This is a genomic window from Cryobacterium sp. BB307 (assembly GCF_012274275.1).
GTDB lineage: Bacteria > Actinomycetota > Actinomycetes > Actinomycetales > Microbacteriaceae > Terrimesophilobacter.
This window is the reverse complement of sequence record NZ_JAANZA010000001.1, coordinates 960,438-1,015,532: the sequence shown is the minus strand read 5'-3', so window position 1 is coordinate 1,015,532 and position 55,095 is coordinate 960,438. Positions and strand designations below refer to the sequence as shown.

Genomic DNA, 55,095 nt, shown 5'->3' with positions numbered 1-55,095 from the left:
CGGGCGCGGCGAGTGCTTCGTCGAGAAGTACCTGGACCGGCCGCGGCACGTCGAGACCCAGTGCCTCGCGGATGCCCATGGCAACGTTGTCGTCATCTCGACGCGCGACTGCTCGCTGCAGCGTCGCCACCAGAAGCTTGTGGAGGAGGCGCCGGCGCCGTTCCTGAGCGCCGAGCAGAACGAGCTGCTGTACGAGTCGTCGAAGGCGATCCTGCGCGAGGTCGGGTATGTCGGCGCCGGGACCTGCGAGTTCCTGGTGGCAGCGGACGGCACCATCTCGTTCCTCGAGGTGAACACGCGACTGCAGGTCGAGCATCCGGTCTCCGAGGAGATCACCGGCATCGACCTGGTGCGCGAGCAGTTCAGGCTGGCCGAGGGCGGCGTGCTCGAGTACGACGACCCGGCGCCGCAGGGGCACTCGTTCGAGTTCCGGATCAACGGCGAGGACCCGGGGCTCGGCTTCATGCCGTCGCCGGGGCCGGTGAACGTGCTGCGCTTCCCCGGCGGGCCGGGCGTGCGCGTCGACAGTGGGGTGACCACCGGCGACGTGATCAGCGGCGCGTTCGACTCGCTGCTCGCGAAGCTGATCGTGACCGGGGCGACCCGTGAGGATGCGCTCGAGCGGTCGCGCCGCGCTCTCGACGAGTTCGAGGTCGCCGGGCTGCCGACGGTGCTGCCGTTCCACCGCAAGGTGGTGCGCGACAAGGCGTTCGCGGAGGACTTCAGCGTCTACACGCAGTGGATCGAGAACGACTTCGACAACGACATCGAGCCGTGGGCGGGGGCGCTGCCGGAGCATCCGGTCGCCACGCGTCACAACGTCGTCGTCGAGGTGGACGGCAAGCGCATCGAGGTGTCGCTGCCCGGCAAGTTGCTCGGGGAGACCGCGGCGCCGCCACCACCGCGGCGGGCGAGCGGGGGCGCTGTTGTCACGGCGACCGGGGACTCGGTGAAGGCGCCGATGCAGGCGACCATCGTGAAGCTGGCCGTTGCGGACGGCGACCGCGTCGTCAAGGGCGACCTGGTGTGTGTGCTCGAGGCGATGAAGATGGAGCAGCCGCTCACCGCCCACAAGGACGGGGTCATCGCCAACGTGAACGCGTCGGTCGGGGCGACCGTGTCGTCCGGGCACCTGCTGCTGAACATCGTGTGAGGCGGGCCTCTCCGCCCGCAACCGCGCCGCCGCTTAATTGTGCGAGTGCACGGGATAGTGCGCGTGCTCTCGCACAATTGCACGGCGCTCGGGGCGCAGCCCAGCCTCCACGAGGTGTCGGCGAAGGGATGGCAGGGATGCCGCGATTGGCCAATCCCACCGTGTGAGGCCGGGCCCGACCGCTCGAAGCCGGTTCTCGCGCTTCTTCTCCGCCATGACGATCTCGGCTGGCTCGCGACCTCCCGTGTATTGGTCGCGGAGGTACTTGCCGGCGCCGTCGAATTCGCCGATAAGGTTCGACTCGGGCCACCAGAAGTCGACGGTGCCGATCCTTCCCTTGGAATCCGAGAAGTCGACTTGAAGCTCCGGCGGCGGGAAGCCCAGCAGGTGGATCGCGACACGACTGAGAGATTCACCGGGTGAGCCACTGCGTGGGTCGGCAAACGCGAGCGCACGGCGCGCAGCAACGACACCGCGACTGGTGCGCACTCGATCCAATTCAGAGTGAAGCGTCTCGAGGTCGGTCGCCTGCCAGTCACTCGGAGCATCAAGAGGACTCGGGCTGATCGCGTGATCGGCCATTGCGACAGCGGTGCCGAAAAGGCTCGTTCGGGCGGTGTCGATCACCGTTCGCGGGAGGGGCGTCACCCACAGTCCGTCAATTTGCACGATGCCATCAGGTATCCCCTCTGAGTGGCACGCTAGGCCTTGTCGGGCTCGCCCGCCGGATGTCCGTTCATCGACGACATGCACCTCCTTCGGCCAATATCCCACCATTGGGAGACCCCAGAGCGCCGCAGCCGAAAGGTGCGAGAACACCAAGTTGCCGTCGTACGCGAGCGCGACTGCTTGGACGACGGCGAGATAGCGGGCGTCTCTGTCGAAACCACGCCAGTCGCCTTCTGGGAGGTAGACACCACGCCAGACCCGCCGCAGCGAACCCGTTTCGACCGCCCGCCGTAGGGCAGACCTCTGTCCCGGTGTGACGGCATCCGAAGCCAGGATGAAGCGCTCACGCCACGGAGCTGTGATGACGGTCATGCACCATCGTGATTCGAACTCGACCCGGCGCGGGACCGGATGCTTGGAGGCTGTGAGTCGTGCGCGCCGAGCGCGCCTGCTGAGGGCGAGAGTGCCGCTCGCCAGCGCCGCCCAATTGTTCGAGCGCGCGCGATATTGCACGAGCACTCGCACAATTGGGCGGCGCTCGGCGGCGGGGCGGGTCAGCGCACGATATGCATCGCGCGCGCCGCATCCGTGATCGAGCCCGACAGCGACGGGTACACACTGAACGCGGAGGCCAGCTGGTCAACCGTGAGCCGATGCTCGATCGCGATCGCGATCGGCAGGATCAGCTCCGACGCCTTCGGCGCCACCACAACACCGCCGATGACGGTCCCAGACCCGGTGCGCGCGAAAAGTTTCACGAAACCGTCCTTGATGCCCAGCATCTTCGCGCGCGGGTTCTGCGCGAGCGGCAGCTTGTAGATGTCGCCCTGGGCGAGCCCGTCCTCGATCTGCTTCTGCGACCATCCGACGGTCGCGATCTCCGGCTGGGTGAAGATGTTCGAGGTCACGTTGCGCAGCTCGGTCGGCGTCACCGCATCCCCCATCGCGTGGAAGACCGCGGTGCGACCCTGCATCGAGGCGACGGATGCGAGGGGCAGGAACCCCGAACAGTCGCCGGCAGCGTAGATGCTCGGCATCGACGTGCGCGCCACCCGGTTCACCCGGATGTGCCCCGACTCGGTCAGCTGCACGCCGGCCTCCTCCAGACCGATGTCCTGCGTGTTCGGGATCGACCCGAGCGCGAGCAGGCAGTGCGAGCCCTCGACGGTGCGACCGTCCGTGAGCGTGACAACCACGCCGTCCTCTGTGCGCTCAACCGACGCCATCCGGGACTTGGAAAGCACGGTCATGCCGTTGCGCTTGAACACGCGCTCGATGACCTGCGCGGCGTCGGCATCCTCCCCCGGCAGCACCTGGTCGCGGCTGGAGACCAGCGTCACCTTCGAGCCGAGCGCGTTGTAGGCGGACGCGAACTCCGCCCCGGTCACGCCGGAGCCGACGACGATGAGCCGCTCCGGCACCTCGTCGAGCGAGTAGACCTGAGTCCACGTGAGGATGCGCTCGCCGTCCGGCTGCGCGGTCGGCGCGATGCGCGGCGTTGATCCGGTCGAGACGACGATGGTGTCGGCGTCAACGGCGTCGAAGTCGACGCGCTTCTTACCGCTGCCGGTCGACACCACGATGCGCTGCGGGCCGTCGAGCCGGCCGTCGCCCTGGATGATCCGCACGCCGGCGCGAAGGAGGGTCTGGGTCATGTCCTCGGACTGCTTGGATGCGAGGGTCAGCAGCCGCCGGTTCACCGCGGCCAGGTTGACTGCGACCTCGGGCTTCTGCGCCAGGCCGCTGTCCCCCTTCACGAAGAACTGCACGCCCAGGTCGACCGACCCCTCGACCGCCTTCGCCGCCTCGGCGGTGGCGATAAGCGTCTTGGATGGCACGACGTCCGTCAGCACCGCCGACCCGCCGACCCCGACGCGCTCGACCACGGTGACCTCCGCGCCGAGCTGCGCGGCAGTCAGCGCCGCCTCATACCCCCCGGGGCCTCCACCGAGAATCGCGATCCGTTGTTTGCGCTCGAACTCGTAGGCCATGTGACCATTCTTCCCCAGTCGCGGGGCGGCTTGCGGCCAACAGCATCCGGATGCCGCGAAGGACGGTTCATTTAGAGTGGTGCAATGATCAACGAACACTCGAATCCGCTGGACGATCCGGCCGCGAATCCCTTCGACGTCGCGCGCCAGGCGGCCGAACAGATAGCGGAGCGCACCGGCGTCGAGCAGCACGACATCGCGCTGACGCTCGGCAGCGGCTGGGCGAAAGCGGCGGACCTCATCGGCGAGACCACCGTCACCTTCCCCGCGACCGACATCGCCGGCTTCAGCAAGCCGGCGCTCGAGGGCCACGTCGGGTCGCTGCGCTCACTTCTCCTCCCCGGCGGCAAGCGAGCGCTGATCATCGGCGCACGCACGCACTATTACGAGGGCCACGGCGTCCGCCGGGTGGCGCACAGCGCGCGCACGGCGGCCGCGACCGGCGCGAAGGTGATGATCCTCACCAACGGCGCCGGCGGCATCCGGGAGTCCTGGAAGCCAGGCCAGCCGGTGCTCATCAGCGACCACATCAACCTCACCGCCGACTCTCCGCTCGAGGGCGCGACGTTCGTCGACCTGACCGACCTCTACTCCTCCCGACTGCGCGCGCTCGCCAAGTCGGTCGACCCCGGCCTCGACGAGGGCGTGTACGTGCAATTCCGCGGCCCGCACTACGAGACGCCGGCTGAGGTGCAGATGGCGAAGGCCATCGGCGGCCACATCGTCGGCATGTCGACCGCGCTCGAGGCGATCGCAGCGCGCGAAGCCGGCATGGAAGTGCTGGGCATGTCGCTCATCACGAACCTGGCGGCGGGCATCCAGACCACGCCGCTCAGCCATGCGGAGGTCATCGAGGCCGGGCGCACCGCCGAGCCGGTGATCAGCGCGCTGCTCGCCAAGATCGTGGCGGAGCTTTGATGGAGGCGCAGAGCACCGACCAGCTGCTCGCGGCCGCCCGCGCCTGGGCGAACCAGGATCCGGATGCCGAGACCCGCGCCGAACTGAACGGGCTGATCGCGGATGCCGAGGCCGACAACGAGCGCGCCCTCGCCGAGCTGAACAATCGGTTCAGCACGCGCCTGGAATTCGGCACCGCCGGCCTGCGCGGCGAGCTCGCGGCCGGCCCGAACCGGATGAACCGGGTCGTCGTCGCGCAAGCGGCCGCCGGCCTCGCCGCCTATCTGCTCGCGAGTAACCCGCAGCCGAGTGTCGTGGTCGGCTACGACGGGCGTAAGAACTCCCGGGTGTTCGCCACCGACACCGCCGAGCTGATGGCCGGCGCCGGGGTGCGCGCGATCCTGCTGCCGCGGCTGCTGCCCACCCCGGTGCTCGCGTTCGCGGTGCGGCACCTCGATGTGAGCGCGGGCGTGATGGTCACTGCGAGCCACAACCCGCCCCGCGACAACGGCTACAAGGTCTACCTCGGCGGAGCCGACGAGGGCTCTCAGATCGTCTCGCCCGCCGACCAGGAGATCGAGCAGCACATCCTCCGGGTAGCGCTCGGCAGCGTCGCCGACCTGCGCCGATCGAACGACTATGAGATCGCCGATGAGTCCGTCATCGACGAGTACGTCCGCCGCACGGCCGGTGTTGTGAAGCATCCGGGTTCCGTGAAAGCCGTCTACACGGCGATGCACGGCGTCGGATGGGAAACCAGCCGCCGCGTGTTCGCCGCGGCGGGCTTCGGCGAACCGACGGTCGTGGCCGAGCAGAGCGAGCCGGACCCAGCCTTCCCGACCGTTGCCTTCCCGAACCCGGAGGAGCCGGGCGCGCTTGACCTGTCCTTCGCCACCGCGACCAGGGTCGGTGCGGAGCTGATCATCGCGAACGATCCGGATGCCGACCGACTGGCGGTGGCGATTCCGGATGCCGATGGCTGGCGCCGCCTGACCGGCAACGAGGTGGGTGCGCTGCTGGGCTGGCGCGCGGCGCAGGCGGCGGGTGGCCGCGGCACCATGGCGTGCTCGCTCGTCAGCTCGACCGCGCTCGCCGAGGTCGCCCGGCAGTACGGTCTCGGGTTCACCGACACGCTGACCGGGTTCAAGTGGGTCTCGCGGGTGCCGGATCTTGTATTCGGCTACGAGGAGGCGCTCGGCTACCTTGTCGACCCCGACAAGGTCCGCGACAAGGACGGCATCTCGGCCGCAGCCGCGTTCCTCGACCTGGTGTCCGAGTTGAAGGCGCAGGGGCTCACCATCGCCGACCAGCTGCGCGCATTCGCGGAGATGTTCGGGGCGTTCGCATCCGGCCAGGTGTCGGTGCGGGTCACCGACCTCGCGGAGATCCCGCGCGTCATGCAGCGGCTGCGGTCGACGCCGCCGGATGCGATCGGCGGGGTTGCGATCGAGCGGGTCGACGACTTCTTGGGCGGCTTCGGCGACTACCCGGCCAGCGACATCCTGCGCTACTGGCTGGCCGACGGGTCGCGGGTGATCGTGCGTCCGAGCGGGACCGAGCCGAAGCTCAAGGTGTATCTGGATGCCTCGAGCACCGAGGGCACTGCGGAGGAGCGGATGGCGACCGCGCAGGCCGCGGTGCTGGCGCTTGAGGCCGGCGTGCGTCCGCTGCTCGCGTGAGCCACGGTGGGCGAGCCTGTCGAGACCAGCCCGTGGACACCCCGGAAGTGAACTAGCCCGACGTTGCGCCCGCTTGTTGTCGATGCGGGCGCTACAGCGGGCGCATCGATAACAAACTGGAGCAACGTTGACACTGCCCACTACCGACACAATCGTCACGTACCCGGCCGGGGCGACATCCGGCACCGCGACCGTGCTGCATGTTGAACCCGTCGACGCCGGCTTCGCGGTGCTCCTCGACCGCACGCCGGTGCACCCGGTGGATGCCGGCTGGCCCGACCAGGCCGCCGACCGGGCGGTGATCCGCTGGGAGGGTGGCGAGGCATCCGTCAGCGACGCCATCGTCGCGGCGACCGACAGTGCGGCGCTGCACTTCGGCGGCGACATTCCGGTGCGCAAGGGCACCGAGGGCTGGGCGTTCGTGGTCGCGCACCTGGTTCCGGAGGCGCCGGCGGAGGGCACCGAGGTCACGGTCGACGTGGACGGCGACTACCGCCGGGCGCTGTCGGTCGGGCACACCGGGTGCCACCTCGCGTCCCTCGCCCTGAACCGGGCGATGACCGACCGCTGGCGCAAGGAGGTGCGCCCGGATGCGCTGGGAGCACCGAACTTCGACGCCGAGGCGAACGAGACCTCGACCATCGTCCCGCACGGCTCGGTCGACACCTACCGGCTCGGCAAGTCGCTGCGCAAGCGCGGCTTCACCACCGACGGGCTCGCGGACGACCTGCCCACGATTCAGGATGCGGTGAACGCGGCTCTTGCGGGCTGGATCGCGACCGCTGCGCCCATCCGGATCGACCGCGACGGCGAGCACCTGACCGATCGGCGGTCGTGGGTGGCCGAGCTGGTCGACGGTGAGGCGAGCATCCCGTGCGGCGGAACGCACGCGACATCCCTCGCCGAGTTGGAGGGACTGCGCGCGACGCTCACGCTCGACGAGGTCGAAGGCGGGCTGCAGCTGACGATGACCACCGTCATCTAGCGGACCTCCCGCCCCGCCATCGAGTCGGGAGTAGTTGCCCTTATGCCAGCGCTCAATTGGGCAACTACTCCCGACTCAATGGACAGCTGAACACTCAGGCGAGGAGCTCGTCGACCCAGGCCGGAACCTGCTCGGTGGCCGGACCCAGCCGCACCTCATCGAACGCCGAGTTCACCTCCGAGGGTTCAAGGTTGAGCTCGACGGCGTGCGCACCCGCGTTCACTGCGGTCGCGACGAAGCCGGCGGCCGGGTAGACGGTGCCGGATGTCCCAATCGCGGCGAAGAGGTCGCACGCCTCGAGCGCGTCGAAGATCGCGTCGAGCTCGAGCGGCATCTCACCGAACCACACGACGTGCGGCCGCAGGGTGCCGGTGGCGCCGCATCCGGGGCAGCGATCCTCGGTCCGGATGTCGCCGCTGATCTCGTGCACAACCTCGCAGCGCGTGCAGCGCATCCGGAGCAGTTCCCCGTGCATGTGCAGCACATTGCGGGACCCGGCGCGCTCGTGCAGGTCGTCGATGTTCTGGGTGATGAGCAGCAGGTCGCCGGGGTGCTCGGCCTCGAGCCGGGCGAGCGCGAGGTGCGCGGCATTCGGATGCACGTCGCCGCTGACGAGCTGCCGTCGCCGTTCGTTGTAGAACCGGTGGACCAGTTCCGGGTTGCGGGCGAATCCCTCCGGGGTGGCGACGTCCTCAATGCGGTGTTCCTCCCACAGACCGTCGGCGGCGCGGAAGGTGCGGATGCCCGATTCGGCCGACACGCCGGCCCCGGTGAGGATGACGATGCGTCGCGGGGCCATGCATCCATTGTTGTCGACCCCGCTAGACTCGATGCCGCCTGCCTCTGTAGCTCAATGGAAGAGCAGTTCCGTCCTAAGGAAAGGGTTGGGGGTTCGAGTCCCTCCAGGGGCACTTCCGTTGACGCAGCCCAGCCTGCGAAACAATCGCGGCCGTCCCTCTGCCTCAGTAACCGGCCTCGGTCGCCGCCCCGCGCTCGTGCCGTTCGCGCGCGAACAATTCGTGCTGGACATCCGACCGAGCGCGGGAGGAGGATCGGGACCATGGACGGGCACGGTCCGCTCGCCGAAAGACGATCAGCGGCGGCCAAGCACGACCGGCGACGGCCGGGGCGGCGTTTCAGTTCGCACGGAACGCCCAAGAGCGCGCTGACCCGCCCGATGGCGCTGACATTCGCCCAGTCTTGGCGCGTCGGCGCGCCGGCCGCACTAGACGTCCAGTCTTGGACTTCCTCGCGAGTACCGCACGACAGGGGAATCGGCCATGGTCGGCAACTGCGGCCCGGCCGAATGGGGGCACTTCACCCAACAGCGATTGCTGAAGGGTGGCTCGCCCAGATACGGGCCCATCGGAAAGGAAGAGAACATGCCCAAGACATCGAAGAGCAACGCCTCGGAAACCGTTGAGATGGAGGGCTACGAGGGTCACCTGGAGAAGTTCGAGGGGGGCTACACGGTGTCCTTCGAGAAGTACACCGCCGACGCCGACCTCACCGAGTTCTTCACGGGCCTGCCGAACGACCAATGCCAGGCAGCCCACTGGGGATACGTCCTGACCGGCAAAGTGACGTACAAAACCGCCTCTGGCGACGAGACCTACGAGGCCGGCGATGCCTACTACGTCCCGCCGGGTCACACCCCGGTGCTCCATGCCGGCACTGAAATCGTCGAGTTCAGCCCCACTGAGCAGCTGCAGCAGACCCTCGACGTGGTCGGAAAGAACATGGAAGCCGCCACCTAGCTTTCGGGATGGAGCGCCGCCGAGCGGGCTCTGCCATGGTGTGACTCCACGCCGCCGTCCGCCGCCTCTATCGGCGACCTCGGTCGGCGCCTCCCGGTGGCGCGAGTCACCTCAGTCGCCCGTAGGTTCCAAATCTCCGACTTGCGACGGATGTGCTGACCGAACCGGGGTCACTACCGTGAGGGCATGGCTAATGACAGTCAGGGCAACGGCTCCGTCATGGCGACCGGCTTGGGCATCGGGGTGGCCATGGGCGCGGCCCTCGGCGCATCCATGGACAACATGGGGCTGGGTCTGGCAATGGGGATCGCTATCGGCGCCGGCCTCGGGGCAGCGTTCGGTAAGCAGTCCAAGCCAGGAGGATCGTCGAACGACGAATCGAATAGCGGCTGAAGCACCCCGCTGCTTAGGTACGGCCGAACCAATCCTCACCCTGGCCGGGAGCAGATGCTCTGCTGCTGGCATCACGAGATGTCGCCATTCGATACCAGGCCTGGTCCAGTCGAGCGACCCGCGTCTCTCTCGTCGAAGCCCAGCGACGCCAGCGCCAACGGATTGAAGCCTCGGAACGTCATCCACAGCCCGATGGAAAGCTCCCAGAAGAAGATGGGCGCCAGCGCGACCGCGCCGAATAGCGGCTGGTCGTCGAATCCGAAGATCCGCGCCGTCACGGATGCGAGCAGCAGCGGTGCCCCGATCAGTCCCAACGCCGGAATCACGCGCGGCACGAGCCGCGACCGGTACAGCACGTAGCCGAACAGCAGTGCGTTCAGGGCGGGGACAAAACCCGGCCCGAAGATCGCTGTCTGGTCGCGAATCTCGACCAGCGCCTGTCCAACCGCGACCATCGCAAGGTCGTCCTCAGACCCGCTGCCGGTGCCGGCCACCCGCAGGTTCACGATCGTGACCAGCGCCAGCACGCCGACGATCATCACCGCCGCCTCGTAGAGCCGGGTCGTCACGAAGCCCAATGACGCGCCCTCGCTCTGCCGCCTGATCACCGGGTAGACCGCGACGGCGGTTCCGATGCCGGCCAGCGCGGTGAGCATCTCAAGGAATGCGCCGAGGATTATCCGGGTGTCGGCCCCGCCCGCGCTGACGATGTAGTTCGGGTCGGTCAGCACCGGCTCGTAGAGGAAGAACGCGGGAATCGAGAAGGCGAAAGTCAGGAGGTAGAAGATCCCGGCCGCTAGCGCCAGGCGCCTGGTTCTGGTCACGGTGGAAGTGTCCTTTCGCAGCTCGCGGCTGGCGTCATCACCTTCCGCTAGGGACATTCTCGTGAAGCGACGGATGCGCGCACCAGATCGGCGGCGGAAAGAGGCGCCGCGCAGCCCCGCCGCTAAGCTGACCGCGTGACCCACAGCTCGCCATACTCCCCGGCCCCGTCCAACCTCAGCCCCACAGTCGAGACCGCGGTTCGACCGGCCGGCAACCCGCTGGGCGTCGCAGCCGCTGGAGTCGCCGGCCTGATGCTCGTCGTCGGCGTCGTCTTCCAGTTCCTGTACCTAAGCGCCGTGGTCGCCGGCGACATCGCTGCGTTGCAACTGATGACGCCCATCCGCACCTTCGTCAGCATCGCCTTGGCGGTGCTGACGGTCATCCTCGGCGGAATCGCGCTCGCGCTGCCGGGGCGCAGGAAGGTCCTCGCGGCGATGGCTCTGGGGGCCGGGGTTTTCGCGCTGGTGACCCTCATTTCCACCGCGTTGACCAGCTTCAGCTACGCGATGTTCTGATCCGCCACAACCCAACGCCCATCAGCGCCGGTTGCCGTCGCGCCCGCTAGAGCGGTTCGTCGGCCACATTGAAGCTTCGCATTCCGACGATCAGCAGGTGGAATCGCGAGTGGATGCTCACCGGGTCTCCTGGCGAGAGCGCGGCGGCCAGGTCGTGGTGGTTCCAGTAGGTTTCGGAGCGACCGTCGAGGTACTCGACATCGACACGACCGCCCTCCACCGCACGGACGATCGCATCCTGCAAGAACTCCGGAGAGCGGTGGGCAGCCGACCAGTGGATCGCGTGGATGTGATGCCCCGGTCGATAGAGACGGCACGGCTCATCGTTGACGCAAAGAAATGTGTTGGTGTGGGTGAGGTCTTCCATTGGGACTCCCAAGTTGATCGCGGTTCCCTAGCCGGGCGGCATGGGCAGGTCTTCCTCCGGGGGCACCGTGCGCGTCGCGCGGTTGCCTCTCCCGCATGCCGGAGGACTTTCGCGGGAGATCTTGACCAACATCAACGTATCGGCGGCCACCGACATCCGAGGCAGCTTTGCTCGTTGGTCAGTCGGCGCGGTCTGGGCACCGGCCTCTGGACGGATGTCGGCAGGTGGCAGAAGACTGGGGGGCATGCCCGAACTCCCCGAGGTACACGCGCTCGCGGCCGACCTTGAAGGACGCCTCCGCGACCGGGTTGTCGCACGGCTCGACCTTCTGTCGTTCGCGGCGCTGAAGACGTTCGATCCGCCCACGTCGGCGCTGGACGGCCAGGTCATCCACTCGGTCACCCGGCAGGGGAAGTTCCTCGACCTGAACATCGGCGACCTGCACCTGGTGATGCATCTGGCCAGAGCCGGCTGGGTGCGGTGGAATGACGGCACCCGCCCCGCCCCCGCCCGCAGCCCGAAAAGCCCGCTCGCCGCCCAGCTGCTGCTTGACGACGGCACCGGTCTCGACATCACCGAGGCCGGCACCAAGAAGAGCCTCGCGATCTACCTGGTCGAGCAGCCGACCCAGGTCCCCGGCATTGCCAGGCTCGGACCCGATCCCCTCAGCGGCGGCTTCACCCTCGTGGCCCTCCAGGACATCCTTGCCGCCGCCGGCCGCGCCCAGATCAAGGGAGTCCTGCGCAACCAGTCCACCATCGCGGGCATCGGCAACGCCTACTCGGACGAGATCCTGCACGTGGCGAAGATGTCCCCTTTCAAGCCGGCGGCGATGAGCCCGGACGACGCAGCCCGCCTCTTCGACGCCATCCAGACGACCCTGCGCGAGGCGATCTCGCGCTCGGAGGGCCTTGCCGCATCCGAGCTCAAGAAGGAGAAGAAGTCCGGGATGCGCGTGCACGGCCGAACCGGCGAGCCATGCCCGGTCTGCGGCGACACCGTACGGCAGGTGATCTTCGCGGACTCCACCCTGCAGTACTGCCCGACCTGCCAGACCGGCGGCAAACCGCTCGCTGACCGCGTGCTATCGCGCCTGCTGAAATAGCCACCCGCCCCCGCGCTGACGCGCGCACCTCGATATCCGTCTGGAGTTGATGCCCGCCGAGCCGCCAGGCGTTGGCACGTCGCATCAGCCGGCCGACGATGTCGCCTTTGCGCTCGCGTCGCGCGCTGCAGCGATGAGCACCGCATCGAGTTCGGGACCCGAGCAGTCGTGGCCAGCATCGGCGATCTCCACCAGGCGCGCCTCGCGGATGAGTCCACACAGTCCCAGCGAGGCACTGCGGGGGCTGCGTGCATCCGCCGCGCCGCGCACTACGACCGTTGGCGCTTGGATCGCCGGAAGCCCGGGGCGCAGGTCCTGCACCATCAACTCGAGCAGCGCTGCCGTTGTTGCCGGTCGCCACTCGCCCAGGAGACGACGCGCGAGTTCACGTCGCTCTGATGGCGCATCCGGCGCATAGACAGAGTCTAGGAAGTCGTCAGCCCACGCCTTGGCCGGATGATCGATCGTGAACCGCACAGAGTCGATGCGCTGCGCGAGCTCGTCGGCGTCCAACGAGCCACCCCATCCAGCGTACGCACCGACGAGCACGAGTCCACCCACGGATGCTGGGTGGTCGCGAGCGAGCAGCAGCGCGATCATCGAACCGAACGAAAGCCCGGCAACCGCGGGAGCGCGCAGTCCCAGCGCTGTGACGAATCCGGATGCCGCGTCTGCCCAATCCGCGTCGCTCCACCCCTCGGGTACCGGGTCGGAACCGCCACAGCCGGGCGCGTCCCAAGCGACCACGTCGAGATGGGGGCTGAGTCGTTCAAGCTCATCGGCCCAGATGCGGGAGTCCTCGAACGCACCGTGGAAGAGCACGAGCGGCGCACCGCTCCCACGGCGCCGGTACGCGATGCGCACCCCGGCAACCACGACGTCCGGCATGATGCGAGGTTACGCCAATCCGTTGGCGACGTGTCAGAATGATCGGTTCTTCAACCGTCGATCAGAAGAGGTCACACCGATGGGACGCAGCGACGCGGTCTTGCAAGTACTGAGCGAATACGACCCGTTCGGGTTGGAGCCTGGCCGGGTTGCACCCGAAGACGAGTACCGGCTGGAGGCAGACGAAATTGCCACCATCCTGCGTTCCAGCCGACGCATCACCGTCGAGGAATTCAGGGCGGTTGGCCTCGAATGGTTCAGCGATCCGGACTGGTTCGGTGTCGACACCGAGGACGCGGTCGCAGCCCTCAACGCGCTCGTCTGATGTCGTCGCGGCCGTAGTTCCGATGAGGTTCGTGCCATACGACGGCGACCGTTCGGCCTCGGATGGCACAAACGTCCTCGGAAGGTGGCAAGTACTGCTGCCAACTGCTGTCCCACCTCAGCACACGCGTAGTGCGCTGAGGTGGGACAGCGAGTGGGTCAGCGGTACGCGGGTTCGAGCGGCCCCTGATCGAGCCGGAACGGCGGGTAGTCGTCCCGCAGCAGCGATGTGTAGGAGTAGACCCGGTAGATCCAGCGGTGGATGCCCATCACCAGGTTGAACAGGCCGGAGTTGTAGACGCCGGTGAACAGCAGGATGAGCGCGGCGATGAACACCAGGAGGCCGACCAGTCCGCCAACGCCCGGGCCGTCGGAGAACACCCACAGCAGACCGGCCAGGATGCCGACGATGATCAGGTGCGGCAACGCGAGCAGCCACGACTTGACCAGCACCTTCCAGCGGGACAGCCGGTCGGGGTAGGCCACGTCGAACGTCGCCGGGAAGTCGGTGCGGGCGAGCGTGAATGGCGGGTACTGATCGGTGGCGAGCACTCCGGTGGCGTAGAACACGACGCGCCAGTTCCAGCGGAGCACTCCGACGACGAACTCGAATAAGGACGCCGGGTAGCGGCCGGTGAACAGGATCGCCAGACCGGATGCCAGCACGACAATTGGGAACGCCGCCCAGAGGATGGCGAGCACGATGTAGTGCGGGAAAGCCAGCAGCCACTTCACCAGCCACATGCCGCGGGACAGCGCTGGGTCCAGCTGGCCCTCGAGCCGAGTCGGGTAGCCGTCGGGGGCGATCGGTGTGGAGCGGATGCTCCGGCCCAGCCCGACCGCACCAAACAGGATGAGTGCGACACTGGCGGCGAGTGCGCCGATTCCCCAGCCGAGGAGGTCGATATCGCCGAGGAGCCGGTGCGACCCTGCGGCGCCGAGCACGCCGGCGATGAGGAGGAACATGTGCAGGCCGCTCATTCTCAGGCGGCGGGGGTCGGTTTCGGGTGCGGAGATGGTCATGAGTTCTGTCCTTGGTTTCGGTTGTTGTCGGGGGTGGAGATGCGCAGCACGACGTTGCCCTTCTTGCGTCCGGTGTCGACGTAGCGGTGCGCTTCGACGGTGTCGGCGAGGTCATAGGTGCGGTCGATGACCGCCTGGTAGCGGCCGGATTCGGCGAGGCTGACGATGTAGGCCAGGTCGTCGGCGCGGTACCTGCCGAGGTTCGGGATGACGCGCTTGCCGCTCTTGCGGCTCTGCCCGCGCGCCTTGAGCATCCCCTTGAGGTCGATGATCACCAGCAGCAGGGCGCCGCCGGGCTTGATCGACGATTCGACCCGCTCGAACGGGGCGTTGCCGACGCAATCGACGATGACGTCGTATTCCTTGCCTTCGGCGGTGAAATCATCCGTTGTGTAGTCGATGACACGGTCGGCGCCGAGCGAGGTGACCAGTTCCCGGTTCGCTCCGCTGGTGACGCCGGTGACATGCGCGCCCAGGTTTTTGGCCAGCTGCACCGTCGCGGTTCCGACGGCACCGGATGCGCCGTTGACGAGCACGGTGTCGCCCGGCTTGATCGCGACCTGGTTCAGGGACTCTCGGGCGGTGCTGCCGCCGAACGGGAGCGTCACCGCCTGCTCGAAGCTCATGTTGGAGGGGGCGCGGGTGATGGCGCCGTCCGCGGCGACGCAGGCGTACTCGGCGTGGCCGCCGAACTTGCCGCCCATCATGGCGATCACCCGGTCGCCCGGAGTGAAGCTGGTGACGTCGGCGCCGACCGCTTCGACGACGCCGGCGACATCCATTCCCAGGATGTGGTTGCGGGGGCGGAAGACGCCCAGGCCGAAGGCGGCCATGAGGCCGAGTCCGGCAGGAATGTCGCGGCTGCGGGAGCGGTGGTCGGCCACGCTGACGGTGCTGGCGTGGACCTTGATGAGGACTTCGCCCGCCTTCGGGGTCGGCTTGCGGACCGTCTCGACCTGCACGACCTCGGGGGGGCCGAACTTGCGGTACACGGCCGCTGTCATGGTGGTGTTCGTTGTCATGGTTCGATTTTTGTCCGCCCTCGAACGGCTGACATCGGCAGATCGGCCTGATTCCGATCAGCCGAAAGTACGGTTTCCGGCTCGTCCGCTCTCCCGATGTCGTGGCCGGGCAATCAAGCGAGCATCGGGGTATGACTTCCCGAATCACCATCACCCGCACGAGCGCGGGGCAGCCCCAGCGTGACCGAACAAAGCAGCGCAGCGGCTGGCTTGCCGCATCCGGCCTCATCCTGCTCAGCCTGATCCCGGTGATAGCCGGCATGTTCCGGCTCACCCAGCTGACCGGCGGCGCCATCACCGCGGACAACGCTCGCTTCTTCGACTCGCCTATCCCGGTGATCGCGCACATCATCGGAGCCACGGTCTACTGCCTGCTCGGGGCGTTCCAGTTCGTCCCCGCGCTGCGCCGCAGGCGCAGCTGGCATCGCATCGCCGGGCTGGTCCTGATCCCCGCCGGCTTCGTCGCCGCCTTCTCCGGCCTATGGATGGCGGCCTTCTACTCGTTCCCCGGTGGCGACAGCGCGCTGCTCATGGTGATCCGCCTGGCCTTCGGTTCGGCGATGGTGGCCTGCCTCGTACTCGGGATCACCAGCATCCGGCGCCGCGACTTCGTCGCGCACGGCGCCTGGATGACGCGCGCCTACGCGCTCGGCATCGCCGCCGGAACCCAGGCCCTGGTCTTCGCGGTGTGGATCCTCGCCGTCGGACCGGTCGACAGCCTGACCGACGCGCTGCTCATGGGCGCAGCCTGGGTGATCAACGCCGGCGTCGCGGAGTTCGTGATCCTTCGACGTGCGCGTCTAGCCCGGGCATCCGGGGCCGCACGCTGATGCGCTCCTATCATGAGGACGTGACCGGTCTCCTGCGTTCCGCGTGGAACGCGCCAGGCGCAGCTCCCCCACCGCCGCGGCGCGTGTGGCGGGACTGGGTGTTGGTGGCGTTGGTCGTTGTGGCCGCGGCGCTCGAGGCGACGCTGCGCACCGACCTGACCCAGCCGCTGGTGGCCGCGATCCTCGTTATCGCTTCTGCCCCGACCCTGCTGTGGCGACGGACGCGGCCGCTGCTCATGCTCGCGATCACGTTCGGCACCACGGCACTCGCGTCCGTGCTCCTCGGCGACTCCCTCCTCTACACGAGCGGGTTCGTCCTCTTCACGCTCTACGCGCTGTTCCGGTGGGGCAATGGGCACGCTCTGGTGATCGGATCCGGTATCCTCCTCGCCAGCTTGGTTGTCTCCGCGTTGACCGGCACAGTGTTGGGCGACCTCATCGGGGAAGCCGCATTCTTCGCCATTGTGGTCACCCTCGCCTTCGCTCTCCGCTTCAGGGCCCGCGCCCGGATGCGTGAACTGGATGGCGCCAGGCTGACGGAACGCGAGATGCTGGCCCGCGACCTGCACGACACGGTCGCCCACCACGTGTCCGCGATTGCGATCCGCGCCCAGGCCGGGTTGGCGACCGCAGCCCTGAAGCCGGATGCTGCGACCGATGCCCTCCGCGTGATCGAGGCTGAGGCATCCAGAACTCTGGCCGAGATGCGCTCGATGGTTCGCGTGCTGCGGCAGGGCGAGGCGCCAGAGCTGGCGCCAGGCCGCACGCTCGCCGACATCGAGCAGCTCGCGAGCGAAGAAGCGGCCGGGCCACGCGTCGAGGTGCGGATCACTGGTGACACCGAAAGCATCCCGCCGACGGTGGCCGCCGCGGTGTACCGGATGGCGCAGGAGTCGGTGACGAATGCCCGGCGGCACGCGCGGGGAGCATCCCTCATCGAGGTCGTTGTGCAGGCGGACGCGGGCGGAGTGCAGCTCACCGTGACCAACGACGGTGAGGTGGCTCCGGCGACCACGCCAGGTTACGGCATCACCGGAATGATGGAACGCGCGGCGCTGCTTGGCGGCACGTGCCAGTCCGCCCGCGCGCCGGGCGGCGGATGGGTCGTCACCGCAGTGCTCCCTCGTGTTGGATGGACCACGTGAGAATCCGCGTACTCATCGCCGACGACCAGGAGCTGGTTCGCACGGGGCTCAGCATGATCCTCGACGCCCAGCCGGACATCGAGGTGGTGGGCCAGGCATCCGACGGCGACCAGGCCGTGGCGCTCGCCCGCAGCCTGCGCCCGGATGTGTGCCTGTTCGACATCCGGATGCCCGGCATCGACGGCATCGAGGCGACCCGCGCCATCGCCGGGCCCGGCGTCGAGGACCCGATGAACGTCGTGATCATCACAACCTTCGACCTCGACGAGTACGTCTACGCCGCCCTGCGCGCAGGCGCGAAAGGCTTCCTGCTGAAGGACGCTGGCTCCGAGTTGCTCGGACAGGCGGTGCGCGCCGCGGCCAGCGGCGACGCCCTCATCGCCCCCAACGTCACCGTGCGCCTGCTCGAAACCTTCGCGAGTACCGCTCCCGCCGCGCCTCTGCCGCAACCGGTCGAGCCGCTCACCGAGCGAGAGGAGCAGGTGCTCGCTGCTGTTGCCCGGGGCCTCAGCAACAGCGAGATCGCCGCCGAGCTGTACATCACCCTGAGCACGGTGAAGACTCACGTCGCGAGCCTGATGACGAAGCTGGCCGCGCGCAACCGGGTTGAGATCGCGATCTGGGCGTACCAGACCAAGCGGGTGTCGGCGCGGTCGTAGTTCCGCGAGTGCTACTGGACGCTGGTCGGTTGGCTGTAGGTTCAGCGCATGGCGAGTTCTGCTCAGGCGAATCCGTATCTGAAGGCGCTGCTCCACATAGGGTGGGTGACCCTCACGCTGGCGGTGTTGTTCGCCATGGCGGGAGCGAGCGAGGCGTCCTACTTCGGCGCAAGCGCCGGGGCCACTCAGTTTGCGATCGCCGCGTGGCTGGCGAGCGTGGGCAGCCTGGCGATGCTGCTCTGGCTGTTCGCCGGAGCGATCGTCTGGCGGCCAGGCACGCGGCCGCGCGCGCGTCCGCGTTCCGACGCGCGCAGCTCGAAGTCCGTCTGGGGCGCCGACTGACGCATCCCGCTCGCACAGGTGCGGCACGTAGCCTGACCGGATGGCTGAGCGCACACTCCCTGAACCCGGACAGGACGTCCGGCTGATCGTCGCCGACCTGGACGGAACCCTGCTCGATGGCGACAAGCAGGTCCCGGATTCCCTTTGGCCGCTCCTGCACCAACTGCACGAGCGAGGCATCACCTTCAGCCCGGCCAGCGGACGCCAGTACGCGATGCTCGCCTACCTGTTCGAGCGGGAAGCCGACGGCATGGTGTTCATCGCCGAGAACGGCGCATACGTGGTCCGCGACGGGGAGGAGCTGAGTTCAGCGACCATCGGCACTGATGTCGTCCACGGGCTCGTGCGCACGGTCCGCGAACTGGTCGAGACCGGACTCGATCTCGGCGCGGTGGTCTGCGGCAAGCGGTCTGCGTACGTCGAGCGCACCGACCGGGCGTTCCGGCAGGAGGCCGAGAAGTACTACCTCGAACTCGCCGACGTCGATGACCTCACGCGCGTTGACGACGAGTTCCTCAAGGTCGCGGTCTACGACTTCGGTGACGCCGAGGCGCGCACGCTGCCAGCGCTCGAGAAGGCAGCATCCGACCAGCAGGTGGTGCTCTCGGGCGGCCATTGGGTCGACGTGATGAGCCCGGATGCCAGCAAGGCGACGGTCGTGCACCGCCTTCAGGAGAAGCTCGGCGTCACCTCCGCACAGACGATGGCCTTCGGTGACTACCTGAACGACCTCGGTCTGCTCGCCGCGGCCGATCTGTCCTTCGCCGTCGCGAACGCGCATCCGGACGTCCTCGCCGCCGCCCGCTACATCGCGCCGTCCAACGAGGAGAACGGCGTCGTCACCACCATCCAGAAGGTGCTCGGCCTCGACTAGCCCAGGTGGTGCGCACCCTCCCCCACGGCGTACGCCTCGGCGACCCAGCCGCGGAACGACTCGTCGAGGTCCGCCAGCGACGACACCCGGAAGTGGTTCACGAACAGGTTGCGCTGGTACGGGCTCGCGCTCCGGATGCGCCGGTCACCGACCAGGGACCGCATCAGGTCCAGATACCCGTCCACACCGAACTTGGACGGGCGGGCACCCGCGAAGCCGCGACTCGAACCTTTGAACGTGATGGTCGTCTTAGAAACCGACAGAGTGACCGGCCCGCACTCCCGGATGATCGCCTCCACCGCGCGATACAACTCGACGTGCGCCGGGTCGGCTCCCCGCAGGTGATCGTCGACGGTCCAGTTCTCGGTCACAGCGCCTCCCGAAATCGAGGCTACTCGTGCGGTCGATCAACCAGCCATGGGCGCCACCCCGGTGCTGATCTAGTAGCGGTTCGACTCGCGGCGTAGCATCGCGGAAGTGACCTCTTCGATGAGCGGCACAGCACCATCCGCAGACCGGCCGAATCTCGAGTCGGTTCCCCGCTTCCTGCTCTGGCAGGCCAGCCGCCAGAAGCGGTTCCTGATCGGTGGAGTGACCTTCGGTGTCATCTGGATGCTCTGCCAGGCACTCTGGCCGTACCTGCTCGGGCGGGCCATCGACGATGGTGTCGCAGCGCAATCGGCAGAGGTGTGGCTGTGGTGCGGGCTGCTGCTCGCGGTCGCCGTGGTGCAGGCCGTGTCCGGCGCGCTGCGCCACCGGATGGCGGTGAAGAACCTGGTGCGGGCATCCCTGCACATCGGCCGGCTGATCGGCCACCACTCCGCCGAGACCGGGTCCGCGATCACCGCGACCACGCCATCCGGGGAGATCGTGGCCACGGTGTCCACGGACGCACTGAGCCTGGGCGCCATGTTCGATGTCGTGGCACGCCTGAGCGGCGGCATCGTCGCCTACCTGGTCGTGTCCGCGATCATGCTCGCAACCTCGGTGGAGCTCGGACTGGTTGTGCTGATCGGGGTCCCGGTGCTCGGCGGACTCCTGGCGTTGCTGCTGCGGCCGCTGCAGACAAGGCAGACCGTGTGGCGCGAGCAGACCGGCCTGCTCACCACCCTCGGTGCCGACACCGTCGCCGGGCTTCGGGTGCTGCGTGGCATCGGCGGCGAGGACGAGTTCATCGCCCGCTATGCCGCGCGCTCCCAGCAGGTGCGCCGCGCCGGAGTGCACCTGGCCAAGCTCCAGTCCTGGCTGGATGGGTTGCAGGTCTTCCTGCCCGGCGTATTCCTGGCCTTCATCGTCTGGTACGGGGCGCGCCTGGTGCTCGCCGGCACCATCAGCGCCGGCGAACTGATCTCCTTCTACGGCTACGCGACCTTCCTGGTCATCCCGCTCCGCACGGGCGTCGAGGCGACCCAGGTGTTCGCGAAAGGCATCGTCGCCACCCGACGGGTGCTCGACGTGCTGCGAATCCAGCCGGCGGCGCGCGACGTCGCCTCGCCCGCAAGCGCGCCGCCGGTGGGTGCGGAACTGGTGGACGTGGCATCCGGTGTCGTCGTCGAACCCGGCCAGTTCACCGGCCTGGTGGACGCCAACCCGGATGCGGCGGCGGCAGTCGCGACCAGGCTCGGCCGGTTCGACGACAGCGCGCACGCGGCTGCGCCGGTGCTGTGGGGAGCCGTCGACCACAGGAGGGTGCCGATCCGGGAACTGCGCAAGAGGATCGTGGTGAGCGACGCCCACCCGCACCTGTTCGGTGGCGCGCTCATCGACGGGCTGGACGTCAAGCGGGCGCGCGACCCGGCGTTCGAGGGGACGGAGACCGGGCAGTTCCGGGCCGTGAGCCGCGCGGTGGACGATGCCGCCGCCACCGAGACGGTCGAGGGGCTGCCGGACGGGCTGCGGCAGACGGTGGCTGAACGGGGCCGGTCCTTCTCCGGCGGACAGCGCCAGCGGCTCAGCCTGGCGCGGGTGCTCCTCACCGACGCCGAGGTGCTCGTGCTCATCGAGCCGACCAGCGCGCTCGACGCACACACCGAGTCGCAGATCGCGACCCGTCTGCGGCACGCGCGGGAGGGCCGCACGACGGTGGTCGTCAGCGCCAGCCCGCTGGTGCTCGACCGCATGGACATCATCCGGGTCATGCAGGACGGCCGGGTCGTCGGCAGCGGCAGCCACGCCGAGTTGCTGCGCCGCGAGGACGACACCGGTTACCTGTACCGCTCGATCGTCGCGCGCACAGTGAGCGCCGCCGAACCCGCAGAGGGCGAAGAGCTCGACGACGCCAGCACCGGCGCCATCGACACGCTGTGGTACGCCGCCGAGCACACCGGCGCCATCCCGGTGTATTCAGAGGGGCACCCGGATGCTGCTGCCGATCGCTGACACGAGGACGGTACGCCAGGAGGCGGCTCGGCTGCTCCGCCACCACGGTCGCACCCTCACCTCGGTGGTCGTGCTGCACACCCTGGCCTCGCTCTGCGGACTCGCCGGCCCGTGGTTGATCGGCCGGATCGTCGACGCCATCGCTTCGGGAACCGCCACCCTGACGACCGTCAATCTGGTCGCGCTGGCGCTGGTCGCCGCCTTCGCCGGGCAGGGCTTCATCAGCAGGTTCGCCCAGCAGCGGGCCATGGTCCTCGGCGAGACGGTGTTCGCCGCGTTGCGGGAGCGCTTCATGGCCACGGTGGGCGCGCTGCCGCTGTCCACGGTCGAACGCGCGGGCACCGGCGACCTGCTCTCGCGCACCACCAGCGACATCCAGAGCATCGCGCAGACCGTCCGGTTCGGTGTGCCGCGAATCCTCGTGGCGGGCGTGACCACAATCCTCACCATCATCGCCGCGCTGCTCACCAACCCGCTCGTCGCGCTCGCGCTGTTCGTCGGCGTGCCGAGCATCGTCGCCGTGAGCCGCTGGTACCTCAGGCGCTCTGGCAGGGGCTATCAGCGGCAGCTGGCGTCGTTCGCACGGCTGACCGGGGTGGTCAGCGAAACCGTGGAGGGCGCTCACACCATCGAGGCGCTCAGCATTGCGCCCGCCCAGCAACGCAAGATCGACGCCGCGCTGCACGAACGGCGTGAGACCGAGCGCTACACCCTGGGCTTGCGCACGGTGTGGCTGCCGTCGATGGAACTGTCCTTCCTCGTGCCGATCGTCGCGGTCATCGCGTGGGGCGCCTGGCTGGTGCAGGCCGGCGACGCCACGGTCGGCGAGGTCACCGCGGTCGCGCTGTACGGCACGCAGCTGATCGGGCCGGTCAACGAGCTGCTCGGCTGGATGGACGAGATCCAGATCGGGGCGACCGCGCTGTCCCGCATCATCGGAGTCGCCGAGGTGCCACCCGACCGCCACCCGATCCCGGATGCGCGGCCATCCGATGACACGCTGCTCGCGCGCGACGTGCGCTACGCCTACCCGCACGGCCGGGACGTGCTGCACGGCATCAACCTGGACCCGGAGGTGGGCGAGCGGCTCGCGATCGTCGGGCCATCCGGGTCGGGCAAGTCGACCCTCGGCAGGCTGCTGGCCGGCATCGACACGCCGACGGATGGCACGGTGACCGTCGGTGGGGTGCGGGTCGTCGACCTGCCGCTCGAGCGGCTGCGCACCCACGTCGCGCTGGTGACGCAGGAGCATCACGTCTTCGTCGGAACCCTCGCACAGAACCTGCAGCTGGCGGCGCCGGGCGCGGACGACGGGATGCTCGAGCACGCATTGTCGGTGGTCGGGGCGTTGGAGTGGGTGCGCTCGCTGCCCACCGGGCTGCAGACCGTGGTCGGCTCGGGCGGGGTGCTGCTGACCCCCGCGCAGGCGCAGCAGGTCGCGCTCGCCCGACTCGTGCTGCTCGACCCGCAGACCCTGGTGCTCGACGAGGCCACCTCGCTGCTGGACCCGAATGCAGCACGAACCCTGGAGACAGCGCTCGAGCGCGTGCTGGCAGGCCGCACCGTGGTCGCGATCGCGCACCGGCTGCACACCGCTCACGACGCCGACCGGGTCGCGGTGATGCGGGACGGGCACATCGTCGAGCTGGGCCATCACGACGAACTGGTGGCAGCGGGTGGGGACTATGCCGCATTGTGGGCGTCATGGCACAGCAGCGACAGCGGTCACGCGTGAGCGGGCCGGCACTCCTCTCCGACCCCGCGAGACTGCGCAAATCGGCAGTATGGAGCCCCAGAACGAAGGTCTGTGCAGTCTCGTGAAGCTTAAGGGGATGGAGGGGGTCAGGCGGCGACCGGCGTCAGGAAGTCATCCCACTGCGGCAGCGGGCTCTCGATGCCGCGCACCAGCCAGGCCGACCCGTGCGGCGGCCGCGGTCGCACCTTCAGCTCCCAATGCATCTCCGCGGGCGTGCGGTCACCCTTGACGTTGTTGCAACGCAGGCAGCAGGCCACCAGGTTCTCCCAGCTGTCCTCACCGCCTCGCGAACGCGGCAGAACGTGGTCGATCGTGGTGGCGTTGGCACCGCAGTACGCGCAGCGGTGCCCGTCGCGACGAAGCACCCCACGACGGCTCACCGGCACCATCCGACCCTGTGGAATCCGTACGTACCTGGTCAGCAGGATGACGGATGGCCGGTCGTACGCTCCGAACGAACCGAACACCGGATTGTCATCGTCTGCGGCGAGGATCGTCGCCTTGTCGTTCATCACCAACACCAGTGCCCGCTTGAAGGACACGACGGCAAGGGGCTCGAAGCCCGCGTTCAGGACCAGGGTGCGCATGCTCATCCTTCCGAAGAAACCTGCACGGCTTGCAGGTGTTCGTCCTGCCCGTCAGTGAATGAGCGGAAGTAGCTAAAAAAACAAGAAAGCACTGTCAAATGACAGTGCTCAGTCGTTCTCCAAGTGCGCCTGGCAGGCGTACCCGTTGCTGCGTCGTATGAAGAAAAGGGCGCGCTCATCCACGGTTTGGATGATTCGCCCTCTGATCATTCGACTCTTCCTTTACAGCTCACGCGCTGAGCGGACGTTCAAGGCTAACCCGATTCGCGCCACTAATCACGCACGGGCACGCGGTCGTTACCCGGCTGTTTTCTTAGGTGTAACCGCGACGTAGATGTGCTGGGCGACATCCGTCGGCAACTCGAGGCTCTGATCGCTGCCCTCGACCGTCGCGTGCACGTAGCCGGGCGTCGAGGTGAAGCTCGCGTGGGCGCCGGGGACCAGGCCCGCGGCACGCAGCTGCTCGAGCACCTCCGGCTCGTACTGCACCGGCTCGCCGAGCCGCTTCACCTCGCCAGTCTGCGCACCCACCGCGCCGTGCACGAAGTTCACGAGGTTCACGACGCCATCCGAGAACGCCCCGGTCTGCACGTTCTCGCCCAGGTCGGACAGGCCAGGAATCGGATTGCCGTACGGGGAGTGGGTCGGATGCTGCAGCAACTCGATGATGCGCCGCTCAACCTGCTCGCTCATCACGTGCTCCCAGCGGCAGGCCTCCTCATGCACGAGAGCCCAGTCGAGGCCGATGACATCGGCCAGCAGCCGCTCCGCGAGCCGGTGCTTGCGCATGACGTTGACTGCCTTGCTGCGGCCGGCCTGGGTCAAACGCAGCTGACGATCGTTCTCGACGACGACGAGTCCGTCCCGCTCCATCCGGCCGATGGTCTGCGACACGGTCGGACCGGAATGCCCGAGCCGCTCGCTGATGCGGGCGCGAAGCGGGATGATGTGCTCTTCCTCGAGCTCGTAGATGGTCCGCAGATACATCTCTGTCGTGTCGATCAGATCGGTCATCCGGCCCTCCTTGCCCCCACAAACTCAAAGGCAAGCCTAACCTGAGCGGCCTGAGCGGTTGGCCGCGGGCGACGTCGCCTGAGCAAATAGAATTGGCCCATGACGGACGTGACGATCCCCGAAGACCTGCTTCCCTCCGACGGACGATTCGGATGCGGGCCGTCGAAGATCCGCCCCGCCCAGCTCGAGGCGCTGGCTGGCCCGGGTGCCGACCTGCTCGGCACCTCGCACCGCCAGGCGCCAGTGAAGGACCTGGTCGGACGCGTCCGAGAGGGTCTGGGTGAGCTGTTCCGCATCCCGGACGGATACGAGGTGATCCTCGGCAACGGCGGGTCCACCGCGTTCTGGGATGCCGCGGCGTTCGGCCTCATCCGCACGCGCAGTCAGCACCTGTCCTTCGGCGAGTTCGGCTCCAAGTTCGCCAAGGCCGCCAAGACGCCGTTCCTCGTGCCGCCTCAGGTCATCGAGGCGCCGGCCGGATCCCGCGGTGAACCGCAGCCCGGGGAAGGCTTCGACGTCTATGCCTGGACCCACAACGAGACCTCAACCGGCGTCATGGCTCCGGTGCGCCGCGTCGACGCCGACGGGGCACTCACCGTCATCGACGCGACCAGCGCCGCGGGCGGCATCGACTTCGACGCGAGCGAGACGGATGTCTACTACTTCGCCCCGCAGAAGAACCTCGGCTCCGACGGTGGCCTCTGGTTCGCACTGTTCTCCCCCGCCGCGATCGAGCGGGCCGAGAGCATCGCGGCCAGCGGCCGCTACATCCCGGAGTTCCTCAGCCTGAAGAACGCCATCGACAACTCCCGACTGAACCAGACCCTGAACACCCCGGCGATCTCCACCCTCGTGCTGCTCGAGGGCCAATTGGAGTGGATCAACGGAAACGGCGGCCTGGCCTGGGCGGATGCCCGCACCCGCGAATCATCCGGCGCACTCTACGACTGGGCGGCATCCGTCGACTACGCGACACCGTTCGTCGCCGACCCCGATCACCGCTCGCAAGTGGTGGTCACCATCGACTTCGCCGACTCGGTCGACGCCTCAGCCGTCGCGAAGACGCTGCGGGCCAACGGAATCGTCGACACCGAGCCGTACCGGAAGCTCGGCCGCAACCAGTTGCGGGTCGCGACCTTCGTGGCGATCGAGCCGGATGATGTGCGCCAGCTGATTCGCAGCATCGAGTTCGTGGTGGAGGCGCTGGCGGGCGGCCGCTAGCCTGTGCGCATGCGGTTGTTGCTTCATGACGACGAACGGCGGCCCGACCCGCCGCCGGTGAAGACGGATGACCGCAAGCCGATCGCGCTCGGCCTAGGACTCTGGCTGGTCGCCCTCGTCGTGCTGCTGTTCCTGCCCGGTCCGCTTGCGGCGGCGGGAAACTCGTGGTGGCTGTGGACCTGCGTCGTCGGCATCGTCATCGGCCTGATCGGGCTCGTCTACACCATCATCCGCCAGCGCTGACTCGGCGATGACGTCGATGTCGACGCCATCGACGTCGTCCTCGTCGTGCAGGTCGTCCTCGTCCTCGTCGTGCAGGTCGTCCTCGTCCTCGTCGTGCAGGTCGTCGTCGTCATCATCGTCGTCCGAGACGTCGGCATCCTCGCCTGCCGCCTCTTGCGCGGCGCGGTACTCGGCCATCCGGTCGGCCCACGGCACCCAGTCCGGCGACAGCAGTGCATCGTCGCCGGGGGTCAGTTCGGTCTCCAGCACGCTCGGCTCGAGTCCGGCCACGTGCGCGATGGTCACGGTCCAGCGCCACCCGCGGTAGCCGCGCATGGTGGTGTCGAAGAACAGCGTCGTGACGCCGTCACCGTCGTCGCGGGTGCCCGCGAAGTCGCCGATCGTGTCCGCCGTCGTGATGTCGAGCAGCGCCTCCCGCGCCAGGGGGATGTCGGGCTGCTCAGACATCCAGTTCGTCCGCGACCTTGCGCAGCATCGCCGCGATCTTGCGGCTGTGCGAGTTGTCGGGGTACCGGCCGCGCTTCAGGTTGCCGCCGATGCCGTCGAGCAGCTTGACCAAGTCCTCGATGATGATCGCCATGTCGTCGGCGGGCTTGCGGTTCATCTTGACCACGCTGGGCGGCGCCTCGACCACCCGCACCGACAGTGCCTGCGCACCACGCTTGCCGTCGGCGATGCCGAACTCGAGCTTGGTGCCGGCCTTCACCGTGACGCCAGCGGGCAGGGCGGAAGCGTGAAGAAAGACCTCCTGGCCGTCATCAGAACTGATGAAGCCGAAGCCCTTCTCCTCGTCAAAGAACTTGACTCTGCCGGTCGGCATGCCACTCCTCATTTCCGTCAGCGCGGGGGCGCGCAGGGGTCGTACTTGGTTCCCATAAGACTACGGGCAATCGGATGCCCGTATCCTTGAGTTCGTGACAGCATCGACACCCGGCGGGATCAACCGTGGCGAACGGTTGCTGGCGTTCCTGATCATCGCCATCGTCGGCCTGTCCCTGCTCGCCTTTATCGCCGTAATCGTCGCAACCGCGATGGGTGTCGGGAACAACGACGGATTCAGCGAGGGCATCTGGCCGGTTGTCATAATGCTGCCCCTGATCGGCCTTCCGGTCGCCTTCGTGCTCATCATCGCGCTGCTCATCCTGAGCGCCATACGGCGCGGACGCGCCGCCAAGTCGAACGGCGGATGACCATGAGCGGGAGGTGGTCGTGACCAGCACGCTGACTCTCGCCGCACGCCTCCGCTCGCTGAGCGACAGTGACCTGATTGCCGCTCTTCGCCGCCGCAAACTGGCGACGACCGGCATCCGGGACTTCTTCGACGCCGCCGATGCCCTGCTGTCGCCCAGCGCGATCCAGTCTGCGCTGGCCGCCGTCGACCGGCCGACACTCGCGGCGTTCGCCGGCAGCGCGCCGGTGACCCGGGTCGCGGTGGAGTGCGCCGACCGGCTGCTGCTGGGCGACGGGTCGGCCGACGGCCCTGTGGTGTTCGAGGAGGTCCGCGCGCGGCTCGCGGCCTGGCCCGGGCAGGGACTGCCGGATGCCGCGGCCCTGGCCGATGAACCCAAACCCACCGGCACCACTCTCACCGACGATGAGCAGGCAACCGTCGACGCACTCGCGGCGGAGCACGCCTTCCTCACCGGAACCTCCGTCGCCGAACTGCTGCACCAGCTGAAACTCGAACCCGCGCGCCGGCTCTCCCGCGGCGGCATCTCCCAGCCCGACCTGCGCCGCCTCGCCGACGCGCTCGCGGTCGACACCGACGTGACTCTCGCGTTCATCAGCATGGCGGTGCGGGCTTCTCTGGTGTCGGAGGGCACCGGGCAGCTGCACGCGACCGACGCGGCGGACGATTGGCTCGGCCTGGAGGCATCCGGCCGCTGGATCCGACTCGCAACCGCATTCGCTGACTCGCTGCCGGAGTCGTTCCGCACCCTGCTCGCCGGTTTCCGCGACCACGGAGACCACCTGCGCCCGCTCATCGGCTGGCTGTTTCCCGCGGGCGGAAGCCAGCTTGCGGAGGCAGTCGAGCTCGGGCTGCGCGAGAGCGAACTGCTCGGGGTCACCGCCCGCCACACCCCATCCACCCCGGCCAGGCTGCTTCTGGCCGGTGGACCGGATGCCTCGGTCGAGGCGATCTCGGCGCTGTTGCCACCGTCGGTGTCCAACGTGTACCTGCAGCACGACCTGTCGATCGTCGCTCCCGGACCCCTCACCCCGGAGATCGATGCACGCCTGCGCACGCTGGCCGACGCGCAGAGTCGAGCGGTCGCATCCACCTACCGGGTCACGTCGTCGAGCCTGAACCGGGCGCTCGCAGGAGGCGAGTCCGCCGATTCGCTCACCGGCTTCCTGGAATCGGTCTCCCTCACCGGCATCCCTCAGCCCCTCGCGTACCTCATCGACGAGACAGCCCGCCGGTTCGGGGCGCTGCGGGTCGGGTCGCTCGACGGCACCGAGGGGTTCAGCTATGTGCGCTCCGACGACACGGAGCTGCTGCACACTGTTCTGGTCGACCAGTCGCTCGCCGTACTCGGGCTGCGCGCCACAGGACCGCATCGGCTGGTAAGCCGGCGCGACCCCGCTCAACTGTTCTGGACCCTCAGCGAGGCCCGCTACCCGGTGGCCGCAGAGGACGATGTCGGCCGGCTGATCAACCTCCGCCGCAACCGACCGCTCCCGGTACCGGATGCGCCGGACCCGTACATCGGGCTGGTCCACCGACTGCGCGCTGCGGACGCCGACGCGCCACAGGACACCGGGCAGGCCTGGCTGGTCCGGCAACTGGAGAGCGCCATCCGTGCGCGCTCGACCCTCACGGTGCGCGTGACGATGCCGAACGGCTCGGTCACGACCTTCGTCCTGGAGCCCACCAGTGTCGCGGGCGGGCGGCTGCGCGCGCGGGACAACAGCTCGGGGGTCGAACGCACCCTGCCTCTGGCGAGCATCCACTCGGTCGGCGAAGGGTAGCGAGTAGAATACGCGGATGCCTTCCGGACCCCTGATCGTGCAGAGCGACCGGAGTGTTCTGCTTGAGGTCGCCCACCCGGCGGCCGAGGATGCCCGGCACGACCTGGCGGTCTTCGCCGAACTCGAGCGCGCCCCTGAGCACATGCACAGCTACCGGATCACCCGCCTCGGGCTGTGGAATGCGCGCGCTGCCGGACATGACGCCGAGGACATGATCGGCACACTCGAGCGGTACGCGAAGTTTCCGATCCCCCAGTCGGTGGCCATCGACATCCGGGAGACCGTCGGCCGCTATGGACGGCTGGTCATTGAACGCGACGGCGATGACCTCGTCTTGCGGTCGACGGATGCCGCGGTGCTCACCGAGATCTCGCGGGCCAAGCGCATCTCCCCCTTGCTCACTGGGCAACGCTCATCCGACAGCTACACCGTCGCGCCGTGGGCGCGCGGGCAGCTCAAGCAGGAGCTGGTGAAGCTCGGCTGGCCGGCCGAGGACCTTGCCGGCTTCACGCCGGGGACACCGCACAAGATCAGCCTCGACACCGCCGACTGGAACCTGCGCCCGTACCAAGACCACGCGGTGGACAACTTCTTCACCGGCGGCTCCGGCGTTGTGGTGCTGCCGTGCGGCGCCGGGAAGACCCTGGTCGGCGCCGGCGCGATGGCGCGGGCGGGCACGACGACGCTCATCCTCGTCACCAACACCGTGTCGGCCAGGCAGTGGCGCAGCGAACTGCTGCGCCGCACCACCCTGACCGAGGATGAGATCGGCGAGTACTCCGGAGCGGTCAAAGAGGTCAAGCCGGTCACCATCGCGACGTACCAGATCCTCACCGCGAAGCGGAAGGGCGAGTACGCGCACCTCGGCCTGCTCGACGCGATGGACTGGGGCCTGATCATCTACGACGAGGTGCACCTTCTGCCTGCGCCGGTGTTCAAGCTGACCGCGGAGCTGCAGGCCCGGCGACGGCTCGGGCTGACCGCCACGCTCGTGCGGGAGGACGGCCGCGAAGGCGACGTGTTCAGCCTGATCGGGCCGAAGCGCTTCGACGCGCCGTGGAAGGAGATCGAGGCACAAGGCTTTATCTCGCCGGCATCCTGCTACGAGGTGCGCGTCGACCTGCCGCAGCAGGAGCGGCTTGAGTATGCGGCGAGCGCCGACGATGAGCGCTACCGCCTGGCGGCGACCGCGCCCGCGAAGCTGAGGGTCGTGCGGCAGCTGGTCGACAAGCACGCCGGCGAGCGCATCCTGGTGATCGGCCAGTATCTGGACCAGATTGAGCAGCTGGCGGATGCGCTCGGCGCACCGTCGCTGACCGGCTCCACCCCGGTGGACGAGAGGGAACGGCTGTACCAGGCGTTCCGTGATGGGTCGATCACCGTGCTGGTGGTGTCCAAGGTCGCCAACTTCTCGGTCGACCTGCCGGAGGCGACGGTGGCGATCCAGGTCTCCGGAAGCTTCGGCTCCCGCCAGGAGGAGGCGCAGCGACTCGGTCGGCTGCTGCGGCCCAAGGAGAGCGGACTGCCCGCCAACTTCTACACCCTGGTCGCGCGCGACACCGTCGACCAGGACTTCGCGCAGAACCGCCAGCGCTTCCTGGCCGAGCAGGGCTACTCGTACGAGATCCTCGACGCCGACGCGTTGCTGGTCGCCTGAGGACTTGCCCGTCCTGTCAGGCTGACGGCTTCTTCCGCATCCGGAACGGAAGCCCGGGAGCGTAGACGACGGAAAGCCGCCACAAGGCGAGCGCTCCGACGAGCAGTCCGAAGTCGCGAAGCGCGACATCGTAGAAGCTGCCCACCGCGAGCAGGTTGACGATGATGGCGGTGAGCCAGACGACCACCAGCAGCGACCCATACCGGGGAACGATGGCCACGACAAGACCGGCGACGATCTCGACGATGCCGACGACGTACATCGCCTCCTGCTCGGTGATGACGAGCGCGTTCGGGTAGAGGTAGATGGGCCAGTGGACGAGGATGTTGAAGAACTTGTCGAGTCCGAACAGTATCGGCGCGACGGTGAAGATGATCCGCAGCAAGGCGAAGGCTTGCCACGCTGGATCTCGTCGCGGTGTGAGGGCGGGTCGTCGGGTCGCTAATTCCTGGGTCGCCTGAACCATGTAGTGCTCCTCTTCGGGTGTAGAACACTTCTAAAGCAGTGGTCTCGAACTTTAGAGGCGGGCGCTTCCCCCTCACACCCCCAAAAAGGGTGTGACGGGCCAACAGCGTGCGGGTTTGTTGACTGCGCGCCGGATTGATGTGGCGCGCGGTCAACAAGCGGGCAGTCGGTTGAGCGGGGAGGCGCGATGGCGGCGCGCGCGAAGCGACTAGAGCCGTGCGTCCATGAAGTCCCGGATGCGCGTGAGTCCCTCCACGAGCGCAGCGTCGTCGAGCGCGTAGGAGAACCGCAGGTACCCGTCCGCGCCGAACGCCTCACCTGGCACCACAGCGACATCGATCTCCTCGAGCAGCAGCTTCGAGAGCGCTAACGAGGTCGTGACCGGGACCCCGTCGAGGTTGAGCCGACCGTCGAGCACCGAGCTGACCTCCGGGAAGAGGTAGAAGGCACCGCGCGGCCGCGGCACCCGGAACCCCTTCACCGACGAGAGGATGTCGAAGGCGATGGACCTGCGGCGGTCGAAGACCTCGCGCATCCGTGCAGGGAAGTCCGCTCCGTCGGTAAGCGCGGCCACAGCGGCCTGCTGTGACAGGTTCGACACGTTCCCGGTGGTGTGCGACTGGAAGTTCTTGATCGCGTTGGCGATCGGAACCGGCGCGAGCACCCAGCCGAGGCGCCATCCGGTGAGCACGTGGGACTTTGCGAGCCCGTTCACGATGATCAGCTGCTCCCGCGGCACGAAGCGGGAGATCGACACGAAGCGCGCGTCGTCGTACACGAAGTCGTGGTAGATCTCATCCGAAAGCACCCAGATGCCGTGCTCGGTGACCCATTCGCCGATCGCCCGGATCTCGTCCTCGTCGTAGACCGACCCGGTCGGGTTGGACGGTGAGGTGAAGATCAGCACCTTGGTGCGATCGGTTCGCGCAGCCTCGAGCGCGTCGACAGTCGTCCTGTAGTCGGCCTCGAACGTGGTGGCCACGGGCACTGTCACGCCGCCCGCGAGCTTGACCTGCTCCGGGTAGCTGGTCCAGTACGGCGCAGGTAGCAGCACCTCATCACCCGGGTCGAGGATCGCGGACAGCGCGTTGTAGATCGCCTGCTTGCCGCCGTTCGCGATGGAGACGGTGTCGGCCGTGAACGGGGTCCCGGTGTACTCGCTCGTGTAGGCAGCGACCGCCTCACGCAGCTTCGGCAACCCGGACGGCCCGCTGTAGTGGTGATTGGCCGGGTCGTCGACCGCGCGCTTGACGGCATCCGTGATGAACGACGGCGTGTCGAAGTCGGGCTCGCCGGCACCGAACGCGATCACCGGCCGGCCGGCGGCCAAGTACTTCTTGGCCAGCGCGTCGATGGCTTGCGGCGCCGACTCTGTAACAGAGGCCAGGAGCCGGGAGACAGTCAACTCAGTCATATTGAAGTACAGCCACTTTCTTCTTGGCTTTCGCGCTCGGCTTGGTTCCGCCGCTCGACCACCGCTCGACACGCACCGCGATCCACGACAGGAGCAGGCACAGCAGGACGTAGATGGACCCCATGACGATCGCCGACGGGATGATCGGGCTCCCGTACTGCATCTGGGTTCCGTAGAACTTGGCCAGGTACAGCAGCTCCGGGTAGGTGACCATGAAGCCGAGCGCGGTGTCCTTCAGAGCGACGACGAGCTGGGAGATGATGGTCGGCAGCATGTTCCGGATGGCCTGGGGCGCGAGGATGACGCGAAGCACCTGGCTGCGACGCAGGCCGACCGCGTAGCCGGCTTCGCTCTGTCCCTTCGGCAGCGAGTTCAGGCCCGCGCGGAAGATTTCGGCGAATACCGCGCCGTTGTAGATCATGAGACCGACCGCGACGGCGAAAAACGGGGTGACGAACGTCGCCCCGAGCACCGGGAGCCCGTAGTACAGGAGCATCATCAGCACGAGCAGCGGAACCGCCCGGAAGGCCTCGGTCAGCCAGGCGGACAGGACGCTGATCCACTTCACCGATGAGATCCGACCGAGCAGCAGCACGACACCGAGCACCAGGCTGAGGGCCGCTCCGACGGCGAACACGCTGAGGGTCGAGATCGTGGTGCGGAGGATCTCCTCCTGCACCAACGGGAAGCTGAAGAGCTGCCACTTCTTGGCGTCGAACTGACCGGACCGGTACAGCTGGAAGACGATGAAGCCGAGGATCGCGACGACAACGGCGATCGTGATGAACCCGGCGATGTTGCTCTTGCGCCGACCCTTCGGGCCGAGCACGTCGAAGAGCTCCTGCGTTGCGTACGCCATTACACCGCCCACTTTCGTTCGAACGCCCTCTGCACTGCGGCGAGGACCATGACGAGGATGAAGAAGAACAGGGCGACCCAGAGGAGCGTGACGAGGAGGTTCTCACCGCGCTCGGACATGTTCGCCGCGATCGCACCGGCCTGCATCACGGAGAACCCGCTCGCGACGGTGGTGTTCTTGAGCAGCGCGATGAACACGCTGACGAGCGGCGGCATCACGTTGCGGAAGGCCTGCGGGATGAGCACCACACGCAGCACCTGGGTGAAGGTGAGCCCGATCGCTCTGGCCGCTTCCGTCTGCCCGCGGTTGATGGAGTTGATCCCGGAGCGGAAGACCTCGGCGACGTAACTGGCGGTGTAGAGCACCAGCGCGATGATCGCGAGGGTGGTGTAGTCGAGACTGGGCAGTCCCATCTTCGGGTAGCCCAGGGCGAAGAACATCATCAGCAGCGCGAGCGGGGTGTTCCGCAGCGTATTGACGTAGACCGTGCCGACGGCGCGCATCGGCGTCGAGGGGGAGATCCGGAGGATGCCGACGACGCATCCGAGGATCAGCGAGAACACGGCGGAGATCGCGAAGATCACGACGGTGTTCGTGAATCCCAGGACAAACAGGTCGAGGTTGTCCAGGAGAACCTGCATTTCAATTCCGATCTCGTAGGCGGGGAAGAGGACCGTGCGGCCCCCTCCCCCGCCCCGCGGGTGCTGCCTAGTAGTTGTCGACCTCTGCGGTCTGGAACGCGACGCCCGACGAGCCCAGGTTGTCGTCGTAGATCGACTGGAGGACATCCGCCTTGTTGACCAGCAGGTCGTTGACGAAGTGACGCAGCGCGACGTCTTCCAGGTTCACGCCGATACCGAAGCCCTCGTGGGTGAACGGCTTTCCGACCACCTTGAGGTTCTCGGGGTCGAGGGTCGTGTAACCGATGAGCAGCGCCTCATCCGTGGTCACCGCGTCGACCTGACCGTTGACGAGCGCGTCGACGCACTGAGCCATGTTGTCGAACTCGACCGGCTCGACGTCCGGGTGGTTCTCCTTGATGTACTGCATCGGGGTGGAACCGGTGATCGAGCACACCTTGTGCCCGGCCAGGTCGTCCTCGCCCTTGATGTCGGTGTTGTCCGAACGCACCAGGATGCTCTGGCCGTTGGTCATGTACGGTCCGGCGAACCCGACCATCTCCTTGCGCTTCTCGGAGATCGTGTACATGCCGATGATCAGGTCGGCGTCACCGTTGGTGAGCGCCTGCTCGCGGCTCTGGCTCGGGATGGTGACGAACTCGATGACGTCGGTGCCGAAGCCGAGCTCCGCTGCGATCCAGCGCGACAGGTCGATGTCGAAGCCGGAACGGATGCCGGTGGCTGAGTCGCGCACACCGAAGCCGGGCTGGTCTTCCTTGACACCGATGACGATCTTGCCGCGCTCGACTGCTGCGTCGAGGGTCGCGCTGCCTTCGAGGGTGATCTCCTCGGCGACGGGGAACTTCACCTCTTCAGCGGGGTCTGTCGCCGTGGCGCTGGACGAGCACCCGGTCAACAGCATGCCCAGTGCGGCGACGCTGGCGAGCACTGCGGTCCTTCTCTTGTTCATTGTTTCTCCTCTTGGTGGTGGGTCAGCGCGCGAGAATCTTCTGGAGGAAGTCCCGCGCTCGGGTGGTCTTTGCTTCGGTGAAGAACTCGGCGGGTGGCGATTCCTCCACCACCTGGCCGTCAGCCATGAAGACGATGCGGTCCGCGGCCTCACGCGCGAAGCCCATCTCGTGGGTGACGACGATCATGGTCATCCCGGACTGCGCGAGGGCGCGCATGACGTCCAGCACCTCGCTCACCATCTCCGGGTCGAGCGCGCTGGTCGGCTCGTCGAACAGCATGACCTTGGGGTTCATGGCGAGGGCGCGGGCAATCGCGACGCGCTGCTGCTGGCCGCCGGAGAGCTGCGCAGGCAGCTTGTCGGCCTGGTTGGCCACTCCGACTCGCTCGAGGTGCTCCATGGCGACCTTGTTGGCCTCGCCCTTCGACATCCGCCGCACCATGACAGGGCCGAGCGCGACGTTCTCGAGCACCGTCTTGTGGGCGAACAGGTTGAACGACTGGAACACCATGCCGACGTCGGCGCGCAGGCTGGCGAGCGCGCGACCCTCCTCCGGGAGGGCAACACCGTCAACGTAGATCTCGCCGGAACTGATGGTCTCCAGCCGGTTGATCGCCCGGCACAGCGTCGACTTCCCGGCACCGGACGGACCGATCAGCGCAACGATCTCCCCACGGTTGACGACCGTGTTGATGTCGCGGAGCACGTGGTGCTCGCCGTAGAACTTGTTGACCTGCTTCAGGACGACAAGCGGGTCTGTCGCTTCCACGGACGCGATCGAAACGGTGTTGTTGAGTTCCAATGGTTCCTACCAGGTGTGAATCGAAAGGTGAGCCGGTGACCGCGGTTGTCCCGTGGTCACCGGCGAAGGCAGAGCGAGGACTACACCTGTACGGGCGCGACCTTCTGCACGAGCTCGGCGAGACGCGCGTTCTCGTCCTCGGTGAGGTCGGTGAGCGGCGGACGCACGCCTCCGATCGGACGGCCGGACACGTTCAGGCCGGCCTTGACGATCGACACCGCGTAGCCGCGCTTGCGGTCACGGATGTCGAGGTACGGCAGCACGAAGTCGCGCAGGCTGGTGAAGACGAAATCGTGGTCCTTTGCGCGCACCGCGGCGTAGAAGCGCAGCGCGAATTCCGGCACGAAGTTGAACATCGCCGACGAGTAGGTGGTCACGCCAAGCTCGAGGTACGGCAGCGCGTAGGTCTCAGCGGTCGGCAGTCCACCGACGTACATGAGGCGGTCGCCGAGGGCGGTGTAGATCTTGGTCATCTGATCGAGGCTGCCAACCCCGTCCTTGAAGCCGATCAGGTTGCTGTTGCGCTCCGCGACGCGGCTGACCGTGTCGGCATCCAGCGACATGTTCGCGCGGCTGTATACGACAACGCCGAGCGGCGTGCTGCGGCAGATCGCCTCGATGTAGGCGGCGAGGCCGTCCTGGGAGGCCTCGGTGAGGTACGGCGGGAACAGCAGGATGCCTGCTGCGCCGGCTTCGGCCGCGATGCGGGCCTGTTCGATGGCGTCGACGACCGAGCCGCCTGCAGGAGCAAGCACCGGCACACCGTCACGGGCTTCAGCGACGGCCGCGTTGACCACGGTGCGGATCTCGTCGTTGCTGAGCGAGAAGTACTCTCCGGTGCCGCCGGCGGCGAAGAGACCGGCGACGTCGTGGCTGCTCATCCACGCGACGTGCTCGCGGTAGCGAGTCTCGTCAAGGCTCAGGTCCGCGGCGAACGCGGTCACGGGGAACGAGAGAAGTCCGCTGCCGATCTTCTTGGCGAGATCTTGCGGGCTGTAGGCAGTCACTGGGTGTGGTCCTTTGTTTGATGGTGGTATCCAAACGAAGGAGTCACCTCCTTCGGGCAGTTTTCCCCACTGTAGGGAGGGATGCATACCCGATCAACAGTTCTTTTATATCCGTCAATACCTTCACGACATAATCGGCTCGGCTGGGATGGCCGAGTGGAGCTCCTGGAGCACGCGGGCGGCCGCCCCCATCACCGGGTTCGAGTTATCGGCGCGCCACACCGCGTGCAGCCGAACCTTCGCCTCCTTGTGCTCCCGGATGCCCCGGAAGACCACCCCGGGCATCCCAAGCTTGCTCGCCGAAAACGGCACCAGGGCAATGCCCTTGTTGGCCGCGACGAGGGAGAGCATGCTGTGCACCTGGGTGATCTGCTGGCTCGGCCGGGTCGCAACGTCGCTGAGGACCGAGTCGACCAGCGCGCGGAAGTAGTGCGCGTCGACCGGCGAATAGGTCAGGACGTGCTCCCCCTCGAGCTCTGTCACGCTCAGTTCGCGCGAGGTCACCGCCAGCCGGTGGCGGTTGCTGATGGCGGCGACCAGGGGCTCCTGGCGGACGAGCAGCGAGTCCAGCTCGGCGGACAGCGGCACCTCGCGCACGAAGGCGATATCGACGGATCCGCGCAGCAGCGCGGCGATCTGGTCCTTGGTGACCATCTCGGCGATGTCGACGGCGACCCCCGGCGCGTGGACGTCGAGGCGCGCCAGAATCTCACCGAGCAGCTCCATGATGCCGGTCGCGGTGATTCCGATCTTGATCTCGCCGGCCGAGCCGTCCGCAATGCGCTGCGCCATGGCGCGGGAGGCCTCGGCGATGCTCAGGATCTTCTCCGCCTCGCTGCGGAACGCGCTGCCGGCCGCGGTCAGCTGGACGCTCTTGTTGTTGCGGTCGAAGAGAGTGAAGCCCAGCTCGGCCTCGAGCTTCTGGATCTGCCTGCTCAGCGGCGGCTGGGTCATATTCAACTTGTCGGCGGCTCGACTGAAGTGCAGCTCCTCCGCCAGGACGACGAAGCTTCGCAGTTGATCGAACGTGAACATCCCGCCCCCTCCTCGACACGCGTCGACGCATGCCTTCAATACCGTTAGTGCATCATCGCATGTCATTAGTGGCTTGGACGATCATGGCACGTCCGAACTAGCATGGCCGGGAACTTGTCTGGCGCAAAGCGTAAGGAACCAATGAGCACCCCAACGACACCGAGCGAGATCGAAAAGATCGCCGTCCTCGCGGATTCCGCGGCCGATCAGTGGGCGGCAACGCCCGCACGAGTCCGCGCTGACGCTCTCGAGGCGGTCGCCGACGCTCTCGACGCGGCAGCCGACACCCTGGTGCCGCTCGCCGCATCGGAGACCAACCTCGCCGACGGCCGGCTGCGCGGGGAGCTGAAGCGCACGACCTTCCAGTTGCGACTGTTCGCCCAGATGCTCGCCGAGGGCAGCTACCTCGACGCCCGCATCGACCACGCGGATCCCGACTGGCCGATGGGCGCCCCCCGTCCGGACCTGCGGCGCCTGCTCATTCCGCTCGGCCCGGTCGTCGTGTTCGCGGCCAGCAACTTCCCGTTCGCGTTCTCCGTCGCCGGCGGGGACACCGCATCCGCCCTCGCCGCCGGCTGCTCCGTCATCCTCAAGGCGCACTCCGGGCATCCGGAACTCTCCCGCCAGACCGGCGAGATCGTCGCCGGAGCGCTTGCCGCGGCCGGTGCGCCAGAGGGGCTGTTCACCGTCATCTTCGGCACCGAAGCCGGTCGGATCGCCCTCCAGCATCCGCTCGTCAAGGCCGGCGCCTTCACCGGGTCGATCCCGGGCGGTCGGGCGCTGTTCGACCTCGCCCAGTCCCGCCCGGAGCCGATCCCGTTCTACGGCGAACTCGGCAGCGTCAACCCGGTGTTCGTCACACGCGCCGCAGCGGACGAGCGTTCGGAGAGCATTGCCCACGAGTTCGTCGGATCGTTCACGCTCGGGGCGGGGCAGTTCTGCACCAAGCCCGGGGTGATCTTCGTGCCGCGCGGCTCCGACTTCACCGACCGGCTCACCGAGGTGCAGCTTCCGGCAGCAGCGCCGTTGCTCAACTCGCGCATCCAGGAGGGGTACTGCACGAGCCTGACCGCGCTGCAGCAGACCGGCAAGGTGCGGGTGATCGTCGACTCGGAGGGGTCGCTGAGCGACCCGCCCGCACCGTCGATCCTCGCCACGACGATCGACGCGGTGCTCGAGGACCCGGATGGCGTCATGGCCGAGGTGTTCGGTCCCACCGCGCTCGTGGTGGAGTACGACGACGAGAATCAGCTGCTCGAGGTCGCTCGCATCATCGAGGGTCAGCTCACGGCCACCGTTGTCGGCGAGGAGAGCGACGCGATCGCGCCCGACCTGCTGCGTCTGCTGGCCAAGCGTGCTGGGCGCCTGCTCTGGAACCAATGGCCCACCGGCGTCTCGGTCACGCACGCGCAGCAGCACGGCGGCCCCTACCCGGCGACCACCGCCGTGACCTCGACCTCGGTGGGAACCGCCGCGATCAGCCGCTTCCTGCGGCCAGTCGCCTACCAGGGCGTGCCGCAGACGCTGCTCCCCGACGAGCTGCGCGACGACAACCCGTTGGGCATCCCGCGCCGCATCGATGGGGTCCGCTCGGCCTGACCTCAAGCGACGCTGCTCGGGTTTGTTATCGATGCGGCCGCTCTAGCGCCGGCATCGATAGCAAACGGGCGCGGCATCGATGGGGGTGCCGCATCCGGCCCGGAAACGCAAGCGGGGCAGCCGGCACACGCCGGCTGCCCCGCTGTCGTTGGTGGAGCTACTTCAGCAGGTTGCTGCCCATGAACTCCTGGTTGGCAACACCGTTACCGCCACCCCGCGCGGTGCCGTTGACCGCGGAGGTGGTCTCCGCGAACGTCCACACCGAGTGCGCAACGGCATCCGCCATCTGCTCGAGCACCGTCAGGTCGACGTTCTCGATAGTGTCGCATTCCTGGTGGTAGCACGGGTCGAGCGCTTCGCCTGCCGTGCCGCCGAAGACTGCCGCCTGCTCCGCGGTCTTCGGGTCCTCGGCACCGGTGAACAGTCCACCGGCCGGAATGCCGTTGTTGATGAACGCGAAGTAGTCGCTCCGTCCGTCGAACGCGGTCGGCTCGGTTGCGAGACCCTGTGACGCGAAGTAGTCCAGGAACACCGCTTCAATCCGGCTGGAGCCGTTCGGTCCGGCCGTGCCGAACGCGTTGCCGTCCCCGTCGTAGACGAAGCGCACGAAGTTCGTGGACCCGAGCATGTCGAAGTTGAGGTTCAGCGCGTGATCCTTGATCTCCCGCTTCGTCAGCTGCGACACGTAGTAGGACGAGCCCTGCAGGCCGTCCTCCTCGCCGCCCCAGAAGGCGAACCGGATGCGGTTCCTCGGGTCATCGCCGAGCTCCGCGATCTGGATGGCGGTCTCCAGGATGGCCGCGGTGCCGCTGCCGTTGTCGTTGATACCAGGGCCCTCGGCCACCGAGTCGAGGTGCGCCCCGACCACGACCGTGCGGTCCGTGCGTCCCGCGGTGTCCGCCAGCACATTGAAGGTCTCGACCGTCTCGAGCGTCGCCTCCGCGAGGATGCGCAGGACGAGTCCCTCAGTGGTCGCGAACTCGGCGCCAAGTTCGAACGACGTCCCCGCGGCAGGGATGTCCGCGAACTCGGCCGGCGGGTTCAGCGTGCCGAACAGCAGCCCGAAGCGGTCGTCACCGGGCACGTCGTTGCCCTGGTTGAAGACGATCGCTCCCGAAGCTCCAGCCGCGGCCGCATTGTCCACCTTCTGCCGGAACGAGCAGGTTCCGCGCTGCATGAGCGCGATGTTCCCGGCCGGGAAGGTCGCGAAGTCGGCGGCCTCGCAGCCGCTGGTCGACGCGCGGTCACCAGCGAGGTTCACATCGACCGCCGTCACCGGCGCTGTCACGTCACCAGACCCGGAGAACTCCATAATGTCGAAGTCTTCCTGGTCGACGTAGACGATCGGGTTCGGACTGACCTGCTCCAGACCGGCCGCGCTCTCGACGTACTGCTGGTACTCGAAGTACTGCCGCACCGGGTCGTAGCCGGCCGCGCGCAGCTGCGCCTCGACGTACTCGGCGGACGCCTCGTAGCCGGAGGTGCCGGCCGCGCGGTTTCCGTCATTGGCGTCGGCGACAGCCTGCAGCGCCTCGAGGTGTTCCAGCAGGCCCTCTGCCGTCACGGCGTCCCTCAACGCCGTCGTGTCGGTGCCGTTGTCGGCCAGGGCCGGGACGGAGAACGAGACGGCCAGCGCCGCCCCGATCCCGATGGCGCACACGCGCCGGATGTGCTTTCGCTGCATGATGATCTCCCTTGATCGCTCGCGAATGATGCTCCGGTTCGGAGCAGTGGTGCTGACGCTAACCGATACCCCCCGAACAGGGGAAGACCTAGCGGTCTTCAGTTTTTTCGCGACCGTAGCGCAAGAGCAGGGTGGAACCGGATGCGAGCGCCCGCTTCAGGGTCAGCCCTCGCGCATCCGGGAGCGTCCCGTTCGCGATTCGCCGCGCCGAACCGGACTCCAGTATGGCGCTGATGGTGATGCACAATTCGTCGACCGCGTCGGCGGCCAGGAGGGTGCCGAACAGTGTCGGCCCGCCCTCACACAGGATGTGCGCGAGCCCCCGTCTGCGCAGTTCGCCGAGCATGGCGTCGACATCGACCAGCTCCTGGCCGCAGACGATGACATCGGCGAGCGCGTCGAACCTGGCGCGTTCGCCGGCGGGAGCGCGCTCAGTAGTGATGACGATCGGCCGCACCGGGGCATCCGTGAAGATCCTGGATGCGGGGTCGAGGTCGAGCGAACCGGACACGATGGCGAACACGGGATGCTCGGGCAGTCCGGCCGCGTGCCGCCAGCGGACGGACTCCGCGCTCACCCGCATCGCCTCGTAGCCCTCGATGCGCACCGTGCCCGCCCCCACGAGCACGACGTCGCACACTCGGCGCAGCAGCTGGAACAGCCGCTTGTCCGCCTCACCGGAGAGACCGCCGGACTGACCGCGATGGGTGGCGGCACCGTCGACGCTGCTGACGAAGTTCATCCTGAGCAGCGGTTCATCCGTCACGAGCTCTGCGATCAACGCGGCGTCGTCCAGCGTCTCGCCGAACTCGACCGAGTGGATGTCGCTCACGTCACCTCAGATGTTGTGCCTCGTGAAGGCCGGCTCGCGCCAGCCGAGAATCGCTTCGGTCATCCGCACCGCGTCGACCGCCGCACGCACATCATGCATGCGCAGGATGCGAGCACCCTCCATGACGCAGAAGACCGCCGCGGCCAGGGTGCCGGCGAGCCGCTCGCCCTGCTCCCGGTTGATGGCCTCGCCGACGAAGTCCTTGTTCGAGACCGCGGCCAGCACCGGATAGCCGAGAGCGACGACCTCACCCAGCCGTCTGGTGACCTCGAGAGTGTGGAGCGTGTTCTTGTTGAGGTCGTGGCCAGGGTCGATCACGATCCGCTCGGGCGGGATGCCGGCATCCAGTGCCCGCTCGATCCGGTCTTGCAGAAAGCCGATCACATCCAGGACGACATCGTCGTACTCCGGTCGGGGCGGTTCGGCGCGGGGCGGATGCAGCGAATGGGTGAGCACAATGGTCGCATCGGAGTCCGCGACGGTGGCTGCCATCTCGGGGTCGTACAGTCCGCTGGAGTCGTTGATCACCGCAGCGCCGGCGGCGATGGCTGCCCGGGCGACGCGCGCGTTGAAGGTGTCGACCGAGACGACCGCGTCGGTCGCCCTGGTCACAGCCTCAATGACGGGGATGACCCGGTCGAGTTCGTCCTCCAGCGTCACGACCGGGCCACGTCCGAACGGCACCCCGCCGATGTCGACCCAATCCGCGCCATCCGACGCCGCGCGCAGGGCGGCATCCACCGCGGCCTCGAGCGCGAACGTCGCGCCCTTGTCATGGAACGAGTCCGGTGTGCGGTTGATGACCGCCATCACCGCGACCTGCCGGGAGAAATCGAAGTCGCGAGCGCCGATGCGCCTGCGCAGTTCGAGCGTCTGGGCCACTACCGCTCCTCGACCGGGACCGAGTCCTGGGCGAGCGCGTCGAGGGGGACCGACTCATCGGCCAGCGCGTCGAGGTCTACCACCCGCTGGCTGCGGATGAGTCGCTGCACCTGGTCGTTGACGTCCCACACGTTGACATTCATGCCTGCCACGACCTTCCCGTCAGCGACCCAGAACGCGATGAACTCGCGGCTCTCGCGGTCCCCGCGGTAGACGATCGTCGCGTCCTTGGTGAGCGACCCGAACCCGGAGTACTCCATTCCGAGGTCGAACTGGTCGGTGTAGAAGTACGGGATCTCGTCGAACACCGTCGGCTCGCCGAGCATGGAGCGCGCGGCCGCCGGACCCTGATTCAGGGCGTTGGCCCAGTGCTCGTTGCGCAGCCGCTGCTCCACACGCGGGTGGAACGCGTTCGCGACGTCGCCGGCGGCGAACACATTCGGGTCGCTCGTGCGCAGCGCAGCGTCGGTAGCGACGCCGTTGTCGATCACAAGGCCAGCTGCCTCGGCCAGCGTCGTGTTCGGAATCGCACCGACACCGATCAGCACCAGGTCAGCCGGCACCACCTCACCGTCTTCGAGTTCCACACCGGACACCCGTCCGTCGCCGACGATGCGCTTCACCACGACGCTCGGGCGCAGCACGACGCCCTTCTCGCGGTGGAACTCGGCGAACATGGAGCCCAGCTCGTCGCCGATCGCGTTGGCAAGCGGGATCGGGTCACGCTCGAGGATGGTCACCTCGTTGCCGAGGGTGCGTGCGCTCGCGCCGACCTCCATCCCGATCCAGCCGGAGCCGATCAGCACCAGTCGGCGGCCGCCGTCCCCCAGTGCCTCGTGCAGGGACTGCGAGTCTTCGATGGTGCGCAGGTAGTGCACGCCGTCGAGCTGCCCTCCGTCGATTGGCAGGCGCCGCGGTGACGCCCCCGTCGCGAGCAGCAGCTTGTCGTAGGGCAGCAGCGATCCGTCGTCGAGCAGGACCCGCTTCTCGGCGAGGTCGAGCTTCTGCGCCGACCGGCCCTGCATCAGGTCGATGTCGTGCTCGCCGTACCAGTCGGCGGGGTGCACGTAGGCGGCATCCAGCCCCTCCGATCCCGCGAGGTAACCCTTCGACAGCGGCGGACGGATGTACGGAACGTGCGTCTCGGCCGCGACGATGGTGACCTTCCCGGCGAACCCCTTCTCCCGCAGCTCCTCGGCGGCCGATGCGCCGGCAAGCCCGCCCCCGATGATCACAAACTCCTGGTCGTCCATTTTCGCTCCTTCAATCTGGCCCGGTGCCGGCTAAGGATGCCGCCTTCTCAGTCGGCTGTGCCCATCCGGAATCGGCGTTGCTGGTCGGTGTCGTTCAGGTCGCCGAGGAAGGCCGATGTCGTGGTGCGCGCCCCGGCGGACTGCACGCCGCGCATGCTCATGCAGAGGTGCTCGGCCTCGATGACAACCCCGACGCCGCGCGGGGTGAGGGTCACATCGAGCCAGTCGGCGACCTGCCTGGTCAGCCGCTCCTGCACCTGCAGGTCGCGGGCGAAGTACTCGACTGCGCGGGCGAGCTTGGAGAGCCCGATGAGCCGGTCGCCGGGCAGGTAGCCGACGTGGGCGATGCCGCGGAATGGAAGGAGGTGGTGCTCGCACAGCGAGTGGAATGGGATGTCTCGCACGAGCACGAGTTCGTTGTAGCCCTCGTCATTGGGGAACGTGGTCGGCGAGAACTCCACCGGGGTCAGCAGTTCGATGAACGCCGCCGCGACCCGACGCGGGGTGCCGACCAGGTTCTCGCTGTCCACATCTCGCCCAAGCGCTCGCAGCAGTTCGGTGACGGCGATTTCGGCCTTGGCTTGCGTGTCCTCGGTATCCACGGCGTGGAGCGTCGCGACCGGATGATGCTGGGCGGATGGCATCCGCTCGGCGGATTCTTCAGTGAACTCCAGCGCCTGGGTCATGGCAGCGACACTAGGTCGGGAAATTTCTTTTGTCAAGATATGTTGTTTTAAAGCTAGGATATGAGCATGCGAGAACTGCCGAACCCGATCTCGGCCATTGCAGCGGTCAACGACCCCCAACGCCGCGCGCTGTACCAGCTGATCAGCGCGAACGACGAACCGATGACGCGCGACCAGGCCGCCGAGGCCATGGGCATCCCCCGCGCCACCGCGGCCTTCCATCTCGAGCGCCTCGTCAGCGAAGGGCTGCTCGCGACCGAGTTCCGCAAGCTCAGCGGCAAGGACGGCCCGGGGTCCGGACGCCCGTCGAAGCTGTACCGACTGGCGAGAGACGAGTTCACCGTCTCCATCCCGCCGCGCAATTATGAGCTGGCAGGCGAGCTGCTTGCCGCCGCGGTCGGCGAGGCGGATGCGACGGGCGACCCGGTCCGGGACGTGGTCAGCCGGGTCGCGACCGCCAAGGGCATCGAGCACGGCGCGGAAGCCGGCAGCCTGCCCACCGCCCTGAGCGCAAGCGGTTACGAGCCGTGTGAAGACGAGGAGGGCGGCCTGGTGCTCGCGAACTGCCCGTTCCACCGGCTCGCGTCGCGCCACGCGGACGTGATCTGCCACGCCAACCGGGAGTACCTGCGGGGCGTCGCGCGGGGTGCTGGCGATGACGCCGATCGCATCGAATTCGTGGTCCCAGAGGGGCACTGCTGCGTACGGATCGCTCCCAGCCAGTGATCGAGCACTGCTCGCAACACGACCACCAAGCATTCAGGAAGTACTCAGACAACACGCAGATACTGGCGGCATGAGCGACGGACCCAAGATTCTCATTGTCGACGACGAGCCCAACATCCGGGACCTGCTGACCACCAGCCTGCGCTTCGCCGGCTTCGCCGTCCGTGCCGTCGGCAACGGCGCCCAGGCGATCTCCGCGGTGCTCGAGGAAGAGCCCGACCTGATCATCCTCGACGTCATGCTGCCCGACATGAACGGCTTCGGCGTGACCAAGCGGCTGCGGTCATCCGGCTATACCTCCCCCATTCTCTTCCTCACCGCCAAGGACGACACAGAAGACAAGATCACCGGTCTCACCGTCGGCGGCGACGATTACGTCACAAAGCCGTTCAGCCTCGACGAGATCGTGGCGCGCATCAAGGCCATCCTGCGCCGCACCATGCAGGACGAGGAGGATGCGATCATCCGCGCGGGCGACCTCACCATGGACCAGGACACCCACGAGGTGACCATCGGCAGCACCCCTGTCGAGCTCAGCCCCACCGAGTTCAAGCTGCTCCGCTACCTGATGCTGAACCCGAACAGGGTGCTCAGCAAGGCGCAGATCCTCGACCACGTGTGGGAGTACGACTTCAACGGGGACGCCGGCATCGTCGAGTCCTACATCTCCTACCTGCGTCGCAAGCTGGACCAGTACACCGAGGAGCCGGTCATCCAGACCAAGCGCGGATTCGGCTACATGCTCAAGGCCGCGAAAGTCTGAGCGTCCGCCTCAGCCGAGGCGACTAGCCTGAACCCTGATGCACGAGCGCCTCTCGCAGTGGTGGAACCGCGTTTCCCTGCGCACCAAGATCACCGGAGTGACCGTACTCCTGGTGACCCTTGGCTTGCTTGTCGCCGGTGTCGGCACGATGACCGTGCTGCGCAACTACCTGATGAGCGAGGCGGACCGCAAGGTCGCCACCTTCGCGCTCGACCTCAGTTCGATCGCGATCGGGGTCGACGCCACGTGTGAGCGGACCACCGGTCCTGCTAGCTACTTCGTCGCGATGCTGGATGCCGATGGCGACACCATCTGCAACAACCGGGCCGACAACCAGGCGCAGCCGAACGTCGGTGTGCTCACCGAACCGATCGTCGGCGAGCAGAAGGGCAACCCGATCACGCTGTGGGACACCGCGCACACCCAGCAGTGGCGAGTTGTCGCGGTGCCGTACGTCGCCCCGAACGGGTCTACGGTCACCCTCGCGGTCGGCTTGAACCTGGCCGACACCAACGGGATCATCGCGCAGTACGCCGCCGTCTTCCTCGGCTTCGGGCTGAGCGTCATCGTGCTCGGCGCCGCCCTCACGCGGCTGCTGGTCACCTCCACCTTCGCGCCGCTGCGCGAGGTCGAGGCAACGGCCGCAGCCATCGCCGATGGCGACTTCAGCCAGCGCCTGCCTGGCGCGACCCCGAACACCGAGGTGGGGCGCCTCAACCGGTCGCTGAACACCATGCTCAACCGGATCGACCGGGCGTTCGCCGACCGGGCCCGCACCATCGAGCAGATGCGTCGCTTCGTCGGTGACGCAAGCCACGAATTGCGCACTCCCCTCGTCTCGGTGCGCGGCTACGCCGAGCTGTACCGGATGGGCGCGCTCGGCACCCCGGAGGACGTCGCGCAGGCGATGGAGCGCATCGAGAAGGAAGCGATCCGGATGGGCGAGCTGGTCGAGGACCTCCTCGAACTGGCCCGCATCGATGAGGCGAAACCGCTTCAGCTCGCACCGGTCGACCTGGTGCCCCTCGCGAACGACGCCGCGCTTGACGCGATGGCTTTCGACCCCACCCGCACCGTCTCCGTTATCGTCCAGTCCCCCGCCCCGGTCGAGTCGTCGTCGCTGCAGGAACTCGTGGCTGCGACCTCCGCGCGGGGACCTAAACGGGTCACGAGCAACCCGACCGGCCCGATCGCGTTCGCGGGAGCCACCTTGGCCAAGCTGCGGTCGCGGCGAAAGGGCGGTGCTCCGCAGGTCGAGCAGCGCATCCCGGTCGCGTCGATCCGGCAGTCCACAGAGGGTGCCAGACCGGCGGTGGTGAACGCCGCCGAGAACAAGATCCGCCAGGTGATCACCAACCTGATGGGCAACGCGATGCGGTTCACCCCCGCCGGCAGCCCGATTGAACTGGTGATCGGCGTGGACGAGGACCGGAGCATGGGAACGCTCGCGGTCGTCGACCATGGTGAGGGCATCGCCCCGCAGATCCGGGAGAAGATCTTCCAGCGGTTCTGGCGCGCCGACACGTCGCGCGCGCGCGAGACCGGCGGCACCGGTCTTGGCCTGGCCATCGTGGCCGGCATCGTCGCCGCTCACAAGGGAACCGTCGAGGTGCTCGACACCCCCGGCGGTGGTGCGACATTCCGCGTCTCGCTTCCGCTCCTCCCCACGCCCCAGGCGCCGGAGCCCGCCGCGGACTGACATCGTCACGTCGGGCGGCCATCCGGATGCCTGCCTAGCCTGTGCTGCGAAACCGGGGAACCGCCCCGGCGGAGGGAGCAGCGATGACCCGGTTCCAGGTCGACAGTGAAGCGGTACTGGCGCGTGCCGGGGCGACGAACGGCGCGATCGAACGCCTCCGGGCGGAGTTGAGCGGCCTGCACGGTCAGCTCACCGACCTGACCACCGTGTGGCAGGGACCGGCGGCGAGTGCGTTCCAGGCTCTCGCCGCCGAGTGGCGTGCACAGGCGCAGCACATGGAGGACTCGCTGCGGGCGATGAACCAGGCGCTCACCCACGCCGGCACCCAGTACGCCGAGCTCGAGCAGGCGAACGCGCGCCTCTTCGGGCGCTAGGCGCGCGCATCGCGCGGGTGTTGTTGCCAGGCGCGGGTGTTGCAACACTCGCGCGAGAAAGAAACACCCGCGTCAGAATCTGGCGCATAGGCCAGCGGAGCGGGGACGGAATGTGAGGCCGCGGGTGTGGTGGGCGTCTACGGGCGGCGGTCTCACGTTCCGTCCCCGCGTAGCGATCCCCGAGGAACGCCAAAGGGCGGCTCCCGGATGGGAGCCGCCCTTCGTGTCGTGCAGGTTCGGACTAGAAGTCCATGCCTGCCGACGGGTCCATCTGCGGTGCCGAGGACTTCTCCGGCTTGTCGGCGACGACGGCCTCGGTGGTGAGGAACAGACCCGCGATCGACGCTGCGTTGAGCAGGGCAGAACGGGTCACCTTCACCGGGTCGTTGATGCCGGCGGCCAGCATGTCGACGTACTCGCCGGTCTGGGCGTTGAGGCCCTGACCCGCGGGGAGGTTGCGCACCTTCTCGGCGACGACACCGGGCTCGAGACCGGCGTTCAGCGCGATCTGCTTGAGCGGCGAGTCGATCGCGACGCGAACGATGTTCGCACCGGTCGCCTCGTCACCGGTCAGGCCGGACAGCGAGCCGTTGCCGAACGCTGCGGCACCGGCCTGGATGAGCGCGACGCCACCACCGGCGACGATGCCCTCCTCGACTGCGGCCTTGGCGTTGCGCACGGCGTCCTCGATGCGGTGCTTGCGCTCCTTGAGCTCCACCTCGGTCGCGGCGCCCGCCTTGATGACGGCGACACCACCCGCGAGCTTCGCGAGGCGCTCCTGCAGCTTCTCGCGGTCGTAGTCGCTGTCGGTGTTCTCGATCTCAGAGCGGATCTGCTTCACGCGACCGGCGATCTGCTCCGGGTCACCGGCGCCCTCGACGATCGTGGTCTCGTCCTTGGTGACGATGACCTTGCGGGCCTGGCCGAGCATGTCGAGGGTGGCGTTCTCGAGCTTGAGTCCGACCTCCTCGCTGATGACCTGACCACCGGTGAGGATCGCGATGTCCTGCAGCTGCGCCTTGCGGCGGTCACCGAAGCCGGGAGCCTTGACCGCGACCGACTTGAAGATGCCGCGGATCTTGTTCACGACCAGGGTCGCGAGCGCTTCGCCGTCGACGTCCTCGGCGATGATGAGCAGCTGCTTGCCGCTCTGGATCACCTTGTCAACGACCGGCAGGAGGTCCTTGATGTTCGAGATCTTGGAGTTGACGATGAGGATGTACGGGTCCTCGAACACCGTCTCCTGGCGCTCGGGGTCGGTGACGAAGTATGCCGACAGGTAGCCCTTGTCGAAGCGCATGCCCTCGGTGAGCTCAAGCTCGGTGCCGAAGGTGTTCGACTCCTCGACGGTGACGACACCTTCCTTGCCGACCTTGTCGATCGCCTCGGCGATGAGCGCACCGATCTCGGTGTCGCCGGCGGAGATGGATGCGGTCGCAGCGATCTCTTCCTTGGTCTCGATCGGCTTGGCCTGCTTGACCAGCTCCTCGGTCACGGATGCGACGGCCTTCTCGATGCCGCGCTTCAGCGAGATCGGGTCGGCTCCGGCTGCGACGTTGCGCAGTCCCTCGCGGACGAGCGCCTGGGCGAGCACGACCGAGGTGGTCGTTCCGTCACCCGCGACGTCGTCGGTCTTCTTGGCGACCTCCTTGACCAGCTCGGCGCCGATCTTCTCGTACGGGTCGTCGAGCTCGATCTCCTTGGCGATCGACACACCGTCGTTCGTGATGGTGGGGGCGCCCCACTTCTTCTCGAGTACGACGTTGCGACCGCGCGGGCCAAGCGTCACGCGTACCGCGTCGGCCAGGGTGTTCAAGCCCCGCTCAAGGCCGCGACGGGCCTCTTCATCGAAAGCAATGATTTTTGCCATGTGTGTTTCTCGTCCCTCCCGGACGTCCAGATACAACCTTGGCACTCCCTACAAGAGAGTGCTAAACGATTCTGGCACTCTAAGGGGGCGAGTGCAAGCGAGGGTCAGCCGGCTGCGGTGAACTCGACGCTGCCGCGGGTCGGCACCAGTTCGACCCAGGTGTTGCCTGCGCCGAGCCGGATGCCGAAGCCTCGGTCATCCGTGAACTGCAGGGGCTCCGTCTGTGATGCCTTCGACCAGGTGCCGTGGATGGTGCCGCCGCCGGTGGAGATCCAAGCCTCCCCGCTGCCCTCCAGCAGCGTCTTCGGCACACCCTGATCGTCGACCACGCCGACGCGCAGCACGACGACGTTCGACGCTCGCAACTGGTTGCCACTGGAGTCCAGGTCCGCACTGCCCTGCTGGATGCGCAGGTAGGTCTGGCTATCCGGATCGTACGTCCAGCTTCCGTCGAACATGTTGGAGAAGCGGTAGTGGATGGCGGAGACCGGCGCCCCCTCCTTCGCCGCGGATGACGACGCCGCGTCGAGCGAGTATGCCCACTGCTGAGCGGGCGCAGGGATGTCGGCATGTTGGGCGACGACTTCGGTCGCCTTGACGAGAACGTTGTGCGGCGCGCGCTTGCTGTCGGTCCGGAAGAAGGTGTTCGCGGTGTCACCCATGCCATGGATGGCGTTGTAGACGGGCGTTGCCTGCATGAGGTTCACGAAACGCTGCTGTCCACCGGAGTAGGCGATGATGCCGCCGTAGGGGGCGGCGATGTCGGGGTCCATCGGTCGGATGGACCGCACCGGGCCGAGAAGTTCCGGAATGGTCGACTGCCAGATCGCCACGTACCGGGTGATGCCACCCTCGACAAGTTCCTCGTAGACGATGTCGGTGGACTCCAACCCGACCTGCGGGCGGGCATCCCAGTGGTTGTCAACCTTCGCTGCAATGGCGGAGTGCGCGAGAGAACCGGCGGGCACAGTCGTACCGCGCAGCGGCGCGAGCTCGGTGGGCGCGGGCGTCTCGTAGGTGGAGACATAGACCGGCACGGTCGGGCTCGGTGCCGGCTCCGGTGCCGTCGCCGCGCATCCGGCAGCCGTCAGGATGAGAGCCGCTATCCCCGAAAGCGCGGCGGCGCGCGCGAATCCCCCGTGTCGAACCACAGGCACAGACTAACGCCGCCTGGTCTCCCAGCCGGCGTTAGCGCGCGCGTGCCGTACGGTTTGGGTCGGTCGCTACTGTGCGACCCGAACCTGCTCCGCCTGCGGCCCCTTCGATCCGGTGCCGACCTCGAAGACGACCTGCTGGCCCTCTTCGAGGACCTTGTAACCGGACATGTCGATTGCGGAGTAGTGGACGAACACGTCCTGGCCCCCACCGTCGACGGTGATGAAGCCATACCCCTTCTCAGCGTTGAACCATTTAACGGTTCCGTTCGCCATGTGGTGCTCCCTGCTGTGCTGTTACGGCCCTGCCCAAAACCTGGGACGGATGAGCCGATAGTAGCGAGGTTGAGGGAGTTTCGGGAGAGGCGATTTGACCTTTAGCCTGCTGGACGGTAGTCGAGTCCGATGACAATGGTCAGCGGCGATCCGGGGAAGTCGTCGGACAACCGCACGTCGCCCATGCCGAGCGACTGCACGATGCCGCGCGCGGCACCCTCCAGCTCGGGGGCGTTGTAGTACACGATCGTCTCCTCGACATCGTTCGCCGCGGCGTTCGCGCGCGAGCCGGTCCCGAGGTCCGCGCCGGCCCAGCCCTGCTCGACGAGCGAGTTGCCGACCGTGTTAGCGAGCCCGACCGTCGGGGTGCCGTTGAGGATGGTGATCGGGATCTCCGGCGCGATCGTCGGTTCGGCCGTTGGGATCACCTCGGGTTCAGGAAGCGGTGCTTCACTCGCTTCGAAGCCCGGCAACCCGAGTTCGAAGTCGTCGTTCAGCGCCGCGAGCGCGACCAGCCCGGCCAGCACCAGCACGATCGTCGCCAACGCCGCCCATCCGAATGCGATCCAACCGCGACCCTTCTTCGCCGGTGCCCGGTGCGCGCCGACGCGCAGCAGCTCGTCAGGCACCTCGTCGAAGCGGTCCTTCGGGTACGTCGCCATTCTTTCCTTCGGTCAGTCGCACTTGGGTCAGTCGCGCGGTGACCCGGGCAGCCGGCGCGCCGAACGGGCAGCGACTGAATGGTCTCGCACTCGTTGCAGCCGCCTGACCAGCATCGGATCGTGCACGATCGCGGCCGGAGAGTCGATCACAGCGTTCAGCAGTTGATAGTACCGGGCGCCGGAGACGCCGAATTCCGCGCGCACGGCCTCCTCCTTGGCGCCGGCATGTCTCCACCATTGGCGCTCGAAATCCAGAATCCGCAGTTGGAGGTCAGACAATTCGGCGGCGGGATGCTCCTGCTCCGCTCCGGACGCCTGCGTCACACCTTCTCCTGCCGTCGGTCCGCCGCCATCCTAGGGCGAAGCGTGGCGGTGGCGGCCGAGGCTCGGCCAGCGGGCGAAATCCGGCTCGGTTAGGATTACCTAAGTTGCTTCCCTGCATCCCGACCCGTCCGCAATCCGCGTGGAGAACCGCCTCACAATGACCCGCCGCCTGCCCGCCCTGCTCTCGGGGCTTGTCGTGGTGGCGGTCGCCCTCACCGGATGCCAGGCGGCGACGAGCGAACCCAGCACGGCACCGACCGCCTCCGGTCCTCTCGTGCCGTTGGCCGAAGCCGACCTGCTCGACAACCCGAAGGACTACGTCGGCGAGTCCGTCGCCCTGCTGCGCGAACTGCAGATCAAACCGATCACCTCCTCGCCCGCGCAGGAGCTGCCGGCCCAGGTCACGTCACACGACCCGGCGGGCGACCGGAACGTCACCGTGACCGACACGTCGCGCATCATCGGCCTCGACATCTCGGGCTCCATCGCGGCGACGATCTACGGGCTGGGCCTCGGCGACAACCTGGTGGGCCGCGACTCGTCGACCACCTTCCCGCCGGTAGGCGAGCTGCCGCTGGTCACGCGCGGCGGCCACACCATCAACAGCGAGGCGGTGCTCAGCCTGCGACCGAGCGTGATCGTCACCGACGGCACCGTCGGCCCTCTGGATGCGCTGCTGCAGTTGCGGGATGCCGGAGTGCCGGTCGTCTTCGTCAAGGCGGAACCCGGGGTGAGTGGTGTCGCCGACCTGACCCGGCAGGTCGCCGCAGCGCTCGGGGCGACGGATTCCGGAGAGCTGCTCGCGACCTCCCTCACCGCGGACATCGACGCGAAGATCGCGGAAATCGCCGCCATCTCCCCGAAGCCGGCCGACCGGCTGCGGATGGTGTTCCTCTACCTCCGCGGCGCATCCGGGATCTACTACCTGTTCGGACAGGAGTCCGGCGCCGACCAGCTCATCGAGGCGGTCGGCGGGATCGACGTGGCGACAGAGATCGGCTGGGAGGGCATGCGCCCGATGACCGACGAGGCGATCATCGCAGCCAACCCGGACCTGATCTTGGTGATGTCAGACGGGCTGGAGAGCGCGGGTGGCGTCGACGGGCTGCTGGAGGCAAAGCCCGCGCTCGCGTTGACGACCGCCGGCAAGAACGAGCGCTTCGTGAGCATGGCCGACGGCGAGATCCTGAGCTTCGGGCCGCGCACCGCCGACGTGCTCGACGCGCTCGCCCGCGCGATCTACGCCCCCTGAATCCATTCCACGAACTGGCCGTGCGGACCGACCCAGGCGAGCGGCCGCTCGTCGAGCCCGAGCACGTATGCGCCGGGACGCTCCTCGGGCAACCGCTCGCGCACGGTCGGCAGGGCGCCGACCGCTTCCAGCGAGACCCAGCGAGCACCGGATGCCCGGATGCGCTCGACGAGGCGCATCCGGGACTCGAACGGCAGGTAGACGAGCATGCCGCTGGTCTGCACCACCGGCGTCGCGCCGACCGGAACGCGGGCGAGGAGGTCGTCGAGGGTGTCGATCGCGTCGCCTCGCAGCAGCAGCGGCGGGTCGGCGGCCACCAGTTGGATGGCGGCGCTCAGTCGTTCGCGGCGTTCATGCTGTTCGGGCCAGATGAGAGTGGTGAGCCAGCGCACGTCGTCGGTGGAGCCCAGGTCGAGCGGGTTCAGGTCGGAGCCGGCACGCCACGTCACCTCGGGCAGGACGGTGGGGACGGGTCCCGAGTAGTCGCTGCTGAGCAGCACCGGGGACGGCCCGGTCGGCGGATCGATTCGCTCGCCGCCGAGGTCATAGCTGTACCGGTCGGGGTAGAGGCACAGGCCGGCGCTCGCTCCGAGCTCGATCAGGGCGAGCGGTCC

Annotated in this window: 58 protein-coding genes, 1 tRNA gene, 1 pseudogene and 1 riboswitch (2 of these 61 running past the window's edge); of the genes and pseudogenes, 28 read left to right on the top strand and 32 right to left on the bottom strand. The window is 67.7% G+C overall.

All coding sequences use genetic code 11. The features are described from left to right. Positions 1-1,153: the 3' portion of a biotin carboxylase N-terminal domain-containing protein gene (locus HGK58_RS05025; RefSeq protein ID WP_168626403.1), read on the top strand. Its footprint begins 581 nt before the window's first position; the window shows 1,153 of its 1,734 coding nt (coding positions 582-1,734); the start codon falls outside the window, past its left edge; it ends in the stop codon at positions 1,151-1,153. 33 nt (positions 1,154-1,186) lie between these two features. Here the strand turns inward: HGK58_RS05025 and HGK58_RS05020 are convergent, their stop codons facing one another. Beyond that, a complete protein-coding gene (locus HGK58_RS05020) occupies positions 1,187-2,194 on the bottom strand; it encodes a hypothetical protein (protein WP_168626402.1) in 1,008 nt (335 codons plus the stop codon). A 182-nt stretch (positions 2,195-2,376) separates the two neighbouring features. Further along, entirely contained in the window at positions 2,377-3,813 is a 1,437-nt protein-coding gene (locus HGK58_RS05015) for an NAD(P)H-quinone dehydrogenase (RefSeq protein ID WP_168626401.1), read from the bottom strand. 84 nt (positions 3,814-3,897) lie between these two features. On the opposite strand from HGK58_RS05015, the gene HGK58_RS05010 reads away from it, so the two are divergent. From HGK58_RS05010 to HGK58_RS05000, 3 genes are all read left to right on the top strand, one after another. Beyond that, positions 3,898-4,731, top strand: a complete 834-nt coding sequence (locus tag HGK58_RS05010) for a purine-nucleoside phosphorylase (RefSeq protein WP_168626400.1) — start codon at positions 3,898-3,900, stop codon at positions 4,729-4,731. Continuing rightward, a complete protein-coding gene (locus HGK58_RS05005; RefSeq protein ID WP_168626399.1) occupies positions 4,731-6,389 on the top strand; it encodes a phospho-sugar mutase in 1,659 nt (552 codons plus the stop codon). Before HGK58_RS05010 ends, HGK58_RS05005 begins: the two co-directional genes overlap by 1 nt. Positions 6,390-6,516: 127 nt before the next feature. Then, positions 6,517-7,374: a metal-dependent hydrolase gene (locus HGK58_RS05000; protein ID WP_168626398.1), complete on the top strand. Its 858-nt coding sequence runs from the start codon at positions 6,517-6,519 to the stop codon at positions 7,372-7,374. 94 nt (positions 7,375-7,468) lie between these two features. Here the strand turns inward: HGK58_RS05000 and cobB are convergent, their stop codons facing one another. Next, the gene (cobB, locus tag HGK58_RS04995) at positions 7,469-8,173 is read right to left on the bottom strand and encodes a Sir2 family NAD+-dependent deacetylase (RefSeq protein WP_168626397.1); all 705 of its coding nucleotides are present in this window, start codon (positions 8,171-8,173) and stop codon (positions 7,469-7,471) included. A 40-nt stretch (positions 8,174-8,213) separates the two neighbouring features. Between cobB and HGK58_RS04990 the strand changes: the two genes are divergently transcribed. The 3 genes from HGK58_RS04990 (at position 8,214) to HGK58_RS04980 (ending at position 9,524) form a co-directional block, all read left to right on the top strand. Next, positions 8,214-8,285, top strand: a tRNA-Arg gene (locus HGK58_RS04990). Positions 8,286-8,756: 471 nt separating this feature from the next. Next, a complete protein-coding gene (locus HGK58_RS04985; RefSeq protein ID WP_210422606.1) occupies positions 8,757-9,131 on the top strand; it encodes a hypothetical protein in 375 nt (124 codons plus the stop codon). A 186-nt stretch (positions 9,132-9,317) separates the two neighbouring features. Then, positions 9,318-9,524, top strand: a complete 207-nt coding sequence (locus tag HGK58_RS04980) for a hypothetical protein (protein ID WP_168626396.1) — start codon at positions 9,318-9,320, stop codon at positions 9,522-9,524. A gap of 71 nt (positions 9,525-9,595) precedes the next feature. On the opposite strand, the gene HGK58_RS04975 is transcribed toward HGK58_RS04980, so the two are convergent. Further along, complete coding sequence (locus HGK58_RS04975) at positions 9,596-10,348, bottom strand: DUF4386 domain-containing protein (RefSeq protein WP_349236132.1); 753 nt, start codon at positions 10,346-10,348, stop codon at positions 9,596-9,598. 135 nt (positions 10,349-10,483) lie between these two features. Here HGK58_RS04975 and HGK58_RS04970 point away from each other — a divergent pair, with 135 nt between their 5' ends. Further along, the gene (locus HGK58_RS04970; protein WP_168626394.1) at positions 10,484-10,864 is read left to right on the top strand and encodes a hypothetical protein; all 381 of its coding nucleotides are present in this window, start codon (positions 10,484-10,486) and stop codon (positions 10,862-10,864) included. A gap of 46 nt (positions 10,865-10,910) precedes the next feature. On the opposite strand, the gene HGK58_RS04965 is transcribed toward HGK58_RS04970, so the two are convergent. After that, on the bottom strand, positions 10,911-11,231 hold the full coding sequence (locus HGK58_RS04965) for a hypothetical protein (protein WP_168626393.1): 321 nt from the start codon (positions 11,229-11,231) through the stop codon (positions 10,911-10,913). 14 nt (positions 11,232-11,245) lie between these two features. Further along, positions 11,246-11,358, bottom strand: a riboswitch (SAM riboswitch). 117 nt (positions 11,359-11,475) lie between these two features. Between HGK58_RS04965 and HGK58_RS04960 the strand changes: the two genes are divergently transcribed. Next, on the top strand, positions 11,476-12,336 hold the full coding sequence (locus HGK58_RS04960; RefSeq protein ID WP_168626392.1) for an Fpg/Nei family DNA glycosylase: 861 nt from the start codon (positions 11,476-11,478) through the stop codon (positions 12,334-12,336). Positions 12,337-12,420: 84 nt separating this feature from the next. On the opposite strand, the gene HGK58_RS04955 is transcribed toward HGK58_RS04960, so the two are convergent. Beyond that, positions 12,421-13,224 (bottom strand): alpha/beta hydrolase, encoded by an 804-nt coding sequence (locus tag HGK58_RS04955; RefSeq protein ID WP_168626391.1) that lies wholly within the window; start codon positions 13,222-13,224, stop codon positions 12,421-12,423. Between the two features lie 79 nt (positions 13,225-13,303). Here HGK58_RS04955 and HGK58_RS04950 point away from each other — a divergent pair, with 79 nt between their 5' ends. After that, positions 13,304-13,549, top strand: coding sequence for a hypothetical protein (locus tag HGK58_RS04950; RefSeq protein WP_168626390.1), 246 nt, complete (start codon positions 13,304-13,306; stop codon positions 13,547-13,549). Positions 13,550-13,707: 158 nt separating this feature from the next. On the opposite strand, the gene HGK58_RS04945 is transcribed toward HGK58_RS04950, so the two are convergent. Both HGK58_RS04945 and HGK58_RS04940 read right to left on the bottom strand, forming a co-directional pair. After that, positions 13,708-14,571 carry a DUF4389 domain-containing protein gene (locus HGK58_RS04945; RefSeq protein WP_349236131.1) on the bottom strand — a complete coding sequence of 288 codons (864 nt, stop codon included), beginning with the start codon at positions 14,569-14,571 and terminating at the stop codon, positions 13,708-13,710. Then, positions 14,568-15,593: an NAD(P)-dependent alcohol dehydrogenase gene (locus HGK58_RS04940; RefSeq protein ID WP_210422605.1), complete on the bottom strand. Its 1,026-nt coding sequence runs from the start codon at positions 15,591-15,593 to the stop codon at positions 14,568-14,570. The genes HGK58_RS04945 and HGK58_RS04940 overlap by 4 nt, the downstream gene beginning before the upstream one ends. Before the next feature lie 131 nt (positions 15,594-15,724). Here HGK58_RS04940 and HGK58_RS04935 point away from each other — a divergent pair, with 131 nt between their 5' ends. Genes HGK58_RS04935 through HGK58_RS04915 form a run of 5 tightly spaced genes read left to right on the top strand, consistent with a single transcriptional unit; the run spans position 15,725 to position 19,443 of the window. Continuing rightward, on the top strand, positions 15,725-16,423 hold the full coding sequence (locus HGK58_RS04935; protein WP_168626389.1) for a DUF2306 domain-containing protein: 699 nt from the start codon (positions 15,725-15,727) through the stop codon (positions 16,421-16,423). 20 nt (positions 16,424-16,443) lie between these two features. Continuing rightward, entirely contained in the window at positions 16,444-17,568 is a 1,125-nt protein-coding gene (locus tag HGK58_RS14020; RefSeq protein WP_168626388.1) for a histidine kinase, read from the top strand. Next, a complete protein-coding gene (locus HGK58_RS04925) occupies positions 17,565-18,227 on the top strand; it encodes a response regulator transcription factor (RefSeq protein ID WP_168626387.1) in 663 nt (220 codons plus the stop codon). Before HGK58_RS14020 ends, HGK58_RS04925 begins: the two co-directional genes overlap by 4 nt. A 48-nt stretch (positions 18,228-18,275) precedes the next feature. Further along, positions 18,276-18,569 carry a hypothetical protein gene (locus HGK58_RS04920; protein ID WP_168626386.1) on the top strand — a complete coding sequence of 98 codons (294 nt, stop codon included), beginning with the start codon at positions 18,276-18,278 and terminating at the stop codon, positions 18,567-18,569. Between the two features lie 40 nt (positions 18,570-18,609). Further along, complete coding sequence (locus tag HGK58_RS04915; protein WP_168626385.1) at positions 18,610-19,443, top strand: Cof-type HAD-IIB family hydrolase; 834 nt, start codon at positions 18,610-18,612, stop codon at positions 19,441-19,443. Here HGK58_RS04915 and HGK58_RS04910 read toward each other — a convergent pair. Further along, positions 19,440-19,814, bottom strand: a complete 375-nt coding sequence (locus tag HGK58_RS04910) for a DUF5655 domain-containing protein (RefSeq protein WP_168626384.1) — start codon at positions 19,812-19,814, stop codon at positions 19,440-19,442. The two genes, HGK58_RS04915 and HGK58_RS04910, sit on opposite strands and share 4 nt — an antisense overlap. Before the next feature lie 106 nt (positions 19,815-19,920). Between HGK58_RS04910 and HGK58_RS04905 the strand changes: the two genes are divergently transcribed. Next, positions 19,921-21,822: an ABC transporter ATP-binding protein gene (locus HGK58_RS04905; RefSeq protein WP_349236130.1), complete on the top strand. Its 1,902-nt coding sequence runs from the start codon at positions 19,921-19,923 to the stop codon at positions 21,820-21,822. Beyond that, complete coding sequence (locus HGK58_RS04900; protein WP_168626383.1) at positions 21,803-23,557, top strand: ABC transporter ATP-binding protein; 1,755 nt, start codon at positions 21,803-21,805, stop codon at positions 23,555-23,557. The genes HGK58_RS04905 and HGK58_RS04900 overlap by 20 nt, the downstream gene beginning before the upstream one ends. A 107-nt stretch (positions 23,558-23,664) precedes the next feature. On the opposite strand, the gene HGK58_RS04895 is transcribed toward HGK58_RS04900, so the two are convergent. Beyond that, on the bottom strand, positions 23,665-24,165 hold the full coding sequence (locus tag HGK58_RS04895; RefSeq protein WP_168626382.1) for an HNH endonuclease: 501 nt from the start codon (positions 24,163-24,165) through the stop codon (positions 23,665-23,667). 297 nt (positions 24,166-24,462) lie between these two features. Further along, positions 24,463-25,179 (bottom strand): metal-dependent transcriptional regulator, encoded by a 717-nt coding sequence (locus HGK58_RS04890; protein ID WP_168626381.1) that lies wholly within the window; start codon positions 25,177-25,179, stop codon positions 24,463-24,465. 99 nt (positions 25,180-25,278) lie between these two features. Here HGK58_RS04890 and serC point away from each other — a divergent pair, with 99 nt between their 5' ends. Both serC and HGK58_RS13710 read left to right on the top strand, forming a co-directional pair. After that, positions 25,279-26,400: a phosphoserine transaminase gene (serC, locus tag HGK58_RS04885; RefSeq protein WP_168626380.1), complete on the top strand. Its 1,122-nt coding sequence runs from the start codon at positions 25,279-25,281 to the stop codon at positions 26,398-26,400. A 9-nt stretch (positions 26,401-26,409) separates the two neighbouring features. Next, a pseudogene (locus HGK58_RS13710) lies at positions 26,410-26,559 on the top strand (DUF2530 domain-containing protein); the annotation flags it as partial. Here the strand turns inward: HGK58_RS13710 and HGK58_RS04875 are convergent. Next, on the bottom strand, positions 26,494-27,090 hold the full coding sequence (locus HGK58_RS04875) for a DUF3027 domain-containing protein (RefSeq protein WP_210422603.1): 597 nt from the start codon (positions 27,088-27,090) through the stop codon (positions 26,494-26,496). The pseudogene HGK58_RS13710 and the gene HGK58_RS04875 sit on opposite strands and share 66 nt — an antisense overlap. Next, positions 27,083-27,463 carry a cold shock domain-containing protein gene (locus HGK58_RS04870; protein WP_168626378.1) on the bottom strand — a complete coding sequence of 127 codons (381 nt, stop codon included), beginning with the start codon at positions 27,461-27,463 and terminating at the stop codon, positions 27,083-27,085. The genes HGK58_RS04875 and HGK58_RS04870 overlap by 8 nt, the downstream gene beginning before the upstream one ends. A gap of 94 nt (positions 27,464-27,557) precedes the next feature. Here HGK58_RS04870 and HGK58_RS04865 point away from each other — a divergent pair, with 94 nt between their 5' ends. The 3 genes from HGK58_RS04865 to HGK58_RS04855 are packed head-to-tail and all read left to right on the top strand — an operon-like array spanning position 27,558 to position 31,273. Continuing rightward, positions 27,558-27,833, top strand: coding sequence for a multidrug ABC transporter ATPase (locus HGK58_RS04865; protein ID WP_168626377.1), 276 nt, complete (start codon positions 27,558-27,560; stop codon positions 27,831-27,833). Between the two features lie 19 nt (positions 27,834-27,852). Next, positions 27,853-29,616: a helicase-associated domain-containing protein gene (locus HGK58_RS04860; RefSeq protein WP_168626376.1), complete on the top strand. Its 1,764-nt coding sequence runs from the start codon at positions 27,853-27,855 to the stop codon at positions 29,614-29,616. A gap of 16 nt (positions 29,617-29,632) precedes the next feature. Beyond that, positions 29,633-31,273: a DNA repair helicase XPB gene (locus tag HGK58_RS04855; RefSeq protein ID WP_168626375.1), complete on the top strand. Its 1,641-nt coding sequence runs from the start codon at positions 29,633-29,635 to the stop codon at positions 31,271-31,273. Positions 31,274-31,289: 16 nt separating this feature from the next. Here HGK58_RS04855 and HGK58_RS04850 read toward each other — a convergent pair whose 3' ends face one another. From HGK58_RS04850 to HGK58_RS04815, 8 genes are all read right to left on the bottom strand, one after another. After that, positions 31,290-31,739: a hypothetical protein gene (locus HGK58_RS04850; protein WP_168626374.1), complete on the bottom strand. Its 450-nt coding sequence runs from the start codon at positions 31,737-31,739 to the stop codon at positions 31,290-31,292. Between the two features lie 207 nt (positions 31,740-31,946). Continuing rightward, positions 31,947-33,152 carry a pyridoxal phosphate-dependent aminotransferase gene (locus tag HGK58_RS04845; RefSeq protein ID WP_168626373.1) on the bottom strand — a complete coding sequence of 402 codons (1,206 nt, stop codon included), beginning with the start codon at positions 33,150-33,152 and terminating at the stop codon, positions 31,947-31,949. Further along, on the bottom strand, positions 33,145-34,011 hold the full coding sequence (locus HGK58_RS04840; protein ID WP_168626372.1) for an ABC transporter permease subunit: 867 nt from the start codon (positions 34,009-34,011) through the stop codon (positions 33,145-33,147). Before HGK58_RS04840 ends, HGK58_RS04845 begins: the two co-directional genes overlap by 8 nt. Next, the gene (locus tag HGK58_RS04835; RefSeq protein ID WP_168626371.1) at positions 34,011-34,652 is read right to left on the bottom strand and encodes an amino acid ABC transporter permease; all 642 of its coding nucleotides are present in this window, start codon (positions 34,650-34,652) and stop codon (positions 34,011-34,013) included. Before HGK58_RS04835 ends, HGK58_RS04840 begins: the two co-directional genes overlap by 1 nt. Before the next feature lie 67 nt (positions 34,653-34,719). Beyond that, entirely contained in the window at positions 34,720-35,601 is an 882-nt protein-coding gene (locus HGK58_RS04830; RefSeq protein ID WP_168626370.1) for a glutamate ABC transporter substrate-binding protein, read from the bottom strand. A gap of 22 nt (positions 35,602-35,623) precedes the next feature. Beyond that, positions 35,624-36,370, bottom strand: a complete 747-nt coding sequence (locus tag HGK58_RS04825) for an amino acid ABC transporter ATP-binding protein (protein WP_349236129.1) — start codon at positions 36,368-36,370, stop codon at positions 35,624-35,626. Between the two features lie 113 nt (positions 36,371-36,483). After that, positions 36,484-37,410, bottom strand: coding sequence for a 5-dehydro-4-deoxyglucarate dehydratase (gene kdgD / locus HGK58_RS04820; protein ID WP_168626369.1), 927 nt, complete (start codon positions 37,408-37,410; stop codon positions 36,484-36,486). A 123-nt stretch (positions 37,411-37,533) separates the two neighbouring features. Next, complete coding sequence (locus HGK58_RS04815; protein ID WP_168626368.1) at positions 37,534-38,445, bottom strand: LysR family transcriptional regulator; 912 nt, start codon at positions 38,443-38,445, stop codon at positions 37,534-37,536. Positions 38,446-38,586: 141 nt separating this feature from the next. Here HGK58_RS04815 and HGK58_RS04810 point away from each other — a divergent pair, with 141 nt between their 5' ends. After that, a complete protein-coding gene (locus HGK58_RS04810) occupies positions 38,587-40,044 on the top strand; it encodes an aldehyde dehydrogenase (NADP(+)) (protein WP_168626367.1) in 1,458 nt (485 codons plus the stop codon). A gap of 157 nt (positions 40,045-40,201) precedes the next feature. Here HGK58_RS04810 and HGK58_RS04805 read toward each other — a convergent pair whose 3' ends face one another. From HGK58_RS04805 to folE, 5 genes are all read right to left on the bottom strand, one after another. Further along, positions 40,202-41,728 (bottom strand): M20/M25/M40 family metallo-hydrolase, encoded by a 1,527-nt coding sequence (locus HGK58_RS04805; RefSeq protein WP_168626366.1) that lies wholly within the window; start codon positions 41,726-41,728, stop codon positions 40,202-40,204. A gap of 88 nt (positions 41,729-41,816) precedes the next feature. After that, positions 41,817-42,560: a pyrimidine reductase family protein gene (locus HGK58_RS04800; protein WP_349236128.1), complete on the bottom strand. Its 744-nt coding sequence runs from the start codon at positions 42,558-42,560 to the stop codon at positions 41,817-41,819. A gap of 6 nt (positions 42,561-42,566) precedes the next feature. Beyond that, entirely contained in the window at positions 42,567-43,442 is an 876-nt protein-coding gene (folP, locus tag HGK58_RS04795) for a dihydropteroate synthase (protein WP_349236127.1), read from the bottom strand. Beyond that, complete coding sequence (locus HGK58_RS04790) at positions 43,442-44,695, bottom strand: FAD-dependent oxidoreductase (protein ID WP_168626365.1); 1,254 nt, start codon at positions 44,693-44,695, stop codon at positions 43,442-43,444. Before HGK58_RS04790 ends, folP begins: the two co-directional genes overlap by 1 nt. 47 nt (positions 44,696-44,742) lie before the next feature. Next, entirely contained in the window at positions 44,743-45,381 is a 639-nt protein-coding gene (gene folE, locus HGK58_RS04785) for a GTP cyclohydrolase I FolE (protein ID WP_246865367.1), read from the bottom strand. Positions 45,382-45,447: 66 nt separating this feature from the next. Between folE and HGK58_RS04780 the strand changes: the two genes are divergently transcribed. The 4 genes from HGK58_RS04780 (at position 45,448) to HGK58_RS04765 (ending at position 48,943) form a co-directional block, all read left to right on the top strand. Beyond that, complete coding sequence (locus tag HGK58_RS04780) at positions 45,448-46,107, top strand: helix-turn-helix domain-containing protein (protein ID WP_168626364.1); 660 nt, start codon at positions 45,448-45,450, stop codon at positions 46,105-46,107. A gap of 70 nt (positions 46,108-46,177) precedes the next feature. Next, positions 46,178-46,870, top strand: coding sequence for a response regulator transcription factor (locus tag HGK58_RS04775; RefSeq protein WP_168626363.1), 693 nt, complete (start codon positions 46,178-46,180; stop codon positions 46,868-46,870). A gap of 37 nt (positions 46,871-46,907) precedes the next feature. Then, positions 46,908-48,569 carry a HAMP domain-containing sensor histidine kinase gene (locus HGK58_RS04770; protein WP_168626362.1) on the top strand — a complete coding sequence of 554 codons (1,662 nt, stop codon included), beginning with the start codon at positions 46,908-46,910 and terminating at the stop codon, positions 48,567-48,569. Positions 48,570-48,652: 83 nt separating this feature from the next. Beyond that, positions 48,653-48,943: a WXG100 family type VII secretion target gene (locus HGK58_RS04765; RefSeq protein WP_168626361.1), complete on the top strand. Its 291-nt coding sequence runs from the start codon at positions 48,653-48,655 to the stop codon at positions 48,941-48,943. Between the two features lie 241 nt (positions 48,944-49,184). Here HGK58_RS04765 and groL read toward each other — a convergent pair whose 3' ends face one another. The 5 genes from groL to HGK58_RS04740 all read right to left on the bottom strand — a co-directional run bounded on the left by groL (position 49,185) and on the right by HGK58_RS04740 (position 53,229). Then, positions 49,185-50,813 carry a chaperonin GroEL gene (gene groL, locus HGK58_RS04760; protein ID WP_168626360.1) on the bottom strand — a complete coding sequence of 543 codons (1,629 nt, stop codon included), beginning with the start codon at positions 50,811-50,813 and terminating at the stop codon, positions 49,185-49,187. A 104-nt stretch (positions 50,814-50,917) separates the two neighbouring features. Then, on the bottom strand, positions 50,918-51,964 hold the full coding sequence (locus HGK58_RS04755; protein WP_168626359.1) for a DUF3048 domain-containing protein: 1,047 nt from the start codon (positions 51,962-51,964) through the stop codon (positions 50,918-50,920). A gap of 72 nt (positions 51,965-52,036) precedes the next feature. Continuing rightward, a complete protein-coding gene (locus HGK58_RS04750) occupies positions 52,037-52,243 on the bottom strand; it encodes a cold-shock protein (RefSeq protein ID WP_168626358.1) in 207 nt (68 codons plus the stop codon). A gap of 101 nt (positions 52,244-52,344) precedes the next feature. Next, on the bottom strand, positions 52,345-52,905 hold the full coding sequence (locus HGK58_RS04745; RefSeq protein WP_168626357.1) for a LytR C-terminal domain-containing protein: 561 nt from the start codon (positions 52,903-52,905) through the stop codon (positions 52,345-52,347). A 27-nt stretch (positions 52,906-52,932) separates the two neighbouring features. Continuing rightward, complete coding sequence (locus HGK58_RS04740) at positions 52,933-53,229, bottom strand: DUF3263 domain-containing protein (protein WP_168626356.1); 297 nt, start codon at positions 53,227-53,229, stop codon at positions 52,933-52,935. Between the two features lie 157 nt (positions 53,230-53,386). Here HGK58_RS04740 and HGK58_RS04735 point away from each other — a divergent pair, with 157 nt between their 5' ends. Further along, the gene (locus HGK58_RS04735; RefSeq protein ID WP_168626355.1) at positions 53,387-54,481 is read left to right on the top strand and encodes an ABC transporter substrate-binding protein; all 1,095 of its coding nucleotides are present in this window, start codon (positions 53,387-53,389) and stop codon (positions 54,479-54,481) included. Here HGK58_RS04735 and HGK58_RS04730 read toward each other — a convergent pair. Next, positions 54,469-55,095, bottom strand: the 3' portion of a protein-coding gene (locus HGK58_RS04730) for a DUF2332 domain-containing protein (protein WP_168626354.1). The gene runs 336 nt beyond the window's last position; only the last 627 of its 963 coding nucleotides appear in the window; its start codon lies off the right edge, out of view; its stop codon occupies positions 54,469-54,471. The genes HGK58_RS04735 and HGK58_RS04730 overlap by 13 nt on opposite strands.

Bases quoted from the DNA above. Each gene is read 5' to 3' on its own strand.
- folE (WP_246865367.1), bottom strand. From the start codon at position 45,381: ATGACCCAGGCGCTGGAGTTCACTGAAGAATCCGCCGAGCGGATGCCA.
- HGK58_RS04780 (WP_168626364.1), top strand. From the start codon at position 45,448: ATGCGAGAACTGCCGAACCCGATCTCGGCCATTGCAGCGGTCAACGAC.
- HGK58_RS04770 (WP_168626362.1), top strand. From the start codon at position 46,908: ATGCACGAGCGCCTCTCGCAGTGGTGGAACCGCGTTTCCCTGCGCACC.
- HGK58_RS04775 (WP_168626363.1), top strand. From the start codon at position 46,178: ATGAGCGACGGACCCAAGATTCTCATTGTCGACGACGAGCCCAACATC.
- HGK58_RS04855 (WP_168626375.1), top strand. From the start codon at position 29,633: ATGCCTTCCGGACCCCTGATCGTGCAGAGCGACCGGAGTGTTCTGCTT.
- HGK58_RS04900 (WP_168626383.1), top strand. From the start codon at position 21,803: ATGCTGCTGCCGATCGCTGACACGAGGACGGTACGCCAGGAGGCGGCT.
- HGK58_RS04935 (WP_168626389.1), top strand. From the start codon at position 15,725: ATGACTTCCCGAATCACCATCACCCGCACGAGCGCGGGGCAGCCCCAG.
- HGK58_RS04870 (WP_168626378.1), bottom strand. From the start codon at position 27,463: ATGCCGACCGGCAGAGTCAAGTTCTTTGACGAGGAGAAGGGCTTCGGC.
- HGK58_RS04840 (WP_168626372.1), bottom strand. From the start codon at position 34,011: ATGGCGTACGCAACGCAGGAGCTCTTCGACGTGCTCGGCCCGAAGGGT.
- HGK58_RS05010 (WP_168626400.1), top strand. From the start codon at position 3,898: ATGATCAACGAACACTCGAATCCGCTGGACGATCCGGCCGCGAATCCC.
- HGK58_RS04955 (WP_168626391.1), bottom strand. From the start codon at position 13,224: ATGCCGGACGTCGTGGTTGCCGGGGTGCGCATCGCGTACCGGCGCCGT.
- HGK58_RS04980 (WP_168626396.1), top strand. From the start codon at position 9,318: ATGGCTAATGACAGTCAGGGCAACGGCTCCGTCATGGCGACCGGCTTG.
- HGK58_RS04735 (WP_168626355.1), top strand. From the start codon at position 53,387: ATGACCCGCCGCCTGCCCGCCCTGCTCTCGGGGCTTGTCGTGGTGGCG.
- HGK58_RS04960 (WP_168626392.1), top strand. From the start codon at position 11,476: ATGCCCGAACTCCCCGAGGTACACGCGCTCGCGGCCGACCTTGAAGGA.
- HGK58_RS04965 (WP_168626393.1), bottom strand. From the start codon at position 11,231: ATGGAAGACCTCACCCACACCAACACATTTCTTTGCGTCAACGATGAG.
- serC (WP_168626380.1), top strand. From the start codon at position 25,279: ATGACGGACGTGACGATCCCCGAAGACCTGCTTCCCTCCGACGGACGA.
- HGK58_RS04845 (WP_168626373.1), bottom strand. From the start codon at position 33,152: ATGACTGAGTTGACTGTCTCCCGGCTCCTGGCCTCTGTTACAGAGTCG.
- HGK58_RS05020 (WP_168626402.1), bottom strand. From the start codon at position 2,194: ATGACCGTCATCACAGCTCCGTGGCGTGAGCGCTTCATCCTGGCTTCG.
- HGK58_RS04810 (WP_168626367.1), top strand. From the start codon at position 38,587: ATGAGCACCCCAACGACACCGAGCGAGATCGAAAAGATCGCCGTCCTC.
- HGK58_RS04895 (WP_168626382.1), bottom strand. From the start codon at position 24,165: ATGCGCACCCTGGTCCTGAACGCGGGCTTCGAGCCCCTTGCCGTCGTG.
- HGK58_RS04745 (WP_168626357.1), bottom strand. From the start codon at position 52,905: ATGGCGACGTACCCGAAGGACCGCTTCGACGAGGTGCCTGACGAGCTG.
- HGK58_RS04945 (WP_349236131.1), bottom strand. From the start codon at position 14,571: ATGACCATCTCCGCACCCGAAACCGACCCCCGCCGCCTGAGAATGAGC.
- HGK58_RS04765 (WP_168626361.1), top strand. From the start codon at position 48,653: ATGACCCGGTTCCAGGTCGACAGTGAAGCGGTACTGGCGCGTGCCGGG.
- HGK58_RS04890 (WP_168626381.1), bottom strand. From the start codon at position 25,179: ATGACCGATCTGATCGACACGACAGAGATGTATCTGCGGACCATCTAC.
- HGK58_RS04835 (WP_168626371.1), bottom strand. From the start codon at position 34,652: ATGCAGGTTCTCCTGGACAACCTCGACCTGTTTGTCCTGGGATTCACG.
- HGK58_RS04830 (WP_168626370.1), bottom strand. From the start codon at position 35,601: ATGAACAAGAGAAGGACCGCAGTGCTCGCCAGCGTCGCCGCACTGGGC.
- HGK58_RS04915 (WP_168626385.1), top strand. From the start codon at position 18,610: ATGGCTGAGCGCACACTCCCTGAACCCGGACAGGACGTCCGGCTGATC.
- HGK58_RS04950 (WP_168626390.1), top strand. From the start codon at position 13,304: ATGGGACGCAGCGACGCGGTCTTGCAAGTACTGAGCGAATACGACCCG.
- HGK58_RS04790 (WP_168626365.1), bottom strand. From the start codon at position 44,695: ATGGACGACCAGGAGTTTGTGATCATCGGGGGCGGGCTTGCCGGCGCA.
- groL (WP_168626360.1), bottom strand. From the start codon at position 50,813: ATGGCAAAAATCATTGCTTTCGATGAAGAGGCCCGTCGCGGCCTTGAG.
- HGK58_RS05015 (WP_168626401.1), bottom strand. From the start codon at position 3,813: ATGGCCTACGAGTTCGAGCGCAAACAACGGATCGCGATTCTCGGTGGA.
- HGK58_RS04985 (WP_210422606.1), top strand. From the start codon at position 8,757: ATGCCCAAGACATCGAAGAGCAACGCCTCGGAAACCGTTGAGATGGAG.
- HGK58_RS04875 (WP_210422603.1), bottom strand. From the start codon at position 27,090: ATGTCTGAGCAGCCCGACATCCCCCTGGCGCGGGAGGCGCTGCTCGAC.
- HGK58_RS04815 (WP_168626368.1), bottom strand. From the start codon at position 38,445: ATGTTCACGTTCGATCAACTGCGAAGCTTCGTCGTCCTGGCGGAGGAG.
- HGK58_RS04940 (WP_210422605.1), bottom strand. From the start codon at position 15,593: ATGACAACGAACACCACCATGACAGCGGCCGTGTACCGCAAGTTCGGC.
- HGK58_RS05005 (WP_168626399.1), top strand. From the start codon at position 4,731: ATGGAGGCGCAGAGCACCGACCAGCTGCTCGCGGCCGCCCGCGCCTGG.
- HGK58_RS04750 (WP_168626358.1), bottom strand. From the start codon at position 52,243: ATGGCGAACGGAACCGTTAAATGGTTCAACGCTGAGAAGGGGTATGGC.
- HGK58_RS04920 (WP_168626386.1), top strand. From the start codon at position 18,276: ATGGCGAGTTCTGCTCAGGCGAATCCGTATCTGAAGGCGCTGCTCCAC.
- cobB (WP_168626397.1), bottom strand. From the start codon at position 8,173: ATGGCCCCGCGACGCATCGTCATCCTCACCGGGGCCGGCGTGTCGGCC.
- HGK58_RS04850 (WP_168626374.1), bottom strand. From the start codon at position 31,739: ATGGTTCAGGCGACCCAGGAATTAGCGACCCGACGACCCGCCCTCACA.
- HGK58_RS04805 (WP_168626366.1), bottom strand. From the start codon at position 41,728: ATGCAGCGAAAGCACATCCGGCGCGTGTGCGCCATCGGGATCGGGGCG.